Raw genomic sequence first — 54,360 nt, forward strand, 5'->3', positions numbered from 1 at the left:
ACATGTCCTGCCGGTAGTCGGTCAGCTTGTCGAGAACCTTGCGCGCGCCAGGACTGTCAAACCGCCAAGTGCGATGGGCGATCTTCCGGCCGGACCAAAACTTCTTGGGTTTTAGCGGGTCCAGAAACAAGTTCGCCACGCCGGCGTGGACATCTAGTGAGACAAGAGCCGCGCCCGGCACCGTCGTGCCGAGCGTCGCGAGCATGGGCTCGATGTCGGGAAGCCGCAGCTGCTTGGTGTGGGGAGTGTCCCTGCTCACGCCCAGCATCTGCTCGAACTGTGCCTTCAACACCCTTTCGACTTGGCGTCGCCGTTCCTCTTCGGACATGGTGTGCAAGCGAATGGTCGCACCTCGTAGCGCTTCCGTGGCCGCCAGCGCTTTCAAAGGTTCATCCCGACGCGCATACGCGGCAGCGAGCGCAGAAAAGATCGGAAGGTATTCGTGGACGCGTCCGTAGAGGTTATGTTCCTCGAGCGCACGATCTATGTCGGACTGCGCCAATGCCGCCGCAAGTTCCCATTCGCGGATCGCCTCGTCGAGCCGGCCGTGCCGCAGCAGGTAGGAGGCAAGATAGTGGTGCGGCTCGTGCTGTTGCGGCCAAATCCGACCGACCTCCGGGGTGCGTAGCATGTACTCCAGATCCTTCGCCGCCTGGTCAGACGCTGCGCCCTCCGGCCACCCTTGCTTGGCCAACGCATTGACTCGCGACACGGCGATGTTGATGCTGAGCGTTCCATTGCCGCCGGCGAACTGCAGCGCTTGTGCATAGTGGCGATTGGCTTCGTCGAAGTCGCAGAGCTTCGGGTCACCTACTGCATGGAGGTCACCCAGAAGGTGATGGGTGCGGGCCAGCTCACGGTCGCGCGTTGAAAACTCCTCCCCGGCGTACCCGGCCAGGGCACGGTGCGCCGCAGCCAGCCCAGCGGCACGCACGTCAAAACCGGCCAGTGTCTTGACCAGTTGCTCAGACTTTAGCTTGGCCAACGCGCTGTAGGCTGCCATGGCGTAGTTGTGTTCGATCGCAGCCCGCGAGAATGCATGGTCGCTCAATGCTGCCGCTTCCTCGAACCGGCTCAGGGACTTCAACGCTGCCGGCACCACGAAGGTTCTCCGGAAATAGTCACGGTAGAGGTTGCCCTCAATGTTCAGCAGGATGCAGCGCGCGGCCGGGTCTGCCGCATAGCTCACTTTGCGCAGCCTGCCGACGAACCGCAGCATCAACAGCATGGCCGTCTGAAAGTCGGGATGCGCATTTTGATGTTGCAGCTCTTCGAGCAGCCGGTTCGCATCCGCGGACACGTCGTTGCCGTACTCGTATCCGTCGAGCACGTCGAAGAAATGGGTGGGGAATGGCGGATCAATGCCTTTCTCGTCCAAGGTCGTTCGCCCCGATCGGCATTGCGGGCATGCGATCAGACCGGGGTCTGACGTCCGAACTTGCGCGACGTGGCCGTTGTCCAGGCACTTGAGGCTCACCCGTCGAGAGTGGACCACCGGTTGACAAGCTTCGGGTGCGCCGCATGCCGCGCACCGGGTAGGGGCGTCGAACTCCGGCGGACAGCGCATCTCTTCACCGCATTTGACGCAACGCGTGTAGATCTGGCCGTCGATGCTCAACAGCTTCGCACGGTCCGAGTCGATGTAACTGGGGAGATCGGCAGGAAACTCGAAGAGCATGGCCGTCCTTCTCTGCTCGGTGTGACGGCCGCTAGCGTAGCGTCGGGCTTACCTCATGCGTAACGCAGCGGGGCGCAAATCTACTTAGAAGTTATGAGAAGTCCTGTCGATCGCTGATCTGACCGCTTGCCTCATGGGACGTCTTCGCTTCTCCTTGACGCGCGGGCCTGTTCGGTCCGCCTCTACGTCCTTCGCATGCCGCGCATTGGGCGCTTGCGTCGGCGGGTGTATTCGCTTCGAGTAAAGATGCAAGTTCGAGCCGGCTGCTGTGTACCGCATTCGCCGACCCGCTGGGCCAGCGTCGAGCGGGCGATCAGGTGGCCGGCGCGGGCGAAGACCGCCCAGCAGGTGGGCCAGCAGGCCGACCGTGGGGATGCCCTTGTCGATAACGTGGGCCGGCCCCGGTGCCTGCACGATGCGCTCGCAGCACTTGCAGACCCACTTGCCACGGACATGGCGCTCGACGGTGAACACGCCCGGCTGGTAGTCGAACTTATCGGACACGTCCTCGCCGATGCGCTGTATGGCCTTGCCGCAACCGCAGGTAGTGTCGGCCGGTTCGTGAGGCACGTAGCGACGCGGCAGGTGGGGGGGGCAGTTGGGCGCGCTTGGGCACCTTCTTCTCGTCCTCGCCCCTCTTGTCGGCCTTCTTGCGATGGCGCTGCAGCTCGCCGTCGAGCTCATAGATGTCGGTGTCCAGCGTCTCTTCCAGCAGGCTGCGTTGCTCGGGCAAGAGGGTGCTGGCGCAGCGCTCGCTGGTGCGGCGAAACTTCATCCGCGCGTCGACGTTGTCCAAGTCGGCCGCTCGTTGTGCTGGTGGAGGGGAAGCACTGCATGATCGCTCGGGAAACTCCGTTTGGCCTCGACGAGCTCACTTCGTCGGCAGCACGTCCGCATAGCCCATCAACGCCACCGAGTACTGCGGGCAATCGCCCCATCGGTTCTCGACATAGTCGTTCGCCTTCTTGGTTCATCTCCACGGGCCGAACACGCCATCGGCGCGGATACTGTTCCAGCGTTCCCATATCGTGGTAGCGCCAACGCGAATCTCGAAGTCCCAGGAGGGGTAGTTGTCGGTGACGGCCACGGTGCGTGGGCGACACGACGGATAACCTTGCCGCGCGACCGACGGCGCGCCATAACTTTGCCGACGAGGGTGTCCCAAGCGATGTCGACGCAAATGCTCGGCATATATATGCGTCAGAAACCGCCTGCCGAGGACGGCCTGAACTGCATTGCCATAGTGGCGCATTTATGCGCCAGACGCGCACGCAATGTTATGGATCAATGCGCATCTGGGGCCGTTTTCATTGCAGCGGGCCGCCGCGCGCTTGACGCCACGGCCGCCAACGCTCAGACGCCGATGACGTCCTCGTGCCGCGGCACCAGCAGCTTCATCAGCACCCAGGCGGCGAGATAGGCCAGCGCGCACAGCGAGAACATGATCAGGTAGCCGGTTGCCGCCTGGCCGCGCGAGCCGTAGGCATCGAAGATCCAGCCGCCGAGCTTGGACACCGCCACACCGCCGAGCCCACCCGCCATGCCGCCGATGCCCACGACCGAGGCCACGGCCCGCTTGGGGAACATGTCCGAAACGGTGGTGAACAGGTTCGCCGACCAGGCCTGGTGCGCCGACGCCCCGACGCCCACCAGCAGCACCGGCAGCCAGTAGCTGATGCCCCCCAAGGGCTGGGCCAGCAGCACCACCAAGGGGAAGAAGGCGATCAGCAGCATGGCCCGCATGCGGCCGTCGTACGGGGCGTGACCACGGCGCAGGAACCAGGTCGGCAGCCAGCCGCCGCCGATGCTGCCCACCATCGTCATGCTGTAGAGCACGGCCAGCGGTAGCGCGATGTCAGTGGTGCTCATGCCGTACTGGCCCGAGAGGTACTTGGGCAGCCAGAACAGGTAGAACCACCAGACCCCATCGGTCATGAACTTGCCCAGCGCAAACGCCCAGGTCTGCCGATAGGCCAGCAGGCGCAACCATGGCGCGCCGCCGGCGTCAGCTGGCGCTGCCGGTGCAGTCTCGCGGTCATGCTGGATGTAGGCCAACTCCGCCGCACCGAGGCGCGTTTGCTGTTCCGGTGTGTCGTAGAAGACCATCCACGTCGCGATCCACAGAAAGCCGACCGCCCCGATGGCCACGAAGGCCATCTGCCAGCCCCAGGTCACGGCAATCCAGGGCACGGTCAGGGGCGCGAGGATGGCGCCGACATTGGCGCCCGAATTGAAGATCCCCGTGGCGAAGGCACGTTCCGACTTCGGAAAGTACTCCGCAGTCGCCTTGATGGCCGCTGGGAAGTTGCCAGCCTCACCGAGGGCCAGCACGGCACGGGCCACCATGAAGCCCAGGACCGATGCCGGCAACCCCACACCCAACGCAACGAGCACCGCACCGAGCGGCACCGCCAGCGCATGCAGCATGGCGCCGACCGACCACACCGCCACCGCGATGAAGAAGGCCCGCTTGGTGCCGATCGCGTCGATGAAGCGCCCGGCGAACAACATCGACACCGCATAGCCGAACTGGAAGACGGCCGTGATGTTGGCGTAGTCGGTGTTGGTCCAGCCGAATTCCCTGGACAGGCTCGGTGCCAGCAGGCTGAGCACCTGCCGGTCCAGGTAGTTCACGGTGGTCGCGAAGAACAGCAGCGCGCAGATGGTCCATCGGTAGCGGCCGGTGCGGGAGGCGGTCATCGTTGTCTCTCTCCATGAGGTGGCAGCCGGCGAGGCTGCCGCGCCATTGCTTGGACGGCGCTGTCCTGCCACTGTAGGGCTTCAAGGAACCTCGCCCGCTCAGGCTTCGCTTCGCATTCCGCGTAGGGGTGGCACGCCTGGCGCGGCCTCTTGTCTGACGCGGCTGACACCCAGCGACCGACATCCGCCCGATCGGCTCGTTCCTAAGCTGCCCGTCGTGGCATCCCCCTCGCCCGCCGGGCCGAGGACACCACCCCAACTGCCTAGGAGACCTCGATGAACACGACTTTTCGCCCCTCTCGCGTCCTGTGTGCCCTGCTGCTGACCGGCCTGGCCGGTGCCGCCTCGGCCACGCTCACCAAGCCCGTCTACAACACCGCCAAGGATGAAGTGAAGGCCATGTACAAGGCGGAGCGCGACAAGTGCGATTCGCTGTCCGGCAATGCCAAGGACGTCTGCGTCGAACGCGCCAAGGGCCAGGAAAAGGTCGCGCTGGCCAACCTCGAATGGCAATACACCGGCAAGGCCAAGGACCACAACGACTATCTCGAAGCCCGCTACGAGGCCCGCTACAACGTGGCCAAGGAAATGTGCGACGACAAGGCCGGCAACGCCAAGGATGTTTGCGTCGCCCAGGCCAAGGCCGAGCATGACAAGGCCAAGGCCGACCTGAAGGCCAACAAGAAGATGGTCGCCGCTGAGAACGACGCCATCGAGGCCAAGCTCAAGGCCGACTACAAGGTGGCCAGCGAGCGCTGCGATGCGCTGTCGGGCGACGCCAAGGACAGCTGCCAGGCCTCGGCGAAGGCGCGCTACTTCCAGTAAGTCATCAGCGGTGCCGCCTGCTCAGGCCGAGCGGGCGGCCACCGTGAGGCATGGCCCTCGCGGAATATCTGAAACAAGTGAAGGGCGGGTTGTCACCCGCCCTTTTGTCTTTTCAACGTCGCAGCAGCGCTACCGAACCCATCAGGAGCGCCAAGCCTGTCTCTGCGCGTGGCAGACCTGAGCCTGCCCCCTGGGCTCCGGGCTCAACGCGGCGCCGGCTCCACCACGGCCACCACCTTGCCCGGCTGCGGCAGCGCCAACCGGTTGTCGACGCCCTTCACGCCGCGGGGCGCGCTGGCGAGCACGGTGGCGCGCTCCTTGGACACCGCATCGGGGGCCGGGCCTTCCAGGCGCACGATGCCGCCGGTTGTCGTGACGTCGATGCGTGCGGCGCTCAACGCCGGGTCGGCCGCCAGCGCCGTCTTCACCTTGAGGCTGATGGCGCTGTCGTCCAGTGCGGTGCTCACGCCTTGCAGCGCATCGCGCGAGGCCTCGGTCGCCGCCGCCTGTGACTGCACGACGGTTTCCTGCACCTCGTTGCCGACGCCGCGCGCCTGGCGGATGGCGTCGTCCAGCTGCGTGCCGAGGCTGCGCGGGTCCTGCAGGTTGGCAATGGCCACAGCGGTGATCGCGGCCCCCAGGCCCAGCGCCAGCAGCCAGGTACCCAGCCGTGAACGTCGCGCAGGCGGCGCCGCGGGCACCGGCGCGGGTACGGCAGTCACATCCTCTGTGACTGGCTGGCCGTAAGGCCGGAGTTGCTGGCGCCAGTCGTCATCCGGTTGCCGATCCGTTCGTCGCACGGGGAATTTCATGGCGATCTCCTCGAAGAAGCGTCGCCATGAGTCTGGCCAGCGCGCTATGCGCCTCGCATCAGCCAGCACAGCACGCGGCTGTAGGACCTCGCGCCACGGCATGACGCCGGGCCGATGCGCTGGGGCTTGTCCGATAACTGCAGCCGGACGGCGCCGACACCGTGCGATGGCAGGGCCGGCCAACATGAATTCATCCCATCTTGAAGTCCACATCGCCATGAAGCCGCTCCAGATCTTGTCGCTTCTCGGCCTCTTCGCCGCCTGCGGCGCCAGCGCGCAAAGCCAGAGTGCATCGCCCGCGGCGCCTGCGTTGGCGGGCCAGGCGCATGCCGTGTCGGCCGCGCCCGACCCGGAGCTGAACTGGCGTGATCCGCAGTGGCTCAGCCGTCAGCGCGAACGCTCCCGCTGGCGCTATCAGCTCGGCCTGGAGCAGCAAGTGCGGTCCCCCGTGCAGCTGGGGCCTCAAGCGTCGGTGCGCGAGGCCGTGTGGGCGGGCGTGAGCTACGACATCACCCGCCGCCTGAGCGGCGGCGTGGAGACGCCGGTGTGGCAGCGCGACACCGGCTGGGCTTCGCGCATGGCGTTTCAGCGACCCAAAGATGAAGGTCTGGCGGGTCTGCGCGGTGCGTTCAGCTACAAGCTGTCAGCACAGAGCCGCCTGATGCTGCGGCCGCAGGCGCGGCGTGTACTCATCAGCTATTCGGCGACCTGGTGAACCCGGGCGCCGCAAGGTCGCTCCGTGCACAGGCCAACCTACACCGTCAAAGGCGAAGGCACCGGATGCGCTGCATCCGGTGCCTGTCACCTAACCAGGGCCATCAGGCGCGTGCCATCCAGTCCTTCAGCTCGTCGGCGTGCTCCTCTTCGTCAGCCAGGATGTCCTCGAGCAGCCGCCGCGTCGTCGAGTCCTTGTCACCGATCAAGGCAATCATCTGACGATAGGTCTCGACCGCGACGCGCTCGGCCACGAGGTTGGCACGGATCATGGCCTTGAGGTCGTCGACCTCGTCGTAGTCCGCGTGGCTGCGTTCCAGCAGGCTCGCCGGGTTGAAGTCCGGGTCGCCGCCGAGCTGCACGATGCGCTGCGCCAGCCGGTCGGCATGCGCAAGTTCTGCGTTCGCATGCACCAGGAACTCCTCGGCGATGCTCGGCGACTCCAGGCCGTCGGCCATGAAGTGGTGGCGGCGGTAGCGCAGCACACACACCAGTTCGGTCGCCAGCGCGCCATTGAGCAGCGCAACGATGTCGTCGCGCCACGGCCCGTAGGCCGGCGTCACCGCCCCATCGTCCAGATGCTTGCGGGCCGCCTCAAGGCCGGCTTCATTCAGCTGCAAGGCTGTCCGCTTGGATTCAGCCATTGCGCGCCACCACGAGTTGGTTGTCCACCGAGCGAACGCCCGTCACGGCCTGGGCTAGCGTCGTCGCGCGAGCCTGGGAGCCCGCATCCGGCGCGGTGCCGGTCAAGGTCACGCGGCCTTCCTCAGCGCGCACTTCGATCTTGGTCGCCTTGAGGCGGTCGTCGGCCAGCAGGGCGGCATTGATCTTCGTGACGATGGTCGCGTCGCTCACGGCTTCGGAGGCCGAGGCGCTCGCATCCTTCAACTTGGATTCGGCCTTGTCCATGGCCTGGCCGGCTTCGGCCTTGGCTTCGGCGCCGGCCTGCTTGGCCTCGGCGATCGCGCCGTCGAGCTTCTGGCCCGCGGTGCGCTCGTCGTCATGCTTGCTGCAGGCGGCGAGGGCAGCAGCCAGGGCGAGAACGCCGAACAGGGGGGCGCGGTAGGAGGTGGTGGATTTCATGGGTCGTCCTTTCTTCAACGCGAGAGGGTTTGTGAAAAGGCTGGCCTCGACTCTGGCGCCAGGCTGCCGGGCGCGGCATTGGCCACCACGCCGATGTCTTGTCGGACGCTGCCGACGCGCTGCCACTGGCGCAGGGACTCGCCGCGACGAACGTTCTCTTGCAGGGTGTCGACGAACGCGATCAACAAGGCCGCGGCCGCCAGCGCGGCGGCCACCAGCACGAGCCACAGCGGGGGCATGAACAGGGCAAGGCTGTCGGACAGGGCTTTCATCGTCACTCCGGGAGGCCATCTCGGCCGAATGACGACACTTTGCGAAACGCCCGGCCTGACCGCTGCCGGTCACCCGCCTGAGGCCGCGTAGGACAACCGGCAGACTGCGCGGCTTGTAGGACTGCGCTGATCGAAAGCCGGGTTTTGCGTTGCTAGGCTTTGCGCATTCCCCTCATTTGCATCGGAGTGCAACATGATTCGCATCGGCATCGTTGACGACCACGCCATCGTGCGTTCAGGCCTGCGGCAATACCTCAGCGAGAACGTCGACCTGCGGGTGACTGGCGAAGCGGCCAACGGCCGAGAAGCCCTGGACCTCGTACGCGGCGGTGAAGTGGACGTGCTGCTGATGGACATCTCCATGCCCGGGCAGAGTGGTGTGGATGCGCTGTCGGCCATCAAGTCGCGCTTCCCGGACCTGCCCGTGCTCATCCTCAGCGGCTTCCCGGAAACCCACTACGCCACCACCCTGCTGCGCCAGGGCGCGAGCGGTTACCTGAACAAGGAATGCGACCCCGAGGAGATTGCCAATGCGATCCGCACCGTGGCGCGAGGCCGGCGCTACATCAGCCCCATGGTGGCGGAACTGCTGGCCGATGGCGTCGCGGGTGGCGTGAGCGACCGGCCGCCGCATGAGAGCCTGTCGGAGCGCGAGCTGCAGGTCTTCCTGCGCCTGGCCAAGGGCGAGACGGTGGGCGACATGGCCAAGTCGATGTTTCTCAGCGTGAAGACCGTCAGCACCTATCGCACCCGCGTACTCGAAAAGATCAAGCTCGCCACCAACAGCGACCTGACCTACTACGCCTTGAAGAACGGCCTGATCCAATAAGACAGGGCCGCCGCCGGCCCCGCAAACGACAACGGCCCCTTGCGGGGCCGTTCGTCTTGTGGGGCGCCGTCCTCAGCGGCCGATGTTCAGCGGCGACATCGACATCCAGGCACGAGACTGGCTGGCGATGCGGCGCTCCAGGTCGGCGTGGTCGATGGCGTTGGACAAATATTGCTCGTCGGCGTCGACCTGGGTTTCGACGGCCAGCACGTTGCGCAGGGAATGCAGGAGGTTCTGGATCAGGCTCATGGGGTTCTCCGGGCTTGTGGCCCGTGTTCGAGTTCAGGGTAAACCCGATTATAGGGTTAACACCAATCTTTGCCAGCCTGTCGAGGAGTTCAGGCAGTCTCGAGCGTGAAGCCTGCCGCAGTCCAGCCCTCAATCCCACCCCGCAGCACCCGGGCCGGGTGGCCGTGCTGCTTCAGCCACTGGGCCGCCTTCACGGCCGAGGCGTCGTTGGGGCAGGCGCAGTAGGTGATGAACTCCTCGGCCATCGGCCAGCCGGCCAGTGCCGCGTCTCCCAGCGCCCCCAGATCAAGATGGCGAGCACCTGGCAGCCGCGGCGTTGCGGGCGCGCCAGGCGCCGTGGCCCGAACGTCGACCAACAGCACGGGCCGGCCCTGTGCCAGGAGCGCGGCGACTTCTGCCGGCGCCACTCGTTCGAAGCGGTTCAACTCGCGCTGCAGCAAGGCCCGGCGCCAGAGTCGCCACGCCAGATAGCCAAGCAACGCGGCTCCCGCCAACAACACGGCCACGCTGCCCAGCCGGCTGAGCGCGCGAAGCAGCGCGTCAATCTGCTCGTGGAACAGCCAGCCGACACCGATCGCCACGCCCGCCCACAGGGCCGAGCCGAGCAGGTTCCAGGCCAGAAAGCGCCGAGCGGGCATGCCCAGGGCGCCGGCCAGCGGCGGCGCCAGGATGGACAGGCCCGGCACGAACTTGGCGATCACCAAGGTCAGCACACCGCGGCGGGCAAAGCTGGCTTCGTTCTGCCGCACACAGCTGTCGGGCGAGATGGAGATCACACAAAGCGCCGACAGCACCCGCCGCCCCAGCCGTCGCCCGGCCCAGAACCACAGGCCGTTGGCCAGTTGCGCCGCTACCGTCGCCGTGAGAAAGGCGCGCACGCCAAAGCCTTCGCGCCCCGCCGCCTCCACGCCGGCGAGCAACAGCACGGGTGTGGAGGGCAAGGGTGCGCCCAACTGCTCCAGCAGCACGGCCAGGGCCACGGCGATCAAGCCGTGATGGGCGAAAAGGTCGGTGAGCAGATCCATGGCAAAAACTCGCCGGCAGCATAGCGGCGCACCGATACCCCCGTAGCGGAGCGGTTCACGACCGGATACGCCTCATTCGCGCGTCAAGGGCTCGCCTGCGCAAGCGCGCCTGACGAATAAGGAAATAAGAAAACTATCGTTCCCCGAATAAGGGAGTTTCGGCACTCTCGCGACTTTCGATTCCTCGACGGCCCCCGCATGCCCCACTTCCAGACCACCCGCCGCGCCCTGCTCGCCCTCGTCGCCTCGGCAGCCGCCCTGCCCGCCTTCGCGGCCGACCCGACGCTGCTGAATGTGTCGTACGACGTGGCGCGCGAGCTGTACAAGCAGTTCAATCCTGCCTTCATCGCTGCCCAAAAGGCCAAGGGCCAGGCCGTGCTGGTGAACCAGAGCCACGGCGGCTCCAGCAAGCAGATCGGTGCAGTCATCGGCGGCCTGGAGGCGGATGTGGTGACCATGAACCAGGCCACCGACGTGGACCAGCTCGCCACCAGCGGCCTGACGCCGGCCGACTGGCGCAGCCGCTTCCCCAACAACGCGGCGCCCTACTCCTCCACCATGACCTTCCTGGTGCGCAAGGGCAACCCCAAGGGCATCAAGGACTGGGCCGACCTCGCCCGCCCCGGCGTGCAGGTCATCATCCCCAACCCCAAGGTGACCGGCAACGGCCGCTACAGCTACCTGGCCCTGTGGGGCAGCGTGATCGCCAACGGCGGCAGCGACGCCCAGGCGCGCGAGCTGGTGACCAAGGTGTTGACCAACGTGCCCGTGCTGGACGGCGGCGGCCGCGGCGCCACCACCACCTTCACGCAACGAGGCATTGGCGATGTGCTGGTGACCTTCGAGGCCGAGGTGGAACTGATCGAGAACGAGTTCGGCAAGGGCCAGTTCGAACAGGTCAACCCGAGCATCTCCATCGAGACGGATGCGCCGGTCGCCATCGTCGACAAGGTCGCCGCCAAGAAGGGCACGACCGCGCTGGCCAAGGCCTACCTTGACTTCCACTGGAGCCCGGAGGGCCAGGAAATCATTGCGCGCAACAACTTCCGCCCGCGCGATCCGGCCGTGTTCAAGAAGCACGCCCAGCGCTTTGCCAACATCAAGCTGTTCAGCGTCGACCAGACCCTGGGCGGCTGGCCCAAGGTGAGCAAGACGCACTTTGCCGATGGCGGCACGTTCGACCAGATCATGGCCTCGATCAAGCGCTGAGCTCATGCCCCGCATCGCCCTTGCCCGGCTCCGGGTGATGGCGATGCCGCCGGCACGGTGCCGACATCCATCGCCACCGATTGCTGGCTCCCGTGCAGCCCGACTGCAAAACACACATCTCCCTTATGGCTGCCTTCTCACTGGGTAGACGCCGCGTACTTCCGGGCTTCGCCCCGACGCTCGGCTTCACGCTGTTCTATCTGTCGCTCATCGTGCTGGTGCCGCTGGCCGCGGTGTTCCTGAAGTCGTCCGGCCACGGCTTCGACGCCTTCTGGGCTGCGGCCACGTCGCCGCGCGTGGTCGCGTCCTACAAGCTGAGCTTCGGAGCGTCGCTGATCGCGGCCTTCATCAACCTCTTCTTCGGGCTCATCCTGGCCTGGTGCATCGTGCGCTACGAGTTCCCGGGCAAGAAGCTGGTCGATGCCCTCATCGACCTGCCCTTCGCGCTGCCCACGGCCGTTGCCGGCATTGCGCTTACGGCGCTGTACGCGCCCAACGGCTGGGTCGGTTCGCTGTTCGCCCCCGGCGGCCTGCTCGCGCCGCTGTTTGGCGAGGGCGGTGCCAAGATCGCCTTCACCCCGGTGGGCGTGCTGCTGGCCCTGATCTTCATCGGCCTGCCCTTCATCGTGCGCACGGTGCAGCCGGTGCTGGAAGACATGGAGACCGAACTGGAAGAAGCCGCCGCGTCGCTCGGCGCCCAGCGCTGGACGACTTTCCGCTACATCGTGCTGCCCACGCTGCTGCCCGCCCTGCTGACCGGCTTCGCGCTGGCGTTCGCGCGCGCGGTGGGCGAGTACGGCTCGGTCATCTTCATTGCCGGCAACATCCCGATGGTCAGCGAGATCACGCCGCTGATGATCATCGCCAAGCTGGAGCAGTACGACTACGTCGGCGCCACGGCCATCGCCACCGTGATGCTCATCGTCAGCTTCGTGCTGCTGCTCATCATCAACGGCCTGCAGGCCTGGACCCAGAAGCGAGGGAGCAAGCGATGAGCACCGCCCTCCACATCGCGCCGCCGCGCGCCCGCGCCAAGTACCAGGACAACCCGGCCACCCGCGAGGCGCCGTGGGTGCGCTTCACGCTGCTGGCCCTGGGCCTGGGCTTCTTCGCGATCTTCCTGCTGCTGCCGCTGGTGGCCGTGTTCACCGAGGCCCTGCGCAAGGGCTGGGCCATGTACTTCGCCGCGCTGGCCGACGAAGAGACGATGTCGGCCATCCGCTTGACGCTGACGGCCGCCGTCATCGCTGTGCCGCTGAACCTCGTGTTCGGCGTCACGGCCGCCTGGCTCATCGCCAAGCACGAGTTCCGCGGCAAGCAGTTCCTAATCACGCTGATCGACCTGCCCTTCTCGGTGTCGCCCGTGGTGGCGGGCTTGATGTACGTGCTGATCTTCGGCGCCCAGGGCTGGCTCGGCCCCTGGCTGCAGGAACACGACGTCAAGATCATCTTCGCCGTGCCCGGCATCGTGCTGGCCACCATCTTCGTCACCTTCCCCTTCGTGGCGCGGGAGCTGATCCCGCTGATGCAGGCCCAGGGCAAGGACGAGGAAGAAGCCGCCACCGTGCTGGGTGCCAGCGGCTGGCAGACCTTCCGCCGCGTGACGCTGCCCAACATCAAGTGGGGCCTGCTCTACGGCGTGATCCTGTGCAACGCCCGGGCCATGGGCGAGTTCGGTGCGGTGTCGGTCGTGTCGGGCCATGTGCGCGGCCTGACCAACACGCTGCCGCTGCACGTCGAGATTCTCTACAACGAGTACCAGTTCGCCGCGGCCTTCGCGGTGGCCTCGCTGCTGGCGCTGCTGGCGCTAGTAACCCTGGTGATCAAGCAAATCGTCGAATGGCGCGCCAGCCAGTCGAACAGCAAGGACGCATGATGGGCATCGAAGTCCAGAACATCCACAAGAGCTTTGGCAGTTTCACCGCCCTGGGCGATGTGTCGCTCGAGTTCCCGCGCGGCGAACTCGTCGCGCTGCTCGGCCCCTCGGGCTGCGGCAAGACGACGCTGCTGCGCATCATTGCCGGCCTGGAGCAGGCCGACCGCGGCCGCGTGCTGCTCGACGGCCAGGACGCCTCCGACACCCATGTGCGCGAGCGCCAGGTGGGCTTCGTGTTCCAGCACTACGCGCTGTTCCGTCACATGACCGTGTTCGACAACGTGGCCTTCGGGCTGCGGGTCAAACCGCGCAAGCAACGCCTGCCCGAGGCCGAGATCAAGAAGCGCGTGACCGAGCTGCTCAAGCTCGTACAGCTCGACTGGCTCGGCGACCGATTCCCACCGCAGCTCTCCGGCGGCCAGCGCCAGCGCATCGCGCTCGCACGGGCGCTCGCCGTCGAGCCGCGCGTGCTGCTGCTGGACGAGCCCTTCGGCGCGCTGGACGCCAAGGTGCGCAAGGAACTTCGCCGCTGGCTGCGTCGCCTGCACGACGAGCTGCACATCACCAGCATCTTCGTGACCCACGACCAGGACGAGGCCCTGGAAGTGGCCGACCGCATCGTGCTGATGGACCACGGCCGCGTCGAACAGGTCGGCACGCCGCAGGAGGTGTACGAGCGCCCGGCCACGCCCTTCGTCTACGGATTCCTCGGTGCGGTCAATCGCTTTGTGGGCCATGCGCGCGGTGGCGTGCTGCACATCGGCGAGCACCAGCTGCCCCACGACGGCACTCACGGCGAAGGCCAGGTGCAGGCCTACGCCCGCCCGCACGAGCTGCAGATCGTCACCGACGAATCGGCCCCCGGCCTGGCCGCTACCGTCGAGCGCGTGCTGGCCTTTGGCGCCAGTGCCCGCGTCGAGTTGATCGGCCCGGACGGCCAGCCGCTTGAAGCCGAACTGACCCGCGACCAGGCCGAGGCTCTGCAATTGCAAGGCGGGCAGCGCGTGAAGCTCAGCGCCCAGCGGCTGAGCCTGTTCGAGGCGGGCGCGGGGATCTGAGGCCAGCGCATAGCAAGCTGCGGATTGCTTCGTTCCCCGAATGACGAGGGCCTCTCACACTGAGGCCATCGTCCTTGGAGAACACCGCATGACCATCACCGCCATCAACGTCCGCAACCAGTTCCGCGGCACCATCAAGGAAATCATCGAAGGTCCGGTCGTGTCCGAAGTCGACGTCCTCACCCGAAGCGGAGACGTCGTCACCTCTGTCATCACGACCCGCTCGGTGAAGGAACTCGGCCTGGAGGTCGGCCGCGAAGTCGTGGCCCTGGTCAAGTCGACGGAAGTGTCCATCGCGACGCTCTGAGTCATGGCCTACCGCCCGCCTCGCCTCCTCATCATCCCGGGCCTGCACGACAGCGGCCCGGCTCATTGGCAGACCTGGCTGCAGGGCCAGTACCGCGATGCCGTGCGCGTCACCCAGCGCGACCCGAGCAAGGCCGAGCTCGAGCGCTGGGCCGAGCGCATCCAGCGCGCCCTCGAAGCGGCCGGCCCCGGTGAATGGCTGGCCGTGGCGCACAGCTTCGGCTGCCTCGCGCTGGCCCGGCACCTGGCCGACCATCCCGACACGCCCATCCGCGAGGCGCTGTTCGTGGCGCCTGCCGAGCCCGACAAGTTCGGCATTGCCGAAGCCCTGCCCCACCAGCGCCTGCCGAAGCGATCGCGACTGATCGCCAGCAGCACCGATCCGTGGATGAGCGCGGCCAGCGCCGCACGCTGGGCCTACCGGTGGGGCGCGAGCTTCAGCAACCTCGGACCGGTCGGTCACATCAATGCAGAAGCCGGCTTCGGACCCTTGCCGCTGGCCAAGAGCTGGATCGAAGCCGCTCGCGCCCGGGCCGCGGCCGGGCACCGCCCGCGGCACGCGGAGTTCCGCGAATGGGCCTTCGCGGTCTGAACCTCAGGCCAGCGCCGCCTTGAAGGCGGCCAGCGTGCGCTCCCAGGCCAGCTCCGCCGCAGCGGCGTCATAGCGCGGCGTGGTGTCGTTGTTGAAGCCGTGCTGGGTGCCCGGGTAGGTGTGCGCCTCGTAGCGAACACCCGCAGCCTTCAGCGCGGCCTCGTAGGCGGGCCAGGCCGCGTTGATGCGCTCGTCATTGGCAGCGTAATGAATCAGCAGCTGGGCCTTGATACGCGGCACGTCTTCCGCCGCGGGTGCCCCGCCATAGAAGGGCACGGCCACGGCCAGTTCAGGCACCTGGGTCGCGACGTGGTTGGACAGGCTGCCACCCCAGCAGAAACCCACCACGCCGAGCTTGCCGTTGGCATCGGCCAGCGTGAGCAGCCCGCGCGCGGCGGCCACGATGTCGGCACGCGCCTTGGCGGGGTCGAGCTTGGCGAACAGGGCGCGTGCGTCGTCTTCGTTGCCCGGGTAGCCGCCCAGCGGCGTCAGCGCATCGGGGGCGTAAGCGACATAGCCGGCCAGGGCCACCCGCCGGGCAATGTCCTCGATGTGCGGGTTCAGGCCGCGGTTCTCATGCACCACGAGCACGGCCGGCAGCTTGCCCATGGCCGACGCGGGCTTGGCGAGGTAGCCGTTGACCTGGCCGTTGCCCGCCGGCGACGGGAAGGCCAAGCGCCGCGTGACGAGCCGCGCGTCATCCGGCTTGACCTGCTGGGCCGCGGCGAAGTTCGGGCTCAGCGCCGCTAGCAGTGCGGCAGCACCTGCCGGGCCGCCCGCAAAGGCGGCCGCCTGCTCCAGAAACCCACGCCGGCTCAGGTCGCCATGCACATAACGATCAAACAACGGCCAAGCCTGGTCAGGGATGTCGCGCGGTGAGGTCATCGGAGCTCCTTATGCGGAAAAGGCCCGACTCTAGGAGACCTTCAATAACCGCATATCGATATCGCGAATGGTTCGACGACAGAAGCAGGCCTGATTCGCAGAATGCGGGCGCATGAACTTCCAGCAGCTCCGTTCCGTCCGCGAGGCCCAGCGCCGCGGCTTCAACCTGACCGAGGTGGCGCAAGCCCTGCACACCTCGCAGCCGGGGGTGAGCCGACAGATCCGCGAACTGGAGGAGGAGTTGGGCATCGAGCTCTTCGTGCGCGTGGGCAAACGGCTGACCGGCCTTACCGAGCCGGGCGAGCAGGTGCTGCCCGTCATCGAGCGCCTGTTGCAGGAGGCGGAAAACCTCAAGCGCGCTGCCGACGACTTCGCCCAGGCCGGCAGCGGCCGGCTGCGCATCGCCGCCACCCACAGCCAGGCCCGGTACGCGTTGCCGCCGGCGGTGCGGGACTTCCGCGCCCATCACCCCGACGTGAGCCTGCATCTGCAGCAGGGCTCGCCGCAACAGATTGCCCGCCTGCTGCTCGACGGTGAGGCCGACGTCGGCATCGCGACCGAAGCCCTCGCCCAGTACCCCGAACTGGTCGCCCTGCCCTGCTACCGCTGGACGCACTCGGTCGTGGTGCCGCCGGATCACCCGTTGCTCGACGGCCCGCTGACGCTGGCCCGCCTGGCGCAGTTCCCCATCGTGACCTATGAGCCCGGCTACACCGGCCGTTCGCACATCGACGAGGCCTTTGCCGCCGCGCAGCTCTCGCCGCACATCGTGCTCAGCGCGATGGATGCCGACGTCATCAAGACGTATGTCGAGCTCGGGCTGGGCGTGGGCATCGTTGCGGCTATCGCTTTCGACGAGGAGCGCGACCGCCACCTGCGGGCGATCGATGCACGTCATCTTTTCGCCGACAACATGACCCGTCTCGCCGTGCGCCGCAGCGCCTACCTGCGCGACTACGTGTACGAGTTCATCCAGACCTTCGCCTCGCCACTCAAGCGCGAAGTGGTGGATGCCGCACGACATGAACTGCCCGTGACCGAGCCCACGCTGGCCTGGTCCAGGGCGGCCTGAACCCGACACCCGATTTCTTCCTCCTCCAAACAAAACCCATGCGTCGCTTCCTGACCGCTCTCTCCCTCGCCTTCGCCGCCACCGGCGCCCTGGCGCAGACCTCGCTGCTGAACGTCTCCTACGACCCCACCCGCGAGCTCTACCAGGACTTCAACAAGGCCTTTGCGGCCCATTGGAAGGCCAAGACCGGCGAGACCCTGAGCATCAAGGCCTCACACGGCGGCTCGGGCAAGCAGGCCCGCTCGGTCATCGACGGGCTGGAGGCCGACGTCGTGACGCTGGCGCTGGCCTATGACATCGACGCGCTGGCCGACCGCAAGCTGCTGCCGCTGGACTGGCAGAAGAAGCTGCCCAACAACGCCAGCCCCTACACCTCGACCATCGTGTTCCTGGTGCGCAAGGGCAACCCCAAGCACATCAACAACTGGCCCGACCTCGCCCGCAGCGGCGTTGACGTCATCACGCCCAACCCCAAGACCAGCGGCGGCGCCCGCTGGAACTACCTCGCAGCCTGGGGCTTCGCCCTGGCCAACGGCGGCACGCCCGCGTCGGCCAAGGACTTCGTCAAGCGCATCTATGCCAACACCAAGGTGCTCGACTCCGGCGCCCGCGGCGCCACCACCACCTTCGTGGAGCGCGGCATCGGCGATGTGCTGATCGCCTGGGAGAACGAGGCCTACCTCGCGGTGAAGGAACTCGGCCCCGAGAAGTTCGAGATCGTCACGCCGACGCTGTCCATCCTCGCCGAACCGCCGGTGGCCATCGTCGACAAGGTGGTCGACAAGCGCGGCACCCGCAAGCAGGCCCAGGCCTACCTGGAGTACCTCTACACGCCGGAAGGCCAGGAGATCGCAGCCAAGAACTACTACCGTCCGCGGGACCCCAAGGTGGCCGCGAAGTACGCCAAGACCTTTGCCCCGGTGAAGCTCTTCACCATCGACGAGGTCTTCGGCGGCTGGCGCCAGGCGCAGAAGACCCACTTCGACGACGGCGGCGTGTTCGACCAGATCTACACGCCGGGCGCCAAGTAAGCGCCCGGTTCAGCCAGCCCTGGCGCTCAGCGCGCGCTGCGCCGCTGACGCCAGCCCACGAGGCCCAAACCAGCAGCCAGCAGCGCTGCCGACGCGGGCTCGGGCACAGCGGTCGTCAGCGTGGTGAGCGTCACGTCGTCGATGACGCTGGCCGCCGCGCTGCTGCCGTACAACGTGAACCCCACCAGCGACTTGCCCGCGGCCAGCGCACTGCTGAGGTCGTAGTAGGTCCAGCTGCTGTTGCCGAGATCGAATATCGACACGTCGGTGCCGCTGCTGCTGCCGTCGCTGTAGTTCAGCACAACGAGGCTCAACAGCCCGGCGTCGCTGCGCGCCCAGAAGCCAAAACTGGCGATCGAGGCCGCGTCGATGGCACTGCTCAGCGTCAAGCTGAGCGAAGAGCTGTCGTCAGCCAAGACTGCTGCAAGCGTGCCGCTGTGCACATCGGTCGACTCCGCGGTGACGGTGCCGGTGGTGGACCAGCCGGTGAGGCCGGACTCGAAACCCGGGTTGTCCAGTGTGGCGGCCCGGGCCAAGCCTGCGGCACTCAAGGCCAGAGCGACCAGGGTTGCAGCGCCCAGGCGCTTGTTGAATGAGACGGTCATGGAAGGCTCCTGAAGTTCAACCGATGGGGGGCGGGCCAGGCGGCGTGGGAGGGTTGCCCGGCGGCGTCGGGCCAGGATCACTCCCACCACCACCGTTGGATGCGGTCTGGTCGATGCCCAGCACGATGCCCCCCACATAGCCCGACTTCACGCTGCCCGACAGCGCCAGCATCTCGGTCGAGGTGCCGTCAGAGAAGACGTTGTCCGCGGCGAAGCTGGTCACCGAGGTGTTCTGCCCTTTGCTGTAGAGGGTGCTGCCGTACACCGTGGCCGTCGTCGCCAAGGGAAAGGCGAACTGCGTCGTGGCCATGGACGAACTGGTCGACGACAGCGTCGTGCCGGCCAGGAACACCATGCAGTGCACGTGCGTGATGCGCCCGGCATACCAGCCCGGGTAGACGGTCTTGAAGGTCACCAAACCGTTGCTGTCGCTCTGCTGGATGCCGCGCAGGTAGGTGAGGTTGGCCTGACCCGCGTTGTTGCTCGCGTCGTAGCCGGAGTACAGGCCGTCCTTGTCACAGTGCCAGATGTAGACCCAGGCGCCCGCGATGGCGGCGCAGGCGTTGTTCACGTCGACCAGCTTGATGCGAAGGGTCAGCGGGACGCCACTCTTGCCCTCGGTCAGGTCGGCCCGCACCATGGCGGTGTTGGCCAGGATGGCGCGCAGGGGGTACGGGCCTTCCGTCTCGGTCGCAGCCACGGTACAGGTGGCTGCAGCGGCCAGGATCTTGGTCAAGCCCTCTTCGGTGTCGTCATCGAGAGACAGCGTGCCGGAGGTGTCTGTCGACGACGCCGTCGCGCCACCACCGCCACAGCCGATCAAGGCCGTGGCGCCAAGGCTGCCAAGGCCCCCCAACGCGGTCAACAGCCCGCGGCGGCGGGACGGATCGGTGGGCCCGGTGGCCGCTTTCGCGGCCGGGGGTTGGGTACTCATGGATTCGCTCCTGAACAAAGGGGTCATGGGTTGCCTGCACGTCATCGCCCGCAAGCGCGTGACCGCGGCCAAGCCACTGTCCGGGGATGCGGTTTCCGTCATGTCGCGTGAATATCTCGGCGCCGACACACTCCCCCCAACTCAAAGCGCCCGCAGGTACACGGCAGCAACAAAGCGGTTGCGGGCCGACACACTAGGGGGGTGACAACACGGTAAGGTTCCAGACGTCAACCCGCAGCCACCGGGCCTCGTTGGCCCCTCACATCGACGCGAGCTCCCTGCCATGAAGGTTTTGTCCTCTCTCGCCTTGTGCAGCGCCCTCCTGCTGGCGGCCTGTGCCGCCGGGCCGACCGCCCCCCCAAGCCGCAGCCCGGGCCATGCGGCCCAGGACGCCTTGTGGCTCGACCGCCTGAGCTTCGGCGCCAGCAGTGCCGACCTTGCCCAGGTCCAGGCCCAAGGGCGTGCCGCCTGGCTCGACCGCCAGCTGCAACCCACGGCGCAGCCTGCCCTGCCCGAGGCGGCCCGGGCACAGATCCAGGCCCTGGCCGTGCAGCAGGAAGCCCTGCCCGCGCTCGTGCAGCGGCTGGAAGCCCAGCGCAAGGCCGCCGATGCGTTGACGGACGACGCCGCCAAGGCCGAGGCGCAGAAGAGCTACCAACAGGCCCTGACCAAGCTGGCGCGTGAAGCGTCGACGCGCCAGCTGCTCAACGCGCTGTACTCCCCCAACCAGCTGCAGGAGCAGATGACGTGGTTCTGGTTCAACCACTTCAACGTGCACCAGTACAAGGCCAACCTGCGCGTGATGGTGGGCGACTACGAGCAGGGCCTGCGCGAACGCTCGCTGGGGCGCTTCCGCGACCTGCTGGGCTACACCGCCCACCATCCGGCCATGCTACGCTACCTCGACAACGAGCAGAACGCGGCCAATCGCATCAACGAGAACTACGCCCGCGAGCTGCTGGAGCTGCACACCCTGGGCGTGGGCGGCGGCTACAGCCAGCGTGACGTGCAGGAGCTGGCCCGGGTGTTGACTGGCCTGGGCGTGAACCTGACCGACAACCGGCCCAAGCTCAAGCCTGCGCAGGAAGCCCAGTACCGGCGCGACGGCCTGATGGAGTTCAACCCGGCACGGCACGACTTTGGCGAGAAGCATTTGCTGGGCATCACCGTCAAGGGTGAGGGTTATGGTGAACTGGAGCAGGTGCTGGACCTGCTGGCACGCCACCCGAGCACGGCGCGCTTCGTGTCGCGCAAGCTGGCCCAGTACTTCGTGGCCGACGACCCGCCGCCGGCCCTGGTGGAGCGCATGGCCGAACGCTGGCAGCAGAGCGACGGCCGCATCGCCGAGGTGCTGCGCGCCATGGTGAACTCGCCGGAGTTCGAGGCGTCGCTCGGCCGCAAGTTCAAGGACCCGACGCAATACGTCGTCTCGGCCGTGCGGCTGGCCTATGCCGACAAGGTGGTCCTCAACACCGGCCCCATGATCGGCTGGCTCTACCGCCTCGGGCAGGCGCCCTACAACCGCCAGACGCCCGACGGCTATCCGCTGGACGAAAGCGCGTGGGCAGGCCCGGGGCAGATGACCACGCGCTTCGAGATCGCCCGCGCCATCGGCAGCGGCAGTGCAGGCCTCTTCAAGGTCGACGGTGAACCCAAGGACCGCCCGGCCTTCCCGCAGCTGGCCAACCCGCTGTACTACAACGGCATCTCGCCCCGACTGGCTGCGGCCACGCAGCAGGCCCTCGCCCAGGCCACCTCACCGCAGGAATGGAACACCTACCTGCTCGCCTCCCCGGACTTCATGCACAGGTGACACCATGCAACGACGCCAACTGCTCCAACTCGGCCTCGCCAGCCTGGGCGCGGCCGCCCTGCCCACCCAGCTCTGGGCGGCCTCGCCGGACACCCCGCGGCTGCTCGTCGTCTTCCTGCGCGGCGCCTACGATGCGGCCAACCTGCTGGTACCCACGTCGTCGAGCTTCTATTACGAGTCGCGCCCCAACATCGCGATCGCCAAGTCCGCTGCATTGCCGCTGGATGCCGACTGGGGCCTCGCGCCAGCGCTGGCCGACAGCATCCATCCGCTGTGGCTCAAGCAGCAGGCGGCCTTCGTGCCCTTCGCCGGCACCAACGACACCTCACGCAGCCATTTCGAGACCCAGGACCACATCGAGCTCGGCCAGCCGGACGACGTCTCCGCCGGCAGCCGCGATTTCCGCAGCGGCTTCATGAACCGGCTGGCCAGCGTCATCGGTGCAGGCGAGCCGGCCAGCTCGCGACTGGAGGCGATGGCCTTCACCGACCAGGTGCCCCTGATCCTGCGCGGCAAGCTGCCGGTGGCCAACCAGGCCCTGCGTGACCTGGGCAAGCCGGCCATCAACGCGGCCCAGGCCCAGGTCATTGCCGGCATGTATGCCAACACGCGATTGGCCGGCACGGTCAGTGGCGGCTTCGAGGTGCGTGACGAGGTCACCCGCGAGATGGCCGGCGAAATGGAAGCCGCCAGCCGCGGCGCGATCGCGGCCAAGGGCTTCGCGCTGGAAGCCCGCCGCGTGGCGCGGCTGATGCGAGAGCGTGTGACGCTTGGTTTCATCGACGTCGGCGGCTGGGACACCCACGTCGCCGAAGGCGGTGCCACCGGCCAACTCGCCACCAAGCTGGGCGAGCTCGGCAAGGGCCTGGCCCTGTTCGCCGACGAGATGGGCCCGCAGTGGAAGAACACCGTCGTCGTCGTGGTCAGCGAGTTCGGGCGTACCTTCCGCGAGAACGGCAACCGCGGCACCGACCACGGCCACGGCAGCGCCTACTGGGTGCTGGGCGGCGGCGTGAAGGGCGGGCGCATTGCCGGCGAACAGGTGGAGGTGAAGGCCGCCACGCTGTTCCAGAACCGCGACTACCCGGTGCTCAACGAGTACCGGGCGCTGTTCGGCGGGCTGGCCCGCCGCATGTATGGCCTGAGCGACGCGCAACTGACCACGGTTTTCCCCGGGGCCAGTGCGCGCGACATCGGGCTGGTTTAGGCCGCCTTGACCCAGCGGTCCACCACGATCTTCACGCGCGCGCCGAAGGCCTTGGCGGTGGCGATGTCGCCCGGCACCATCTCTTCGGCGGAGGCATCGCTCGGCGTCTGGGTGATCAAGCCGGCATAACCGCCGAGGTTGTTGATGTCGTCACGGGTGGCGGCCTTGTGGTTGGGCGCCTTCATGCCGGTGCCGACCCAGATCATGCTGTGCTGCTGGCTCAGGGTGTGCAGGTACTGGATGGTGCCCTGCTTGTCACCATTGAGCGTGGCCGAATTGGTGAAGCCGGCGGCGATCTTGTCCTTCCAGACCTGGGCGTACCAAGGCTTGCTGCTGGCGTCGGCAAACTTCTTGAACTGCCAGCTCGGGCCGCCCATGTAGGTGGGCGTGCCGAAGATGATGCCGTCGGCCGCGGCCAGCGTGGCCCAATCGGCCTCGCTGATGTTGCCCTCGGCGTCGATGGCGATCAGTTGCGCCTCGGCCGCGCCGGCCACCGCCTCGGCGACCTTCTTGGTGTGGCCGTAGCCGGAGTGGAAGAGAACGACGATCTTGCTCATGGAGGTTCCTTTCAGGGTCGAAGCACAAATGAAGAAACCCGGCCCCAAGGGCCGGGTCGACGGAGATCAGGCGGCGAGGTCGAAGACCAGAACTTCGGCGTTCTGACCCGCCGTCAGCGACAAGCGCGATGTTTGCTGAAGCTGCAAGGCATCACCTGCGGTCAGGTCTTGCCCGTTCACGTTCAGCGAACCGCGCACCAGATGCACATAGGCCAGCCGCCCCGGGGCCAGATCCAGCTCGGCTGCCTCTGCACCGTCAAACAGGCCGGCATACAGACGCGCATTGGCATGGATGGTCACCGCGCCCTGCGCCTGGCCATCGTTGGCCGCCACCAGGCGCAGCTGGCCCCGCTTGGAGGCGGTGTCAAAGTGCTTCTGCTCGTAGCTGGGCGCAATGCCGCGGGCATCGGGCTGGATCCAGATCTGCAGGAAGTGCGTGGTCTGGTCCTTGGCATGGTTGAACTCGCTGTGCAGCACGCCGGTGCCCGCGCTCATGCGCTGAACGTCACCCGGGCGGATCACGCCCGAGTTCGCCGCGCCCTTCTCGCCATTGCCCATGCTGTCCTTGTGCGCCAGTTCGCCCGACAACACATAGCTGATGATTTCCATGTCCCGGTGGCCGTGTGTGCCGAAGCCCGTCCCCGGGGCGATCTTGTCCTCGTTGATCACGCGCAGGGCACCGAAGCCCATGCGGGCCGGGTCGTAATAGTCGGCAAACGAAAAGCTGTGGAAGGACTTCAGCCAGCCGTGGTCGGCATAGCCGCGGTCACTGGACTTGATGAGTTGCGATTGCATGCTGGACTCCTTGCTGTGCTTGTTGCGATGGAGTCAATGTAGGTCTCGGGCCCTCGCGCATCGATCGGCCCGCGCTGAGGACATCATTCAAATAGACTGAATGCATGCCGACCGCCGCAGACAAGCGCCGCGCCCTCACCCCCGAGGCGCTGGCCATGATGGACACCATCGCCCGCACGGGCAGCTTTGCCGCCGCAGCCCGCGAGATGGGCCGGGTGCCTTCAGCCCTGACCTACTCGGTGCGCCAGCTGGAAGACGCGCTGGACGTGCTGCTGTTTGACCGCAGCTCCCGCCAGGCCGTGCTGACGAGTGCCGGGCAGGAGCTGCTGCACGAGGGCCGCCGCCTGCTGCAGGAGCTTGACGCCGTGGCCAACCGGGTGCGCCGCATCGCCACCGGCTGGGAGAGCGAACTGACGCTGGTCATGGACGACGCCATTGCCCGCCGTGCGGTGTTCGACCTGATGGAGGCCTTCTACGCCGAGCGCCTGGAAGACGGCACGCCGCCGCCGACGCGCCTGAAGCTGCAGGTGGAGGTGCTGGCCGGCACCTGGGAAGCCCTGCTGCACGGCCGGGCCGACCTGGCGCTGGGCGTGCCAGCCCAGGCCGCCAGCAGCACCATCCACTGCGAACCCGCGGGTGAATTGGAGTTCGCCTTCTGCATCGCACCGCATCACCCCCTGGCCGCGCTGCCTGAGCCGCTCACGGCGGCCCAGATTGCCGAACACCGCATCATCGCGGTGGCCGACAGTGCCCGAATGCTCGCGCCGATCACCGTGGGCCTGCTGCCGGGCCAGGACGTGCTGACCATGCCGTCCATGGCCACCAAGCTGGAGGCCATGCTGCGGGGCCTCGGATGCGGGTCGCTGCCCATCACCATGGTGCGCCGCCACCTGGACGCGGGCCGGCTGGTGCGCAAATCCACGTATGAAGGCCGCCGCGCCGGCGTCATGCACTACGCCTGGCGCGACACCGGCCAGACGCCGGGCAAGGCCCTGGCCTGGTGGCTGGACCGCCTGCGCAGCGACACCACGCGCCGCGCCCTGCTCGAGCAGCATGAGGGCCTGTTGCTCTGACCTGGCGATGCAGACACCGCTGAAGGCCTACCGTGGCCGCTTCGCCCCCTCGCCTACCGGCCCACTGCATGACGGCTCACTCGTGGCCGCCCTGGCCAGTTGGCTGGACGCCCGCGCCCACGGCGGCGCATGGCTGGTCCGCATTGAAGACGTTGATGGCCCCCGCTGCGCGCCCGGGACGGCCGAGGTCATCCTCGGCCAGCTCGCCGCCCTCGGCCTGCAGCCAGACGAGCCGCCCGTCTGGCAGTCGCGCCGGGGTGATCTCTACCAGGCGGCGCTGGACCGCCTCATCGCCTCGGGCCAGGCCTACGGTTGCGCCTGCACGCGCGCCGAGATTGCCGCCGCCTACGAACGCACCATCGGCCCGCGGCCCAAGCATGGTGAACTGGTCTACCCGGGCACCTGCCGCCAGGGCACGCAGGGGCGGTCAGCGCGCGCCTGGCGCTTGCGGGTGCAGGGCCGCATCGACTGGCAGGACCGTCGGCTCGGCGCGCAGTCGCAGGACCTGGGCGCCGAGGTGGGCGACTTCGTGCTCAAGCGCGCCGACGGCCTCTGGGCCTACCAGCTCGCCGTGGTCGTCGACGACGCCGCGCAAGGCATCACCGACATCGTCCGCGGCGAGGACCTGGCCGACAACACGCCGCGCCAGATCGCGCTGCAACGAGCGCTTGGCCTGCCCAAGCCCCGCTACCTGCACACGCCGCTGGTGCTGGCGGCCGACGGCCACAAGCTGTCCAAGCAGAACGGCGCGGCGGCACTCGACCTGAGCGACCCGGTCGCGCGGCTGCGCGAAGCGGCCCAACGCCTGGGCCTGCATCCGGAACCGCAGTCCGGCATCACCGTCGCCGACCTGCTGGCCCGCCTCGCCAGCCGCTGGGCGCACGCGGGCGGATGGCCGGCTGCTTGATGGCTGCGCGCGCAGCCGGGTCATGGATGCCCGGGCGCCTGACCGGTGTGCATGCGGGCGACAATGCCGGCTTTTCGCATCTCATAAGGATTCCCCATGAACACCACGCCCAGCGGCCTGCAGTTTGAGGACACCGTCGAAGGCGACGGCAAGCAGGCAGCAGCCGGCCATGACGTGACCGTGCACTACACCGGCTGGCTGTGGGTGGACGGCGCCAAGGCAGCCAAGTTCGACTCCAGCAAGGACCGCAACGATCCGTTCGAGTTTGAACTCGGCGCCGGCATGGTCATCCGCGGCTGGGACGAAGGCGTGCAGGGCATGAAGATCGGCGGCAAGCGCACGCTCCTCATCCCGGCCAGCCTCGGCTATGGCGCGCGCGGTGCCGGCGGCGTCATCCCGCCGAATGCGACGCTGTGCTTCGAGGTCGAGCTGCTCGGTCTGGCGGGCGGCCCGGAGCCGGTGGAGCTGAACCTGCACACCACCTCCAGCGGCCTGCAGTACGAAGACCGCGTCGTGGGCGAAGGCGCAGAAGCCGCCAAGGGCCAGCGCGTGTCGGTGCACTACACCGGCTGGCTCTACAAGGACGGGCTGCGCGGCAAGAAGTTCGACTCCAGCAAGGACCGCGGCCAGCCGTTCAAGTTCCGCCTGGGCGGCGGTGAAGTCATCCAGGGCTGGGACGAAGGCGTGCAGGGCATGAAGGTCGGCGGCACCCGCATGCTGGTGCTCCCGCCGGAGCTGGGCTATGGCGCGCATGGTGCCGGCGGCGTGATCCCGCCGAACGCGACGCTGCTGTTCGAAGTGGAGCTGCTCGCCGTCTGACGTCGCAAGTCCACGACGCGGACAGTTCGTATCACACGAACGATCCCGCGCCCGCCACGGGCCCCGGCCCCCTCAACCGGCTGAACACCGCCCCATGACCGGGCGGTGTTTTTCCTTGTGCGCACACCTGTGGAGCCACCCTCCCCACGCTGGCGCACGGCGGGCGAAACGGATCGCGAAGCCTGCATGACCCTCGGGTTGCCCCTGCCTTCAATCCGTGGACATTTTGTCTCACACTCCATCGAAACGTGGACAGTTTGCTTCACAGAGCTTCCAGGGCTGGAAGCCGCACGACCACGGCAGAGCGCTGCGGCGCGGAGGGCAAGAGATGATTGGACACACGTGGCACCGGCAGCGCCGGCATGGCCTGGCCTGGGCGGCGGCGGCTTGCTGCAGTCTCGCCCAGGCACAGGGGAGCGTGCCCGGCAGCACGGATCCGGCGGCTGACCCCGAGAAGCTCGAGCGCATCACCGTCACCGGCTCAAACATCCGTCGTGCCGACGGTGAGACTGCCCTGCCGGTGCAGGTCATCACGGCCGAAGACATCCGCCGCAGCGGCAAGGCATCCGTCACGGAGGTGCTGCAGTCGCTATCGGCCAACGGCGCCAACGGTCTGACGGACAGCGCGTCCTTCAACAGCTTCGCCTACGGTGCCTCGGGCATCTCGCTGCGCAGCCTGGGGCCGACGTCCACGCTGATCCTGGTGAACGGACGCCGGGTCGTGCCCTACAGCGTGCCGGACATCAACAACGGCCTCACCAACTTCGTGAACGTCGACGCCATCCCGAGCGCCGCCATCCAGCGCATCGAGGTGCTCAAGGACGGTGCCTCGGCGATCTACGGCTCCGACGCCATGGCCGGCGTGGTGAACATCATCCTGCGCAAGGACTTCCAGGGTGGCGAAGCCGGCGCTCAACTGCGCACCAGCATGGACGGCGGTTTCGGCACGCAGTCGGCGGCCCTGACGGTCGGCCGGGGCGACCTGGCACGCGACGGCTGGAACTGGATGGCCACGCTGGATGTCTTCCACCGCGACGAGGTGATGCTGCGCGACGTGGCCAGCCGCGTCATCGACCCGCGCCACCGCGATTCCTCCTTCTACTACACCGGCCGCGCCGGCACGAGCCGCTTCACGCCCACGCCCAACTACTACGGCGGGGTGTCCTTCGACCCGCAGTCGGGCGCGTCCTTCGTCAACACGCGCAGTGGTCGCGCCTCGGCCAACTGCCCGGCCGATCAGCGCTGGGCCTTCAACAGCACCTTCACGCCGCCGCTGAACCTGTGCGGCTACAGCTACTGGACGGACGCCGCGCAGTACGTCTCGCCGATGGAGCGCGCCTCGATCTTCAGCCACGGCGAGCTGGCCCTGGGCGGCGGGCTGTCGGTATTCGGCGAGCTGTCGCTGAACCGCCTGACCAACCACCAGCGCGACTGGCCCGTGCCCTTCGGTGCCGGCCTGGGTGCGACGCCCAACGGTCGCGACGGCGGCGTGGCCTACGTGCCGCAGTTCCTGCCAGCAGGCCACCCCAACAACCCCTTCCCCAACCAGCCGGCCGGCATCACCTACCAGTTTGCCGATGTCGGCATGCAGGGCATCGACGTGACCAACCAGGCCGGGCGGCTGCTGGTGGGCGCGCGCGGCACGACTGCGGGCTGGGACTGGGAGACGGCCCTCATGCACGCCCAGGACACCGCCGAGGTGTCCTACCTCAACCGCATCAGCCTGCCGGCGCTGCGGGATGCAGTGCTCAGCGGCAGCTACGACTTCGAGCACCCCACGCAAGGCCGCGTCACGGCGGCTCAACTGCGCATCAATCCGATCGACCACGGCCGCGCGTCGTTCACCGCCCTGGATGCCAAGGTCAGCGGCGAGATCGGCCGCCTGCCGGGCGGCCCCATCGGGATGGCCGCCGGTATCGAGGCCCGGCATGAACAGCGCAACTACCACCCGGATGAGCGCATCTACTCCGGCGGCGTCTACCTGCAGGTGGCGGGCCGCACCGAGGGCAGCCGCAACGTGGTGTCAGCCTTCAGCGAGCTGAGCCTGCCGATCACCAAGACGCTGCAGTCCCAACTCGCGCTGCGCGCCGACCGGTACTCCGACTACGGCTCCTCCGTGACGCCCAAGCTGGCGGTCGCGTGGGCGCCGCTGCGCCAGCTCAAGCTGCGCGGCAGCGTGTCGCGGGGCTTTCGGGCGCCGTCGCTCAACGAGTCCGCCAGTTCGGATACGCCCCTTTTTTCCTACGTCGACTTCGACCCCCAGCGTTGCGGCCAGTTCAATGTCGACTGCGACGGCTACAACAACAGCGGCGTGGTCAAGGCCAACAAGAACCTCAAGCCCGAGCGTTCGACGGCCTATGGTCTGGGCCTGGTCACCGAGCCGGTGCGCGACCTGCTGCTGACGCTGGACTACTGGGAGTTCCGCCGCCGCAACGAGATCACCTTCGTCGACCAGCAGCTGCTCATCAACCAGGAGGGCAGCAACGACCCGCTGTACGCCGGCCGGGTGCATCGCCTGCCGGCCGACACCGAGAGCGTGCCCGGCCAAAGCATTCCGGGCCGCATCGCCACAGTCGACCAGCTCTATCTCAACCGCGGCCGCACCGAGGTGCGTGGCGTGGACGTCACCGCCAGCACCCGGCTGGCCATGTCGGGCACCGCCCCGCTGCGGATCAACCTGGACATGACCTATGTCGACCGCTACCGCGTGCAGAGCGCCGAGGGCGAGGCCTGGCAGGTGTGGACGGGCACGCTGGGATTCCCGCGCCTGCGGGGCAGCATGAACCTCGGCTGGTCGCCCGGCCCCTGGGACCTGAACGCCACGCTCAACCACCTCTCGGGCTTCGCTGCCACGCAGGCCGGCCAGACCTGCACCGGCACGCGCTACCTGGGCGTCTGCGACATTGCCCCCTACACCACGCTGGACCTTGCCGCCGCCTACCGCGCCGGCACGGCATGGACGGTGCGCGTGAACCTGATCAACGCCACCAATGCGCGCATGCCGTTCACGCCGACGCAACCCACCGGCAACCGCTACTGGTACGCCGCCGCCGGTCGTCAACTGGGTGTTTCTGCGAGCCATCGCTTCTGATGGACGGCCCGCGGGCGGGCCAGAATGGGGCTCGACCCCGCCCGGGCGCCCGCGCCCCCTGCCCGCCCTCTGCATCCTCATGCACTTCGATTTCTCGCCCCTGCTGCGCTATCTGCTCCGTCGACTGGTGCGCATCGCCATCTCCTCCGGCATCACCTACCAGGCGTTTTGCAAGCTGTTGCGCTCGGTGTACTTCGAGGTGGCCAGCGAGTTCGAACCCGTCAAGGGCAAGCCCAACTCCGACAGCCGCGTCAGCCTGCTCACCGGCCTGCCGCGCCGCGAGGTGCGCGCGCTGCGCGAAAGCGCTGATGCGCCGCCCCAGCCCAAACCCAACATCGAGCGCCTGGTGCTGGACGCCTGGACGTCGTCCCTCGACTTCATGGACGCCCATGGCGACATGCTGCCGCTGCCCCGCACCCAGCGCCAGGGTGGTACGCGCTCGTTCGAGGCCCTGGTGGAGCGTGTCAACAAGGACATCCGCGCCCGGGCCCTGCTCGATGAATGGTTGCGCAAGGGCTTCGTGACCCTCGACGAGCAGGACCGCGTCGTGCTGGTGCAGCGTCGCTCCACCGGGCTGGTGGAAGGCGCCTCGGGCACCGGCTTGCTGCTCAGCGAAATGGTGTCAGACCTGCTCCACGGGTTTGACCAGGTCTATCTGCACGAGCAGCCGGTGCCGGGCTTCGGCTTCAACGTTGTCTACGGGCATCGCCTCACGGAGGCCTCGGCCCAGCTGATCTGTTCCACCGCGCAGCGCGAGGGCGTGCAACTGATGAAGCGCATCAACCGCCTTGTGGTGGAGCGCGAAGCCCTGGATGCGCGCAGCGAAGGGGCCACGCGCCGCGTGATGATCGGCTTCGGCACCTACCAGACGGACGGCGAGCAGGACCCGGGCCTGATGGCCGCCGGCTCCGCCGCCGACGGGCCTGCCGGTTCGCCGACGGCAGGCCACACCGCCTGAACGGCCGCGGCCCGTCAGAAGTCGGTGCCGAACATCGTCGTCGGCGGTGCCGACAGATGAGTGGAGCGCCAGGGCATGATGCGTGAATCCACCTCGTCGACCGGGCCGGTGACGGGGCGACCCGCCAGCCAGTCGCGCAGCTTGGTCAGCGGCATGGGGCGGGCGACCAGGTAACCCTGCACTTCGTCGCACTGGATGGCGCGCACCACGGCCAGTTCGCGCTCCGACTCCACCCCTTCAGCCACGGTGCGCATGCCCAGCACCCGCGCCATCTTCACGATGGTGTTGACGATGGCCCGTGCGTCGGCATGCTCGGTGAGCGAGCGCACGAACGACCGGTCGATCTTCAGCGTGTGGAAGGGGAAGGCACGCAGGTAGGCAAGCGATGAGAAGCCCGTGCCGAAATCATCCAACGCCACCTGCACGCCCAGCTCCCGAAGCGCATGCAAGCGCTTCAAGGCCGCGGGGGCGTCCTCGAGCATCAGCGATTCGGTCACTTCCAGGTGCAGCAACCGCGGTGCCACGCCGGCGCCCCGCAGAATGCGCTCGACGCTGCTCACGAACCCGGGGTCCATCAACTGCAGCGGCGACACGTTCACAGCCACGTTCAGCTCGCGCAGTTCGCGTGCTGCCTGGCAAGCCTGCTGCAGGGCCAGCACGCCGAGTTCATGGATGAGGCCGCAGCGCTCCGCCGCTGGGATGAACTCGCCGGGCGAGATCGAACCGAGCACCGGATGCTCCCAGCGCATCAACGCCTCCACACCCAGAGCCTGCAGGCTGCGGGCATCGACCTTGGGCTGGAAGTGCAACTCGAACTGCCCCTGGGCCAGCCCTTCGCGCAAGGCCTGCTCCACCGTGTGCATGCGCCGGCTGGCAGCGCCCAGCGAGCTCGCGTACACGACGCTGCGCCCCCGACCGGAGCGTTTGGCGTCGTACAACGCCAGGTCAGCGTTGACCATCAGGTCTTCGACGTTGGCAATGCTCGCGTCCAACCGAGCCAGGCCAACGCTGGCCCCCACATGCAGGCGCTTGGGCCCCAGTTCGATGGGCTCGCTGAGACGCTCGATGACCAGCGCGGCCATCACCTGCGGCGCGCGAGCCGGTGCCTGGCCCAGACGCAGCATGGCGAACTCGTCGCCCCCCAGGCGCCCCACCAGATCGCCCTCTTCTGCCAGGGCCAGCAAACGCCCTGCCACCACGCGCAGCACTTCGTCGCCAGCCGAATGGCCTGAGCTGTCATTGACCACCTTGAAGTGATCCAGGTCGATCGACAGCAGCCAGCCGGCGCGGCCGAGCGACATGGCGGCCTGCGCGGCGTTCATCAGAGCCCGCCGGTTGGCCAGGCCGGTCAGCGGGTCCTGCTCGGCCTGCAGCCGCAACTGGTTCTCAAAGCGCTGGGCATCGGTGATGTCGGCGATAACCCCGCGCCAGCCCGTGCCCCCGGCGCCCTCCACCGGTCCGATCGGCTTGGCGCTCAGTGCCCACCAGCGCGCCTGCTCGCCGCGGCCGATCTGCAGCTTGAGGTCGCGGAAAGGCTTGCCCAGTGCCCAGGCGGCGAGCAGCGGGCCCGCCTCGTGGGAGCGGCTCGCAAACCACTGCGGCAGCTTGACCTCGCCCAGCTGCTCTTGGGGCACGCCCATCAGGCCGGCCAGCCGGGGCGAACGATGCACCAGATGGCCGCCGGCATCGGTCTCCCAGAGGGCATCGCTCGCGTTTTCCTCGAAGTCCCGCAGCAGCAGCGACACCACCTGCTGCTGCCGCGCATGCAGGAAGCGCGCACGCAACAGCGCCGTCGACTGCCGCGCGAGCCCCATGGCCGCAAAGGAGACGACGGTGGCGTAACTCAGCAGCAGCACCGCCACCGCCACGAAGATCGGTTCGTTCGCACGCCACAGCGCCACGAGCGAACCGGCCACGATGAGCCATGTGTAGACGAGACTGGCCCAAGGCAACATGGCCAGGGCGAACGCGCCCGCGCCCAGCATGCCGGTGACGAGGGTGGCAATCAGCACCCGCTCCGACGCGGCCGCAGGTGCGAACCACAACGCCGCCGCCCCGCCCCAGCAGGCCCCCAGCAAAGCCGCATGCAGCGTGCCACGGCGGTAACCCTTGGGCGACACCTTGGCCGCAACCCGGCCGCGGCCTGACCACCAGCCCCACAGCCCGAACAGCGCGACCAGCACGATCGCGACCACCCACGCCACCAGCCAGGCGCCGCCCGCGGCACCCACGGCCACGCAGATCAGGCCTGCCGAGATCAGGTTGGCGGCCATCAACAACGGAGTCAGTCGCGACAACTGGGCCAGGTGCTCCGCGCGAATGCGTGCGGACTCCACGTCCGCTGCGGCATACAGCTCGAACGTGCGTCGCAATCGTTCCCCAAACCCCTCGGGCCGCGTCATCTGAGCGCCAAGTCCTTCTGCGTTCTTTGGGCGGCGATCGTATCGATCAGGAATGGCCGTCGGTGCCATGTCTGAGCGCCATCCGTGCCGGATGCCTCGCATCCGCATGACTTCACACAGCCTCCCGCAGCCCGTTCACCAAGACGGGGCACGCGGCGACGCATCGACCCGCCAACTAGTGCGCACAAACCGCCGCCGCGTCAGCGAAGCCGGCCGCTCGGGTGCGCCACCCAGCGCACACATTTGGCAAAATTGATATCCAATGAAGCAAATAAAACAAATGAAGGCAATCTCGAAGCGGACAAATGATTGAAACAACACTCCCCGACGGCTTCAACTGAGCTCGCCATGGCCAAGACCATCCTGATCGTCGATGACTCCACCTCCCTGCGCACGGTCGTGCAACTGGCGCTCAAGCGCGCCGGCTACGACGTGCTGGAGGCTGACGACGGGATCGCCGCGCTCGCGGTGCTCAGCCAGGCACCCAAGGTTCACCTGATCGTGTGCGACCTTCACATGCCCCACATGGATGGCCTCGACTTCGTCGCCCAGCTGCAGCAGCACCCGCGACACCGCTTCATCCCGGTCGTGATGCTCACCACCGGGTGTGAAGACGCGGCCCTCGCACGCATCCGCGAGGCCGGCGTCAAGGCCTGCCTCGCCAAACCCCTCAACCCACCACAGCTGCTGGACGCCGTGTCGCGGCTCGCGCTTGCCTGACGCTGGAGTTCGCATGCCACCCCTGCTCACCGCCGCCCAGCCCAGCGCCACTGGCTGCCGCCACCACACGGTCCGGACAGACGGTGCCGGTGGCACGCCCGCCCCGGGAGCTCAACCATGAATGCCCCCCTTTTCCCGCTGCGCCGGCTGACGCTGCACCCCGGTGATGTCGCCTGCGTCGACCGCGGGGAACGGCTGGACACCCTGCTCGGCAGCTGCGTCGCGATCCTGCTGACCGACCCGCAGCGCTCGGTGGGCGCGATGTGCCACGTGGTACACGCTGGCGCCCCCCAGGGACTGCCGACGCGCGACACGGCCTATGGCGACGCCGCCCTGGCCGAGATGATCCGCTTGCTGCGCCTGCGGGGCATCGACCCGCAGCAATGCCTGGCCTGGGTGTACGGCGGCGGCAATATGTTTCCGGCGCGCTTCGGCCAAACGGCGGCAGACGGCCACGTGGGCGCGGCGAACTTCGAGTGGGCACTCGGCGCGCTTCACCAGGCGGGCATCCGCGTTCTGGGTGTGGCGCTGGGGGGCCATGCCTACCGAAAGCTGCGCTGGACGGTCGGCCCCGAGGCGCCCGAAGTCGAAACCGTTTCCATGACCCGGCCGCCCGTGCCGCCGGCGCGAGAGGGCACGGCCATCGAAGCGCCGAAACCAGTTCACGCACGGGGCTGAAACCGCTACGCTCAGGCCGGTGCGGCGCGTTGCGCTTCACCACCCTGTCATGCGGGGCTGGTCTGCTCCAGCCTGTCTGCATTGCCCACGAAGCCCGTGAGGAGCGAACGCCCATGACCTCGCCCGACCAGCGCCGCTACCCCCGCGTCGAATTCTTTCTTGTGCCTGAGGCGCACGAGCAGTTGCCCGTCTGGGTTATCAAGCCGGAGAGCGCCACCGACGGCCGCGCCGGGGTGGTGGTCAACCTCAGCGAGGGTGGCTTGCAGATCGCCGTCTCCGCCGACGAGCCTCTGCAAGGGCAGCATTACGAGATGCGGCTGCTGCTCGGCGAGGACGATGGCGTGCCCTTGTTCAGCGCCGATGTGCGCCGTGTGTGGAGCCGCCCCCTGAACTGCAGCGCCCAGCTCGGCGGCTTCGAGTTCGCGAGCCACAGCTCCGAGGCGGAGCAATTCCTGGTGGCCCAGACCGCCCATGTCACGGCGCGGCGCTGGGTGCACTGCGTGCTGGTGGAGCGCATGACCGCCTTGGCCTGAGCGCCGCGCGACCCGCCGTCAGTCGATGGGCGGATAGTCGCCCAGCCCGTCCGGCCAGGGCGTCAGGATCTCGAAGCCGTCTTTCGTGACGGTCACCATGTGCTCCCATTGGGCTGACAACGAATGGTCCCGGGTGACCACCGTCCAGCCGTCGGCCAGCTCCCGCACGCCGGGGCCACCGGCATTGATCATGGGCTCGATCGTGAAGATCATGCCCTCCTGAAGGCGCAGGCCCTCGCCCGGGCGGCCGAAGTGGTTGACGTGCGGCTCGTCGTGATAGACGTCGCCGATGCCGTGGCCGCCGTACTCCCGCACCACGCTGAAGCCCGCCTCGTGCGCCACCTTCTGGATGGCAAAGCCCACGTCTCCCAGCGTCGCCCCCGGCCGCACCTGGCGGATGCCGGCACGCAGGGCCTCGTAGGTCGTCATGACCAGGCGGCGGGCCAGCACATTGGCCTCGCCCACGATGAACATGCGGCTGCTGTCGCCGAACCAGCCGTCCTTGGTCAGCGTCACGTCGATGTTGACGATGTCGCCCTTCTTGAGCTTCTTGTCCTTGCTCGGGATGCCGTGGCAGACCACATGATTGGGCGAGATGCAGGCCGTGCGCGGGTAGCCGTGGTAACCGATGTTGGACGGGATGCACTTGAGCGTGCCCACGATGTAGTCGTGGCAGAGGTCGTCCAGCTCGGCCGTGGTCACGCCGGGCACCACATGGGGCTTGAGCATGGCCAGCACTTCGGCGATGAGGTGCCCCGCTTCGCGCGCACGGGCGACCTCATCGGGTGTGCGGATCTTGATGCTGCGGCTCATGCGCGCACCTTCGCGGCCGCCTTGGTGGCCGGCTTGGCCGACACGCCGCGCCCGGTGAGCGCCGCGATGTCGAGACCGCCGTCCTGCTCCGCACGGATGAGCAACTGGCAGATCTCGCTGTGGTTCAGCTGCGGATGCAATTCAGCCAACATGCCGATGCGCATCCAGTGCTCGGCTTGTGCATTGATGGAACGCGACAAGGCCTGGCTCGCCAGGCGCAGGCTCTCGTGCATCGGATCGGAGATTTTGACGATTCCCATGCGGTGCACTATATACGATTCATATACGAACCGTATACACCAAGGTCAGGCCACCACCGCCGCCTCGTAGATGTTCAAGAACTCCGCCGGCATGCGCTTGGGCCGGCCGCTGCTGATCTCGATGCACACCAACGCCCAGCGCCCGCGCAAGAGCGTGGCACCGTCGCTCGCGCGGCGCAGTTGGAAGCGCCGCTCCATGGTCAGCTTGCCGTCGCTGGCCGTCAGCCAGGTGCCGAGCAGCAATGCCTCGCCCTCAAAGGACGGCAGCAGGTAGTCGTAGTGGCCCTCGCGGATGGCCATGGCGCGGTCCAGTCGCCGGTAGTCCGCCAGGCTCAGGCCCAGGGCCTCCGAGTGCGCCCATCCCGCCTGTTCGCACCACTGCACGTAGACGGCGTTGTTGGTGTGGCCCAGGCCGTCGATGTGCTCCGCGGCCGGCGTGAGGGCCAGCGTGAAGGGCGACGGGCGGTCCCAGTCAGTCATAGGCCGAGACTTCCGGCCGCCGCGCCAGCACCGCGATCGGCGGCGCCCAGCGTTCGCCGCGCGGCTTCTTGCTGGTGACCAGCGTGATCTCGCTCGGCTCGAAGACCTCGACGTTGTGCGTGATCGGCGTGGTGAGCAGGTACTGAGCGCGGGTGCTGCGCAGGAAGTGCCCCACCAGCTGGATGTTGCGCACGTCCAGGTGCGCGAAGGGCTCGTCGATGAAGACGAAGCCGCCCGGCGTTTCGTCGTCTTTCATCAGGCCCACCAGCAGGATCAGGCTCTTGAGCACCTGTTGGCCGCCGGAGGCCTCGCCGTCATTCAGGCCCACTTCACCCTTGCCGTCGAAGTTGAACTTCACCTGCAGGCCGGCCTGCGCGAGCACGGCGTCGTCGTTGTCCAGGTGAGGCAGGATGGCCTCGGCCGTGGTACCGGCGAGTTCACCCAGTTCGGCAACGTTCTTCTTGTAGCGGCGCACCGTCGCGCGCAGCACGTCGATGTAGCGCTCGCGGGCATTGAAGGCGGCGATGCGCGCCATCTCGTTGCTGGCGCGGCGGTCACTGAGCTGGCTGTCCTGCTCATGCACCTGCGCCGCCATGCGCGCATGGCGCTCGACGACGCTGGCGTCCACCTCCCAGTGGCCGGTCTCCAGCTCCTGGTCCACATGGTGGGCACGGATCTCGGCCTGGCGGGCGTTCTCGAACTCCTCGCGCAGTGCGGCCAGCGCGGTGGGCGTGACCCAGCCGGGCGGGAACTTTGCCTTTTGCTCGCGGCTCTCACGCGAGGCCTTGCGCAGCGCTTCGCGCTTGGCTTCATGCTCCCGCAGGCGCCCCGCGGCCGAGCCTTCCCCATCCTTGAGAGCCACCTGCGCTGCCTCGTAGGCCTGTTCGCTGCGGGTGGATTCGCGCACCATGCGCTCGTGCTCGGCATCGAGCTGGCCCATGCGCGTGGACGCTTCCGCGCGCGCCTGGCGCAGCACCGGCAGCCGCGCACGGGCTTCGGTGAATTCGTCGGCGCGCTCGGACAGCTCCTGCGCCGCCTTGTGCCCCACCGCCGCGCGCTGCACATCCTTGAACTGGCGCTCAACCTCAGCCTGGGCCTTGGCGATGCGGCTCAGCTCGCCATCCCAGCGGGCCAGCTCGGCTTCCAGCGCGGCGCGGCGGGAGTCCACCGCGGACGCGCCGAACTGGTGGTCGCGCGGCTCCACGAACACGCTGCGGCCCCCTCGGCCATCGCGGTAGTAGGCATCCGTCGTGATCCATTCGCCGCTGACCTTCGCGCCTTCCTCCGTGGACGCCACGCAGCGGATGGCGCCGAGCTGGCGCACCAGCCAGGTGGGCAGTGGCGCGCTCACGTTCAGCGCCGCCAACAGCGAGCCGGCCGGCGCCTGGCCCACAGGCGAGGTGTCGGCCACCACATAGTGGCGGTAGCGCTGCCGGGCCGCGATGTCGAAGGCCCGGCTCTCGTCGCTGCGATGCTTGAGCACCACCACCCAGCGCGACGGGCGCAGCAGGCCTTCTGCCGCTGCACGCCAGGTCTCGTCGGCGATGTCGATGCTGTCGGCCACGAGGTAGTGGGCAATACCAGCGTCGTCCAGCGCGCGCTTCATCGGCGCGACCTCGGGCGGCGGCGGCGGCAGGCGCTTGCCACTGAGCTCGCCCAGCTGCGCTTGCGCGCGCGAGGCCTTGTCGCTGGCGCGGGTGTAGTCGGCCCGCAGGCGGTCACGCTCGGTGGCAAGCTCCTGCATGCGGGCGGTCAGTGCCGCGGCATCGGCCTCGACGTCGGCGAGTGCCTTGAGCTCATCCTCGCGCTTGACCAACGCCTCGGCCGGGCGTTCGGCTTCACGGGCTGCGTCGAAGGCCGCGCGAGCCTCGCGCCGCTCGCCCTCCAAGGCCTTGAGCCGCTCTCGCGCCGTTTCCTGGGCCGTGAACAGGCTGTGCAGCGCGGCGCGCTTGTCGCTGAGCGCCTTGATGTCGCCCGAGGCGAAGAGGCGCTGGCGGTGCAGTTCACGCGCATCGCGGGCAATGCGCTCGCGGGCCTCGCTCCAGCGCAGCACCGGCAGCACCTCGGTGGCCAGGCGCTCGCGCTCCTGCACTTTCAGCTGGTACTGGCGGTGGCTGTTCACGCGGTTGGCCAGGTCGCTGAGCTGGGCCTGGGTGTGGGCCAGCTCGGCCGCAGCCTGCTCAACCTCCTTGCCCAGGTGCTGCTGGTGGCTGCGGGCCTGCTCGTAGCGGTCCAGCACCTCCTGGTCGCCGAACACCTCGAACACGAGGCGCAGCAGCTCCTTGGGGCTGAGCTCGCAGAGCCGGTCGGTCTGGCCCTGCTCCAGTGCCAGCACGCGGCCGATGGCGCGGGTCAGGCCCGCCGCCTCCAGCCGCTTCTTCCAGGCCTCGATGCCCAGCCAGTCGCGCTCACCGCGCTCGGCGAGCTGCTCGATTTCGTGCGCCCCGTCGACGATCAGGTAGCGACGCACCCAGTCGCCGCCATGCCGCTCGATGCGGCAGGCCAGCGTGACCTGATCCGCGTACAGCAGCGAGCTGGCAAAGGGCCGGCTGCTGTTCTGGCGCGAACGCGGCCGGTTGTCCACCAGCGCGCGCAGCCAGGCGGTCTCGGCGTTGGCGTGGCGCGCGTAGGTCTTGTAAGTGCGCCCCCCCGAACACTCCAGGCCAAGCAGCGTACGCATGGCGTCCAGCAGCGTGGTCTTGCCGGAGCCGTTGGGGCCAGCGATGGTGATGATGGCGCCGTCCAGCGGCAGCGTCACGCGCTGGCAGTAGTCCCAGTGCAGCAGTTCAAGCGATTGCAGGTGGAACATCAGTCGTCAATGTCTTGTTGTTCGGCTTCATCCAGGCGCGGCAGCGGATGGCCGGCGCGGGCCAGCACATCGCCCAGCGCGCCGTCGAGGATGCGCGGCGCGATGAGGTCGTAGTCGATCAGCAGGTCCAGCAGCGGACCTTCGGCGATGTCCTCGCCGCGGCGCGTGATGAAACCGTGCCGCTCCAGCAGCTTGAGGTTGGTGTCCAGGCGCAGCTTCTTGCCGAGCTGGTCACCAAAGTCCGCCAGCAGGCTGCGATAGCTCAGCAGCGGCGACACGGCCGCAGCCAGCGGCATGGGCTTGTCGGTGGCGAACATCTCACCCTGGCCGGCATGGATGGCGTCGCTGCGCGCGACCTGGCGCTGCCGCTTGGGCAGCACGATCAAGCTCCACAGCACCACCAGCAGCGCCACGCCGTCGCGCGGGATGTCGAGGTTGTTGTTGGCTGCCAGTCCGGTCTCGCCGAAGACGGCGCTTTCCGCGGGGCGCATGAGCGCGACCGCGATGTGGTCGGCATGCACGTTGTCCACCAGCTGCAACCCGACGCCGGCCAGCCGCGCGGCGAGCTGGTTCCAAAGCTCGGTGTCGATCAGCGCTCGCTTCACGAGGGGGTGGCTGCGGGGCAGCCAGCGGCGGGCCAGCAATTGGGCCGCGAGTTGCTGGGAATCGTCGAGTGGGCTCATGAGGCAGGAGATTCAGGGGTGAGGACGCCACGGCTCATCCAGCGGATGAACTCATCGTCGACTTCGCCCTGCTCAGCCGACCAGCGGACCGACCAGGGTTGGCGCGCCATGTCGCCGGTGGCGCCCTTGAGGTGGCGGGCCTGGGGGTCGCCCAGCAGCGGCAGCAACTGGGCCCGGTAGGCGGCCCGCGCATAGCTGCCCCCGAGCACGGCGGGGCGCAGGTCTTGGGGCTCCGTCGTGCCCGCTGCCGTCCAGGCATTGAGCAGTGCCTGCATCTGCCCCATCTCGGGTGGCAGTTGCAGCACGGCGAGTTCGCCCGGCGGCGCGACCTGGCCCTGGGGCAGCGCCTGCGCGTCGGCCACCACGGGACGGTCACGTTCGAACTCGGCCTCGGCGGTGTCCACCAGGTCGCGCTGCGCCACCAGCACCGGGTGCACCGGGCGCAGCATGGCGCCCTGCAGCAGGCTCGCCAGGTCGCCCTGGCTCTGCAGCCAGCGGCGGACATCGGTGGTGGTGATGCCCGTGGAGCCGAGCGTCACGCGCTGGCGATCGGCCTGCTGCAGCGCGCGGTTGAACTGGCTGGCCATGGCCAGCAGCCGGGCCTGGGCCAGGCCCAGCTCACGGGCGAGGCGCTCCAGCCGTGCCTCGCCGGCCGACTCGGCCTGCGCAATGATGGCGCCCAGCGCCTCGCCAGCGCGGTCGACCAGCGTCAGCGCCTTCTCGAAGCGGGTGCGCGCCCGGCGCAGCGCAAATTCGCTGCCGCTGGCGATGGCATCCGCGAATTCGTCGTACAGGCGTGACAGCTGGGCCAGCAGATGCTGGAGCTGCGCCGGCTGCAAGGTGCCGAGCTGGTGGGCACCCGCCACGCCGGCCAGCAGGGACGCCAGGTCGCCATCGGGCGCCTGCTCCTGCGTCAGCGGCTGCAGCAGGCCCACGACCTGCTGGGCCAGCGGCGTCACGGCATAGGTCTGGCCGGTGGCGTCCCAGGCCAGCAGCTCGGCCTCGCGCAGGCGCTTGAGCACGCTGTCCAGCACCTCGTCGCGCAGCACGTGGAAGGCCTGGTTCAGCGCCTCGCGGGTCAGGCGTGACTCGCGCAGGGCCATCAGCTCGAAGAACACCCACAGCCGCAGCCGTGTCAGCCCGGCCGGCCCCTGGAACAGCGCGCGCAAGGCCGTCTGCAAGGCATCCTGGCGCTCGAGCTGCCACCACAGCAGGGCTTCGACCGGCACTGCGCCATCGCGGAAGTAGTCTTCCACGCGATCGGGGCGCTGGCTGTCGTCGGATTCGGGAGGCAGGTTCTGCATGGGGGGCGGATTATCGCGGTGACCGTTCAGCCGCTTTGAGCGCTGGCGGCGGTGGCATTGAACCCCCAAGCCGGGACGCCGGCTTAAGCTGGGGCCACCATGCGACAGCCCACCTTCTTCCTCTCCCACGGCGGCGGCCCCTGGCCCTGGATGGATGGCGACTTCCGCCGCGGCCATGCGCAGCTCGAAGCCGCGCTGAAGGCCGTGCCCGGCACGCTGCCGGCGGCGCCGAAGGCCATCCTGATGATCTCGGCCCATTGGGAGGAAGCCGCCTTCACGGTCATGACGGCAGCGCGGCCCGGCATGCTGTACGACTACGGGGGCTTTCCGCCGCACACCTATGAGGTGGTCTACCCCGCGCCGGGCGACCCGGTGCTGGCCGAGCGCGTCGTGGCGCTGATCGAGGCCGCAGGCCTGCCGGCCGCGCGCAATGCCACGCGCGGCTTCGACCACGGCGCCTTTTGCACGCTGGCGCCGATGTACCCCGACGCGCAGATCCCCGTGGTGCAGTTGTCGCTGCGCCGCGGGCTGGACCCGGCCGAGCACCTGGCCCTGGGGCGGGCGCTGGCGCCGCTGCGTGACGACGGCGTGCTGATCCTGGGCAGCGGCTTCAGCTTCCACAACCTGCCGCTGATGTTCAGTGGCGCAGGCCGCGCGCCTTCCGTCGCGTTCGATGCGTGGCTGCAGGCCGCCCTGCCCTCACCCGTTGGGCGGGCGGAGCGGCTGCAGGCCTGGGCGCAGGCCCCCGCCGCGCGGCAGGCGCATGCCCGCGAGGAGCACCTGCTGCCGTTGATGGTGGCGGCCGGCGCGGCAGAAGCCGACGAGTCGCGCTGCACGTACCACGAGACCGAGTACATGGGCGCCATCACGGCGTCGAGCTTCCGCTTCGGCTGATCAGGTGGCGGCCGCCATCCCACCAGGTGTGCATGGCATCGGGCGGGGGTGGGGATGGCGCCCTTGGGTTGTCTTTCAGGGGGCGCGGGTTCCTGGCAGCCCTCCGACATCGAGAGGCACGCAGGCCGACACCGCCGTCTCCCCACGCTGCCAGCAGGGCGCCGGCAGCGCCGCAAGCGGATGCGGCCGTCCTGAGGCATCGATGCGCCCCACCACGACCTGCAGCCCCCTGACACCCGCGGCGTCCACCTGCAGCTGCAGCAGCCAGGCCGTGTTGTTGTCGTCGTCCTTGAAACCGTCGAACAGAAAATTGCCCAGGCTGTAGACGATGGGCCGGCCCCCGTAGACCTCCACATCCTGCGTCACATGCGGATGCCCGCCCACGACGGCCGCCGCGCCGGCATCGATCATCAGCCGCGCCAGCTGACGCTGCCGCTCGTTGGCCCGCGGCTCGTGCTCCTGCCCCCAATGCATCACCGGGATGACTACGTCCGCCAGCTGCCGGGCACGCTGAATGTCCAGCCACACCTGTTCATCCTCGCTCCACGCGATGCCGGGCCGGTCGGTGTCGGCTTCGAAATGACGCGGCATGAACTCGTTGTAGCCGAGCAGCGCGATGCGCACGCCCTGACGCTCGACGATCAGCGGTGCGTGGGCCTGGGCCAGGTTGTCGCCGCCGCCGAAGTAGCCCACGCCGGCCTGCCGCAAGCGGCCCAGCATCTCGCTGAACGCCGCCGGGCCGAAATCGCCGGAATGGTTGTTGGCCAGGCCCACCACATCCAGGTGCCGCGACAGGACCGGCAGCACGCGCGGATGCGCGCGGAAGGTGAACGGCTTGACCGGCTCGGCCTGGCCGCCCTTCGCCACGACGCACTCCAGGTTGCCCACCCGCACGTCCGCCCGCGCCAGCCAGGGCGCAAAGGGCGCGAACGGGTCGCGCCCCTGGCGGATCAGGCGCCCCGGGCCGTCATCCAGCAGCACGTCTCCCACGAACGCCAGGTTCACCATCGCATCCCCCGGCGCGCCCGGCTTCGAGGGCTCGGGGGTTTGCACCGCGCAGCGGTAGCGCAGCTCCTGGCCAAGCCCGGGCGCATAGACACGCTGCCAGCCGGAGTCCGGCCCCGGTGCGTCTGCGATGGCCCCGGCCGGGGCCGGCAACCGCACCTGCTGCAGCAGGGCGGCGCCGACATAGGTGCTGAGCGTGATGTAGGCCGGCTGCGTGCCGTCGTCCACCCACAAGGCCCGAAAGCCAAAGCGACCGAAAGGCACGCGACCCACGCCATAGGGATCCCGCACAGGACGCACGCTCAAGCGGAGCCGACTGCTGCCCTGCGTCAGCTCGCACTGCAGCGACAGCGCTGGCTGCGCCTGGGCGGGTGCGGCCGGACGCAGGAGCAACAGGGCGCCCGCAAGCGCGAACAGGAAGCGGCGAAAGCGAAGAAGCATGGGAGACCGGAGCGCGCAATGCGCAAAGACACAGGGACCTGCTCTGCCGTACGCAGCCACGGGCTTGTTCACGCCATCTCATCACCCCCTAACTTGAGGGCATCACGGCAGACCGGCCGATGGCGGGATGACGGGCGGTTCTGCGTACCTCCTCGTGAAGGCTGGGTGTCACCAGCGCGAGGTCGCGATGCTGTGGGAGAAGCTGGGAATGACGCTGGTGGGGCTGTTGCTCGTGATGGCGGCGCTGCGCCTGGGTGGGCGCCGCCTCGGCGGCCTGCTCGCCGGGCTGCCCACCATCACGGCGCCGACACTGGCCTGGACGGCCGTGGAGCACGGCACCGGCTTTGCGGTCCAGGCAGCCATCGGCAGCGTGGCCTCGTGCGCGGCCGGGGCGCTGTTTGCATGGGCCTATGTGAGCGCGTCGCGCCGACTGGCGGCGGCCGGCGCTCTGGCCTGCGGCCTCATCGCGGCCGGCGTCGCCGCGGTCCCGGCGCTGACGGCCAGCCACGACCTGCTCGCCGCCGTGGGCCTGGCGCTGCTGGTCACCGGCCTGGCCTGGCGCACGCTGCCAGCGAGTGCAGCCACCTCAGCCCCCGAGCGCCCACCTCGGGCCGGACTGCCCGCCCTGCAGATGGCCGGCATCGCCACGGTGCTGACGGTGGCCGTCTCGACCATCGGCCCCTGGTTCGGGCCCTACGCCACCGGGCTGCTGGCCTCCCTGCCCTTGATCAGCGCGCCGCTGGCGGTGGCTGAGCACGCCGGCAGCGGCCATCAGGCCTCGACGGAGTTCCTGCGAGGCTATGTGAAGGGTCTGTTCGGCAAGGCGGCCTTCGGCGTGGTGTTCGTGCTGCTGGCCCCAGCGGTCGGCGCGCTGCCCGCGCTGGCCCTGGCGGTGGCCGCAACCGGCCTGATGTCCCTTCATCCAGGGCCTCGGCGCCGCACGACCGCCGCCTAAACTCGCCGTCACCATGACGCGCCTGACACCGATCGCCGAGCAATGGACACAGGTGGAATGCCTGCTGGACGAGGCCCTGGCGCTGCCTGAGCCGGCCCGCGAGGCCTGGCTGGCCGGGTTGAGCGGCGAGGCCGCCGCCCTGCGCGAGACCCTGCGCGCCCTGCTGCGCACCCAGGCCCGCATCGAAACCGACGACTTCCTGCACACGCTGCCACGTTTTGAGCCCCCCGCCGCGCCGACGACCGAACCCCATGAGGGCGAGCACGTCGGCCCCTACCGCCTGCTGCGCGAACTCGGCCGGGGCGGCATGGGCCTGGTGTGGCTGGCCGAGCGCCACGATGGCCTGGCGGCCCGGCCCGTGGCGCTCAAACTGCCACGGCTGGCCTGGGGCCAGGCCCTGGCGGAACGGCTGGCGCGTGAGCGTGAGATCCTGGCCTCGCTGGAGCATCCGCACATCGCACGGCTGTACGACGCAGGCCTCGACGCGCTCGGCCGGCCGTTCATCGCCATGCAGTATGTCGAGGGCGAGCCGATTGATCGCTACTGCGAGCGCCTGGCACTGCCCACGGCGGCCCGCATCGAGCTGCTGCTGCAGGCCCTGTCCGCGGTGGCGCATGCGCATGCGCGGCTGGTGGTGCATCGGGACATCAAGCCGGCCAACGTGCTGGTGAACGAGTCAGGCCAGGTCACGTTGCTGGATTTCGGCGTGGCCAAGCTGCTGGACGGCGATCGCACCGCAGCCACCGCCCTGACCGAGGTGGCCGGCCGCGCGTTCACGCCGGATTACGCCAGCCCGGAGCAGATCCGCGGCGAACCGCTGGGTACCGCGAGCGACATCTACAGCCTGGGCGTGCTGGCCTTCGAGCTGCTGGCCGGCGCCCGGCCCTACCGGCTGCAGCGCGGCACGGCCGCCGAGCTGGAAGAGGCCATCATGCAGACCGATGCCCCCCGGGCCAGCGATGTCGCGGCCACGCCGGCGCTGCGAAAGGTGCTGCGCGGCGACCTCGACGCCATCCTGGGCAAGGCGCTCAAGAAGTCTCCGCAGGAACGCTACGCCAGCGTGGACGCCTTAGCGCAGGACCTGCAGCGTCACCTGCGCCGCGAGCCCGTGCTGGCCCGGCCCGACAGCGCCGGATATCGCCTCGCCCGGTTCGTCGGGCGGCATCGCCTGGCCGTGGGCATGGGCACGGCGCTTGGCCTGACCGTGCTGGCCGGCAGCAGCGCTGCGCTCTGGCAGGCCCGAGAAGCGCGCACCCATGAGCGCCGCGCCAATGCCGAGCTCCGCCGGCAGCATGCGGTGCAGGAGCTCTACATCGAGACCCTGAGCCGCCTGACCGTGCTTGGTGCCGAAGAGCCCGAGGCTCTCAGCAAGCCGGGCGGCGTGTCGGCGGTGCTGATGGAGCGACTCAAAGACTTCGAGAAGCGCAACGCCGACAACCCCGAGGCCCTCGGCGCGCAGCTCGAGTCGGTCATGATCCAGCTGAACTACGACGCCCGCTACGCCGAGTCGCTGGCTGTGGGGCAGCAATTGCTGAAGCACCAGAAGGCACACGATGCACCGGCGGACGATGTGCTCAACACCTATGCCTCGCTCGGCCGCACGCTGCAGAAGCTGGGTCGGCTCGATGAGAGCGAGGCCATGCGCCGCGAGGGCCTGCGCTGGGCGCCCACGGTGCGCGACCCCGAGAGCAACAGCATCCGCCTCACGCTGGCGGCCGATCTGGGGGACCTGCTCATCAACAAGGGCCAGCGTGCCGAAGCCCTGCAGGTGCTGACCGAAGCCGACCGCATCGCCCGCGAAACCTTTGCGGAAGACCACCTGCGCTACGACACGTTGATCAGCCTGGCGCACTTCTACCTGGGCTTCGACGACGCCAAGGGGCTGGAGCTCATGCGCCAGTCCGAGGCCGAGATCGCGCACCTGTCCAACCTGGACGCGGACTACCGCGCCAACTTCGCGTGGTGGATGAGCGACGCGCTGGCTGCCAACGGCGACCTGGCGGCGGCCGAGGTGCAGGCGACGCGCGCCGTGGAGCTCTACCGCCAGACCACCGGCCGCGACGGCCGCATGGCGCAGCGCGCGTTGAGCCGCCTGGCCAGTGTCGTCGCCCATCGGGAGCCGGCCCGCGCTGCCGCCTTGCTGGCGCAGGAGCGGCAATGGTTCGCCGCCCGCCCGGACGGCATCAAGGGCTCGACCGAGCGCCTGCTGCGCGCCCGCGAACTGGAGGCCGCCGCGCTGGCCGGCGATGTGGCCGGGATCGAATCACTCGCGCAGGTGGACACCGCACCGCTGCTCAAGACACCCATGCCGCTGGATGGCGAGGCGCTCTTGACGCAGCTCTCACGTGCCCTCGTCCTGGCAGGCCGGGGCGAGCAGGCCTTGCCGCTGGCCGAAGCGGTGTTTGCCAAGCAGGCCGGCCGAAGTGGCGGCGTGACCCTTGCCAAGGCCAGTGCAGAGCTCACCCTGGCTCATGCGCAGCTGGCTGCCGCCCGTCCCGCGGACGCCCTGAGGACCGCGCAGGCGCTGCTGCTGCACCTCGATGAAGCCCAAGGTCAATCGCACCGCAGTTACCGCGAGGCGCTGGCCCTCGGGGCGCTCGCCGCCGCACAACTGAAGGATGCGGCCACCGCAGGCATGCTGCTGCAGCGCCTGGAGCGGCAGCCCCGCCCGCCCTTCCCCTCGGCCGTCGAGCGCGCCGACTGTGATCTGCTGCAGGCCCAGGCGCTGCTGCAACTCGGCCGCCAGCCCGAGGCGGCACAGATCGCCGAGGGTGTGCAGCGGGCGCTGGCCACGTCAGGCCTCCAGCACGCCCAGAGCCCACGCCTCCTGCAGGCCCGCACGCTGGCGGGCGCCTGAGGCTTCAGCCGCGCAGCGCGTGCGCCAGCAGCAGCCGGGCCTTCTCCCAGGCACGGTGCACGCTGCGGGTGGACAGGCCCAGCGCCTCGGCAATCTCGGCGTCCTTCATGCCGACGAAATAGCGCATCTCCACCACCTGCACCAGGCGGGCATCCAGCTGACCCAACTGCTGCAGGGCGGCTTCGACGTCGAGGATGTCCTCGGCCGGTGCTGCGAGCGAATCCGCGAGCACGCTGTCCAGCGTCTGGCGTTCCAGGTCCCCGCCACGCCGCGCGGCCAGCGCCTGGCGTGCGGTGTCCACGATGATCGAGCGCATCACGGTCGCCGCGTAGGCCAGGAAATGCGCCCGGTCCTCCGGCCTCAGGCTGTCGCGCTGCACAAAGCGCAGATAGCACTCGTTGACCAGGGCCGTGGTGTCCAGCAGGCCACCGCGCTGGTGCGGGGCCAGGCGGCGGTGGGCAATCTCGCGCAGCTCCGGGTAGAGCAACGCAAAGAGGCGGTCCAGCGCCCCGCGGTCCCCCGCGCGGGCCTGCACGATCAGCTGTGTGACATCTCCCATCGGTCGGCGTCCTGGCATGGCGCCCCAGCGGCGCGACCGCATGCTAGCCGCGCAGGCATCATCGACACTGCGCGCCCCGCCCGGCAGGATTCACCATGTCCCCCACAACCGCTTCGAGCCGCATCGCCGACCTCATCCAGGCCCTCGCCGCCAGCCATCGCAGCGGCCTCCTGCTGGACGCCACCGCGTGGACGGACGCCGTACGCGACGAGGCCGACGCGTATGCCGTGCATGACGGCGTGGCCCGCGCCCTCGGGTGGCCGGCCACACGCTGGAAGTCCGGTGGCGCCGGCCCGCAGGGGCCGTTCAGTCATTCGCCGGTGTCGCCCGAGCCCGGCGCGGTGCTGCTCGGCGTGGAAGCCGAGGTCGCGTTGCGCCTGGCGCGCGACATCAGCCCCGAGGCTGCGCAGGCGCCGCTGGACGCTGGCGTCATCGACGGCATGTGCATCGCCGTCGAGTGCATCGCCTCGCGCTGGCGGCAGGCGCTCGACGCGCCCGCCCTGCTGCGCATGGCCGATTTCCAATCCAACGCCGGCCTGCTGCTCGGTCCCTGGCAGGCCTGGCAACCGCTGGACTGGGCCCGTCTGCCGTGGCGCCTGACTCTGGCCGACGAGCCCGAGCTGCAGCGCCAGGGCGGCCATTCGCTGGGCGACCCGTCGGGTGTGCTGGCAGCCTGGCTGCGTCACGCCACGCGGCATGGCGAGACGGTGCGAGCCGGCACGGTCGTCACGACCGGCGCCTGGGGTGGCGTGCACCGCTGCACCGGCCGCGCCACCGGGACACTCGCCATCGACGGCCTGGGCGCCTTCAGCTTTTCAGCAGGGGCGTGAACACCGCGACGAAAGCGCCCAGGTTCAGCACGACCGTGGTCCAGTAGACACGGCGAAAGCTCGGCTTGCTGCTCTTGTGCCGCAGCGTGTGCTGGGCCAGCAGTGCGCCGGGCCATCCCCCGGCCAGCGACAGCGCATGCAGGGTGTTCTCGGCGACCCGCCACTCGCCACGCAGGGCGGCGCGCTTGTCGAGCGCGTAGACGATGAAGGTCGCCATGCTCAGCGCGGTGTAGGCGCCCCAGAGCCAGTTGGGCAGGCCCCACAGCACATGACAGGCCAGCACGAACGCGGCAAAGGCCGGCACGAGCAGCAGCACCTGGCTGCCATCACGTGGCCGCGCCGGTGGCGGCGCAGCAGGGCGAGCCAGGCCCTGCACCGCCTGCGCCCGCCGCTTGCCTTGCGCGTCCTGCCCCTCCACATAACTGAGCCGCTCCCCGACATAAGGTCGGTGCGGCCGCATGCCAAAGGCACGGATGTGCACGAACAGTCGCGCTCCGCCGCCATCGGGCGTGATGAAGCCATAGCCCTTGGCGTCGTCCCATTGGCTCAGCGTGCCGGTGCGGCGGGTCATGGCTGCCCCTCGAAGTGCGACTTCAGCGCCGCAATCGCATGCCTGACCTTGGCGGGCTGGGCATCGCGCTGGGGTGTCATGGCCCAGACCGGCAGCTCGGGCCAGTCGATGGCCGCCTCCAGGCGCAGCAGGCGCCCGGCGGCGACCGACTCCGCCGCGTCGTCATCGCCCAGCATGGCCAGGCCCAGGCCGGCTTCGCAGAGTTGCTGCAGGCTCAGCTGGTTGTTGCTGCTGTAGCGGGGGGTGATGGTGAGCACGTCGCCCGGCAGGGTACGGGCGAGGTCGGTGCCGTCTTGCAGCATCAGCCAGTCGGCGGCCTGCAGCGCCGGCACCGAGGTGGGCACACCGTGCTGGGCCAGGTAGGCGGGCGAGGCATAAAGCCCCATGCGCAGGCGGCCGATGCGCTGGGCCACCCAGCTGCTGTCGGGCAGCCGGCCGAAGCGGATGGCGAGATCGATGCGGTGGGCCACCAGGTCTGTGAAACCGTCCTCCACTTGCAGGTGCAGCCGCAGCCCGGGATGGGACGCCAGCAAGGGCGTCAGCACCGGTCCGAGCCGGCGCGCGAAGCCCACGGTCATGGCGATGCGCAGCTCACCCTCGGGCGCATCGCGCAGCTGCAACAGCTGGGCCTGGGCCGATTCCGCCGCCGCCACCATCGCCGCACAACCGGCATGAAAGCGTTCGCCGGCCGCCGTGAGGCTGAGCTTGCGCGTGGAGCGGTGCAGCAGCGTCACCCCCATGTCGTGCTCCAGCGCACGGATCTGCTGGCTGACGGCCGAGGTGCTGGTGCGCAGTTCGCGGGCGGCGGCGGCGAAGCTGCCCTGGCGCACCACGGCGGCCAGCACACCCATGCGCTTGAGTTGGTCGAGCATGAAGTTCTTCTAAACAGTGAACGCGATTTTGACCAACTTATCAGCCCACCGTGAAGCAACAAGAATTCCGGCCATCGCAACACAGGATGGAGAAGTGCCATGAACGTCGCCCTGATCGGTGCCACCGGCTTTGTCGGCTCGGCCCTGCTGAATGAACTTCTGGACCGCGGCCACACCGTGCGCGCGCTGCAGCGCGATGCCAGCAAGCTGGCGGCCCGGCCTGGCCTGGAGGTGCGTTCGGTCGACGTGCTGACCGCGCCCGAGCTGGCCGCCGAGCTTCAAGGCGTGGACGCGGTCATCAGCGCCTTCAATGCCGGCTGGACCAACCCGCAGCTGCATGACGATTTCCTGCGCGGCAGCGAGCGCATCGCCGACGCCGCTCGTTCGGCGGGCGTGCGCCTGCTGGTGGTGGGCGGTGCCGGCAGCCTCTACATCGCGCCGGGCCAGCAGCTGGTGGATTCGCCCTCCTTCCCGGCGGAGTGGAAGCAAGGCGCCCTCGCCGCCCGTGAGGTGCTCACCCGGCTGCGCGCCGACACCACGTCGCTGGACTGGACCTTCGTGTCCCCGGCCATCTTCCTGGAGCCGGGCGAGCGCACCGGGCGCTACCGGCTGGGCACCGAATCGCCCGTCATGGACGCCGACGGCAAGAGCCGCATCAGCGCGGCCGACCTGGCTGCCGCCATCGTGGCCGAGGTGGAAACGCCGCAGTACCGCCGCGCGCGGTTCACCGCTGCCTATTGATCACTCACCATGAAGCGGGCGTCGGGCCCGAAGGTCGCCAGCTTGGCGGCCAACAGGGCCGGCAACGTCGGCGGCTCGGCAAAGCCCTGTCGCTGCCAGTAGGGCACAGAACCCTGCACGGCGACCAGGCCCAGCCGGGGCAGCGCCAAGGCCTGGGCAGACAGGCGCAGCTGCGCGAGCAAACGGCTCGCCAGCCCGAGCGACCGTGCCTCAGGAGCGACGGCCATGTCGTGCAGGTACAGCAGCGTCGGCAGCGCCGGGCGCTCGCAGTGCGGCGCATCCAGCGCCGGCAGCGTGGCCTCGCATGCCGGCAGGCTCACCGCATAGGCGACCGGTTCACCGGCGTCGCGCGCGAGCCAGCAGCAACCCAAGCCTGCGGTGACGTCGAGCTTGGCAGCGAAAGCCTCCCGGCTCTCCAAGTACGAAACGCCGTAGCAGCGCTGTTGAAGCGCTCCTACGGCGTCGAGATCAGCCGGTGTCATCGGGTGAAGACTCACCCGTGGCACCGCCTGGCGGTCAGCGACCGAAGCCACCCTTGCGCGGGCCGCCCGGGCCCCGGCGTTCGCCGCCAAAGGACGGGCGATCACCGCCGCCAAAGCTCGGCTTGCCACCGAACGAGGGCTTGCCACCCTGGAACGGACGGTCACCACGCGGCTGGAAACCACGCTCTTCACGCGGCTGGAAGCCACGGTCCTCACGCGGCGCGAACTCGCGCGGCTGGAAGCCACGGTCTTCACGCGGGGCAAAGCCGCGGTCACCGCGATCACCGCGCGGCGCAAAGCCACGGTTGTCACGCGGCTGGAAACCGCGGTCTTCGCGCGGCTGCGGGCCACGGTCGTCAGCTCGCGGCGCAAAGCCACGGTCCTCGCCGCGCGGCTGGAAACCGTCCTGGCGCGGCGCGAAGCCCCGATCGCCGAAAGGCTTGCCACCGCCATGGAAGGGGCGGCCACCGTCATCGCGACGGAAGCTCTTGTTCCCGAAGGACGGGCGGCCGCCACCGAAATGGCCGCGGTCACCACGGTCAAAGCCCTGGCCCGCCGGGCGCGGCGGGAAGATGCGCGGCTCTTGCGTCTTGGGTTCCAGGCCGGCGATCTGGCTGACCGGGATGGTTTGCGTCGTGAACTGCTGGATGCGGCGGATCATGCTCACGTCATCACGCAGGCCCAGCGTGATGGCCAGGCCCTGGCGACCGGCACGGCCGGTGCGGCCGATGCGGTGCACATAGTCCTCAGCCTTCATCGGCAGGCCGTAGTTGATGACGTGGCTGATGGTCGGCACGTCGATGCCGCGCGCGGCCACGTCGGTCGCCACCAGCACCTTCAGGTCACCACGGCGCAGGCCCATCAGCACGCGGTTGCGCTTGCCCTGGGGCATGGCACCGTGCAGCGGGGCGACGGCATGGCCGATCTCGGCCAGGCGTTCGGCCAGCCAGTCGGCATCGCGCTGCGTGCTGGTGAAGACGACCGCCTGGTCCAGCTCGGGCTGGGCCAGGATGGCCTCCAGCAGCTGGTCCTTGTGGTGGGGGTTGTCGGCCCAGTGCAGGCGCTGCTCGATGTTCTCGTGGGTGTCGGTGTGGCTGGCGACCTCGATGCGCTGCGGGTCCTTCAGCAACTGCTGCGCCAGGCGGCCGACGTGGCCGGCGAAGGTGGCGCTGAACATCACGGTCTGGCGGGTGTCCGGCGTGTGGCTGGTCACGACGTTGATGTCATCGATGAAGCCCATGTCGAGCATGCGGTCAGCTTCGTCGAGCACCAGCATCTCGACATTGCTCAGCACGCACTTGCCGCTGGCGAGGTGGTCGAGCAGGCGGCCCGGGGTGGCGATGAGGATGTCCAGCGGGCCGGTCAGCTGGCGGATCTGCAGCGGATAGGGCATGCCGCCGAGCACGGTGGCGACCTTCAGGCCCGGGATGTGGCGGCCGTAGGTCTGCGCGGCCTTGGCAACCTGCATGGCCAGTTCACGGGTGGGGGCCAGCACCAGCACGCGCGGGCCGTAGATGACGCCCTTCTCACGGCGCTTGGTGTTGTCGCCGCGGGCGGCGAGGATCTTTTCGAGGGCAGGCAGGATGAAGGCGGCCGTCTTGCCGGAGCCGGTGCGCGAGGAGACCATCAGGTCCTTGTTCGCGATGGCAGCCGGGATGGCTTGGGCTTGCACCTCGGTGGCGTTCTCGTAGCCGGCGTCCTTGACGGCTTGCAGCACGACGGGGCTCAGGCCCAGGGTATCGAAACTCATGACTTCGTTCTTTCGTTCAATCATTCACGCCGCGCGACAAAGGCGCAGCGCCGAGGTGCACGCAGGCCCTCGGGGTCATCGTCAAGTCGCTGGGAGATAGATCAGCTCGCGTCGTGCGGCTCGGGCCTGGAAGGCAGCCCGGGTGCGGCGCGGGGGAACAGTCAGTCAAAGCGACGGCTTCATCGCCGCCGACCGATCCGTGTTCGGAGTTCGATGCCCGGTGAAATCGGGGGGTCGAACGAGGTCAGAGGAGACGTGATTCGCCGGGTCACCCCGACGAAGCTCGCGACTGTAGCACGCCCTCAGGGTTTTCACCAAACCATGGCCTCGTCTGGCACACTCCGGCCCAGGGTCGGCAGACACCCAGGCCTTGCCGCACGGCGCCCGCCGTGAGCTGAACCTGCCACGCGATCGCCTTCGTCCACGTGTGAAACCCCGCGCGTGCGCCCTGGCTGCAAGCCGGCAAGCCCAGCCTATGTTCGTTGGCGCGCGCATGGAGTCTCACCGTGACCCGTGAAAGCCTTCCCCTCGTGGTGGACGACCTGTCCACCTTCGCCAAGTCGTTGCGTGCCCAGCTCGAAGCGCATGGCACCCAGCCCGGCCACCAGACGCTGCTCAACATGCTCGCCCGCGCGGCCGGCCACCGCAATCTGCAGGCCCTGCAGGCGCGCCCCCGCCTGCCGCGCGCCACGGTGGAGGCGGCGCGGCCCATGCCCGAAGTGGTCGTGCGCACGCTGAACCTGTTC

Annotated in this window: 56 protein-coding genes and 1 pseudogene (2 of these 57 running past the window's edge); 28 read left to right on the plus strand and 29 right to left on the minus strand. The window is 68.7% G+C overall.

What is annotated here, in order from left to right; genetic code table 11:
• The 5 genes from CDO81_RS10165 to CDO81_RS10175 form a co-directional block, all read right to left on the minus strand.
• Window positions 1-1,678, minus strand: partial view of a CHAT domain-containing protein gene (locus CDO81_RS10165; RefSeq protein ID WP_088483098.1) — the 5' portion only. It extends 851 nt beyond the left edge of the window; 1,678 of the gene's 2,529 nt are visible here — the first part of the coding sequence; the start codon lies at window positions 1,676-1,678; its stop codon lies off the left edge, out of view.
• Between the two features lie 84 nt (window positions 1,679-1,762).
• The gene (locus CDO81_RS10170; RefSeq protein ID WP_158218231.1) at window positions 1,763-2,248 is read right to left on the minus strand and encodes an IS66 family transposase zinc-finger binding domain-containing protein; all 486 of its coding nucleotides are present in this window, start codon (window positions 2,246-2,248) and stop codon (window positions 1,763-1,765) included.
• Window positions 2,172-2,474 (minus strand): hypothetical protein, encoded by a 303-nt coding sequence (locus tag CDO81_RS28045; RefSeq protein ID WP_158218232.1) that lies wholly within the window; start codon window positions 2,472-2,474, stop codon window positions 2,172-2,174. Before CDO81_RS28045 ends, CDO81_RS10170 begins: the two co-directional genes overlap by 77 nt.
• A gap of 174 nt (window positions 2,475-2,648) precedes the next feature.
• Window positions 2,649-2,930, minus strand: a complete 282-nt coding sequence (locus tag CDO81_RS29270; protein WP_144397207.1) for an alpha-L-rhamnosidase-related protein — start codon at window positions 2,928-2,930, stop codon at window positions 2,649-2,651.
• 101 nt (window positions 2,931-3,031) lie between these two features.
• Complete coding sequence (locus tag CDO81_RS10175; protein ID WP_088483100.1) at window positions 3,032-4,378, minus strand: MFS transporter; 1,347 nt, start codon at window positions 4,376-4,378, stop codon at window positions 3,032-3,034.
• Window positions 4,379-4,654: 276 nt separating this feature from the next.
• Between CDO81_RS10175 and CDO81_RS10180 the strand changes: the two genes are divergently transcribed.
• A complete protein-coding gene (locus tag CDO81_RS10180) occupies window positions 4,655-5,203 on the plus strand; it encodes a hypothetical protein (RefSeq protein WP_088483101.1) in 549 nt (182 codons plus the stop codon).
• Window positions 5,204-5,406: 203 nt separating this feature from the next.
• On the opposite strand, the gene CDO81_RS10185 is transcribed toward CDO81_RS10180, so the two are convergent.
• Complete coding sequence (locus CDO81_RS10185) at window positions 5,407-6,015, minus strand: BON domain-containing protein (protein WP_158218233.1); 609 nt, start codon at window positions 6,013-6,015, stop codon at window positions 5,407-5,409.
• A 217-nt stretch (window positions 6,016-6,232) separates the two neighbouring features.
• On the opposite strand from CDO81_RS10185, the gene CDO81_RS10190 reads away from it, so the two are divergent.
• Window positions 6,233-6,730, plus strand: coding sequence for a hypothetical protein (locus CDO81_RS10190; RefSeq protein WP_088483103.1), 498 nt, complete (start codon window positions 6,233-6,235; stop codon window positions 6,728-6,730).
• Between the two features lie 103 nt (window positions 6,731-6,833).
• Here CDO81_RS10190 and CDO81_RS10195 read toward each other — a convergent pair whose 3' ends face one another.
• From CDO81_RS10195 to CDO81_RS28055, 3 genes are read right to left on the minus strand one after another with little or no spacing between them, the layout of a single operon-like run.
• Window positions 6,834-7,373 carry a ferritin-like domain-containing protein gene (locus CDO81_RS10195; protein WP_088483104.1) on the minus strand — a complete coding sequence of 180 codons (540 nt, stop codon included), beginning with the start codon at window positions 7,371-7,373 and terminating at the stop codon, window positions 6,834-6,836.
• Window positions 7,366-7,812 carry a BON domain-containing protein gene (locus CDO81_RS28050; RefSeq protein WP_158218234.1) on the minus strand — a complete coding sequence of 149 codons (447 nt, stop codon included), beginning with the start codon at window positions 7,810-7,812 and terminating at the stop codon, window positions 7,366-7,368. Before CDO81_RS28050 ends, CDO81_RS10195 begins: the two co-directional genes overlap by 8 nt.
• A 14-nt stretch (window positions 7,813-7,826) precedes the next feature.
• A complete protein-coding gene (locus CDO81_RS28055; protein WP_158218235.1) occupies window positions 7,827-8,084 on the minus strand; it encodes a hypothetical protein in 258 nt (85 codons plus the stop codon).
• Window positions 8,085-8,277: 193 nt separating this feature from the next.
• Between CDO81_RS28055 and CDO81_RS10205 the strand changes: the two genes are divergently transcribed.
• Window positions 8,278-8,913: a response regulator gene (locus CDO81_RS10205; RefSeq protein ID WP_088483106.1), complete on the plus strand. Its 636-nt coding sequence runs from the start codon at window positions 8,278-8,280 to the stop codon at window positions 8,911-8,913.
• 72 nt (window positions 8,914-8,985) lie between these two features.
• Here the strand turns inward: CDO81_RS10205 and CDO81_RS28060 are convergent, their stop codons facing one another.
• Both CDO81_RS28060 and CDO81_RS10210 read right to left on the minus strand, forming a co-directional pair.
• Window positions 8,986-9,162: a hypothetical protein gene (locus tag CDO81_RS28060; RefSeq protein ID WP_158218236.1), complete on the minus strand. Its 177-nt coding sequence runs from the start codon at window positions 9,160-9,162 to the stop codon at window positions 8,986-8,988.
• An 89-nt stretch (window positions 9,163-9,251) separates the two neighbouring features.
• Window positions 9,252-10,187, minus strand: a complete 936-nt coding sequence (locus CDO81_RS10210; RefSeq protein WP_088483107.1) for a VTT domain-containing protein — start codon at window positions 10,185-10,187, stop codon at window positions 9,252-9,254.
• Between the two features lie 198 nt (window positions 10,188-10,385).
• Between CDO81_RS10210 and CDO81_RS10215 the strand changes: the two genes are divergently transcribed.
• From CDO81_RS10215 to CDO81_RS10240, 6 genes are all read left to right on the plus strand, one after another.
• Window positions 10,386-11,396: a sulfate ABC transporter substrate-binding protein gene (locus CDO81_RS10215; protein ID WP_088483108.1), complete on the plus strand. Its 1,011-nt coding sequence runs from the start codon at window positions 10,386-10,388 to the stop codon at window positions 11,394-11,396.
• A 116-nt stretch (window positions 11,397-11,512) separates the two neighbouring features.
• Window positions 11,513-12,391 carry a sulfate ABC transporter permease subunit CysT gene (gene cysT, locus CDO81_RS10220; RefSeq protein ID WP_241516960.1) on the plus strand — a complete coding sequence of 293 codons (879 nt, stop codon included), beginning with the start codon at window positions 11,513-11,515 and terminating at the stop codon, window positions 12,389-12,391.
• Window positions 12,388-13,272 (plus strand): sulfate ABC transporter permease subunit CysW, encoded by an 885-nt coding sequence (gene cysW / locus CDO81_RS10225; RefSeq protein WP_088483110.1) that lies wholly within the window; start codon window positions 12,388-12,390, stop codon window positions 13,270-13,272. The genes cysT and cysW overlap by 4 nt, the downstream gene beginning before the upstream one ends.
• Window positions 13,272-14,330 (plus strand): sulfate/molybdate ABC transporter ATP-binding protein, encoded by a 1,059-nt coding sequence (locus CDO81_RS10230; RefSeq protein ID WP_088483343.1) that lies wholly within the window; start codon window positions 13,272-13,274, stop codon window positions 14,328-14,330. Before cysW ends, CDO81_RS10230 begins: the two co-directional genes overlap by 1 nt.
• An 88-nt stretch (window positions 14,331-14,418) precedes the next feature.
• A complete protein-coding gene (locus CDO81_RS10235) occupies window positions 14,419-14,637 on the plus strand; it encodes a TOBE domain-containing protein (protein ID WP_088483111.1) in 219 nt (72 codons plus the stop codon).
• A gap of 3 nt (window positions 14,638-14,640) precedes the next feature.
• Window positions 14,641-15,228 (plus strand): RBBP9/YdeN family alpha/beta hydrolase, encoded by a 588-nt coding sequence (locus tag CDO81_RS10240; protein WP_088483112.1) that lies wholly within the window; start codon window positions 14,641-14,643, stop codon window positions 15,226-15,228.
• A 3-nt stretch (window positions 15,229-15,231) separates the two neighbouring features.
• On the opposite strand, the gene CDO81_RS10245 is transcribed toward CDO81_RS10240, so the two are convergent.
• On the minus strand, window positions 15,232-16,113 hold the full coding sequence (locus CDO81_RS10245) for a dienelactone hydrolase family protein (protein ID WP_088483113.1): 882 nt from the start codon (window positions 16,111-16,113) through the stop codon (window positions 15,232-15,234).
• A gap of 112 nt (window positions 16,114-16,225) precedes the next feature.
• Here CDO81_RS10245 and CDO81_RS10250 point away from each other — a divergent pair, with 112 nt between their 5' ends.
• Together CDO81_RS10250 and CDO81_RS10255 are read left to right on the plus strand one after the other, a co-directional pair.
• Window positions 16,226-17,185, plus strand: a complete 960-nt coding sequence (locus CDO81_RS10250; protein ID WP_088483114.1) for a CysB family HTH-type transcriptional regulator — start codon at window positions 16,226-16,228, stop codon at window positions 17,183-17,185.
• A 38-nt stretch (window positions 17,186-17,223) separates the two neighbouring features.
• Window positions 17,224-18,216, plus strand: a complete 993-nt coding sequence (locus tag CDO81_RS10255; RefSeq protein WP_088483115.1) for a sulfate ABC transporter substrate-binding protein — start codon at window positions 17,224-17,226, stop codon at window positions 18,214-18,216.
• Between the two features lie 26 nt (window positions 18,217-18,242).
• Here the strand turns inward: CDO81_RS10255 and CDO81_RS10260 are convergent, their stop codons facing one another.
• On the minus strand, window positions 18,243-18,821 hold the full coding sequence (locus tag CDO81_RS10260; protein WP_088483116.1) for a PEP-CTERM sorting domain-containing protein: 579 nt from the start codon (window positions 18,819-18,821) through the stop codon (window positions 18,243-18,245).
• 16 nt (window positions 18,822-18,837) lie between these two features.
• Window positions 18,838-19,755, minus strand: coding sequence for a dioxygenase family protein (locus CDO81_RS10265; RefSeq protein WP_088483117.1), 918 nt, complete (start codon window positions 19,753-19,755; stop codon window positions 18,838-18,840).
• 283 nt (window positions 19,756-20,038) lie between these two features.
• Here CDO81_RS10265 and CDO81_RS10270 point away from each other — a divergent pair, with 283 nt between their 5' ends.
• Window positions 20,039-21,568, plus strand: coding sequence for a DUF1800 domain-containing protein (locus tag CDO81_RS10270; RefSeq protein ID WP_088483118.1), 1,530 nt, complete (start codon window positions 20,039-20,041; stop codon window positions 21,566-21,568).
• A gap of 4 nt (window positions 21,569-21,572) precedes the next feature.
• Entirely contained in the window at window positions 21,573-22,775 is a 1,203-nt protein-coding gene (locus tag CDO81_RS10275; RefSeq protein WP_088483119.1) for a DUF1501 domain-containing protein, read from the plus strand.
• On the opposite strand, the gene CDO81_RS10280 is transcribed toward CDO81_RS10275, so the two are convergent.
• Window positions 22,772-23,332 (minus strand): flavodoxin family protein, encoded by a 561-nt coding sequence (locus CDO81_RS10280; RefSeq protein WP_088483120.1) that lies wholly within the window; start codon window positions 23,330-23,332, stop codon window positions 22,772-22,774. The two genes, CDO81_RS10275 and CDO81_RS10280, sit on opposite strands and share 4 nt — an antisense overlap.
• A gap of 66 nt (window positions 23,333-23,398) precedes the next feature.
• Complete coding sequence (locus CDO81_RS10285) at window positions 23,399-24,127, minus strand: pirin family protein (RefSeq protein WP_088483121.1); 729 nt, start codon at window positions 24,125-24,127, stop codon at window positions 23,399-23,401.
• A gap of 104 nt (window positions 24,128-24,231) precedes the next feature.
• Here CDO81_RS10285 and CDO81_RS10290 point away from each other — a divergent pair, with 104 nt between their 5' ends.
• From CDO81_RS10290 to CDO81_RS10310, 6 genes and pseudogenes are all read left to right on the plus strand, one after another.
• Window positions 24,232-25,200, plus strand: a complete 969-nt coding sequence (locus CDO81_RS10290; protein ID WP_088483122.1) for a LysR family transcriptional regulator — start codon at window positions 24,232-24,234, stop codon at window positions 25,198-25,200.
• 7 nt (window positions 25,201-25,207) lie between these two features.
• Window positions 25,208-26,107 carry a tRNA glutamyl-Q(34) synthetase GluQRS gene (gene gluQRS / locus CDO81_RS10295; RefSeq protein WP_193466494.1) on the plus strand — a complete coding sequence of 300 codons (900 nt, stop codon included), beginning with the start codon at window positions 25,208-25,210 and terminating at the stop codon, window positions 26,105-26,107.
• Window positions 26,108-26,203: 96 nt separating this feature from the next.
• Window positions 26,204-26,548, plus strand: a pseudogene (locus tag CDO81_RS28765) (FKBP-type peptidyl-prolyl cis-trans isomerase); the annotation flags it as partial.
• 30 nt (window positions 26,549-26,578) lie between these two features.
• Window positions 26,579-26,926 (plus strand): FKBP-type peptidyl-prolyl cis-trans isomerase, encoded by a 348-nt coding sequence (locus CDO81_RS28770; protein WP_420893049.1) that lies wholly within the window; start codon window positions 26,579-26,581, stop codon window positions 26,924-26,926.
• Between the two features lie 328 nt (window positions 26,927-27,254).
• Complete coding sequence (locus CDO81_RS10305) at window positions 27,255-30,017, plus strand: TonB-dependent receptor plug domain-containing protein (RefSeq protein ID WP_088483125.1); 2,763 nt, start codon at window positions 27,255-27,257, stop codon at window positions 30,015-30,017.
• 79 nt (window positions 30,018-30,096) lie between these two features.
• Window positions 30,097-30,975 carry a DUF6502 family protein gene (locus tag CDO81_RS10310; RefSeq protein WP_088483126.1) on the plus strand — a complete coding sequence of 293 codons (879 nt, stop codon included), beginning with the start codon at window positions 30,097-30,099 and terminating at the stop codon, window positions 30,973-30,975.
• Window positions 30,976-30,989: 14 nt separating this feature from the next.
• On the opposite strand, the gene CDO81_RS10315 is transcribed toward CDO81_RS10310, so the two are convergent.
• Window positions 30,990-33,347, minus strand: coding sequence for a putative bifunctional diguanylate cyclase/phosphodiesterase (locus CDO81_RS10315; protein WP_158218237.1), 2,358 nt, complete (start codon window positions 33,345-33,347; stop codon window positions 30,990-30,992).
• A 378-nt stretch (window positions 33,348-33,725) separates the two neighbouring features.
• On the opposite strand from CDO81_RS10315, the gene CDO81_RS10320 reads away from it, so the two are divergent.
• The 3 genes from CDO81_RS10320 (at window position 33,726) to CDO81_RS10330 (ending at window position 35,308) form a co-directional block, all read left to right on the plus strand.
• Window positions 33,726-34,097 carry a response regulator gene (locus tag CDO81_RS10320; protein ID WP_088483128.1) on the plus strand — a complete coding sequence of 124 codons (372 nt, stop codon included), beginning with the start codon at window positions 33,726-33,728 and terminating at the stop codon, window positions 34,095-34,097.
• A 117-nt stretch (window positions 34,098-34,214) separates the two neighbouring features.
• On the plus strand, window positions 34,215-34,775 hold the full coding sequence (locus tag CDO81_RS10325) for a chemotaxis protein CheD (protein WP_088483129.1): 561 nt from the start codon (window positions 34,215-34,217) through the stop codon (window positions 34,773-34,775).
• Window positions 34,776-34,888: 113 nt separating this feature from the next.
• Complete coding sequence (locus tag CDO81_RS10330) at window positions 34,889-35,308, plus strand: PilZ domain-containing protein (RefSeq protein WP_088483130.1); 420 nt, start codon at window positions 34,889-34,891, stop codon at window positions 35,306-35,308.
• A gap of 18 nt (window positions 35,309-35,326) precedes the next feature.
• Here CDO81_RS10330 and map read toward each other — a convergent pair whose 3' ends face one another.
• The 6 genes from map to CDO81_RS10360 are packed head-to-tail and all read right to left on the minus strand — an operon-like array spanning window position 35,327 to window position 41,657.
• A complete protein-coding gene (gene map / locus CDO81_RS10335) occupies window positions 35,327-36,121 on the minus strand; it encodes a type I methionyl aminopeptidase (RefSeq protein WP_088483131.1) in 795 nt (264 codons plus the stop codon).
• On the minus strand, window positions 36,118-36,381 hold the full coding sequence (locus CDO81_RS10340; RefSeq protein ID WP_088483132.1) for a ParD-like family protein: 264 nt from the start codon (window positions 36,379-36,381) through the stop codon (window positions 36,118-36,120). Before CDO81_RS10340 ends, map begins: the two co-directional genes overlap by 4 nt.
• 45 nt (window positions 36,382-36,426) lie before the next feature.
• Complete coding sequence (locus CDO81_RS10345; RefSeq protein ID WP_088483133.1) at window positions 36,427-36,861, minus strand: acyl-CoA thioesterase; 435 nt, start codon at window positions 36,859-36,861, stop codon at window positions 36,427-36,429.
• Window positions 36,854-39,670 (minus strand): ATP-binding protein, encoded by a 2,817-nt coding sequence (locus tag CDO81_RS10350; protein ID WP_088483134.1) that lies wholly within the window; start codon window positions 39,668-39,670, stop codon window positions 36,854-36,856. The genes CDO81_RS10345 and CDO81_RS10350 overlap by 8 nt, the downstream gene beginning before the upstream one ends.
• Window positions 39,670-40,353, minus strand: coding sequence for a hypothetical protein (locus tag CDO81_RS10355; protein WP_088483135.1), 684 nt, complete (start codon window positions 40,351-40,353; stop codon window positions 39,670-39,672). Before CDO81_RS10355 ends, CDO81_RS10350 begins: the two co-directional genes overlap by 1 nt.
• A complete protein-coding gene (locus CDO81_RS10360) occupies window positions 40,350-41,657 on the minus strand; it encodes a hypothetical protein (RefSeq protein WP_088483136.1) in 1,308 nt (435 codons plus the stop codon). The genes CDO81_RS10355 and CDO81_RS10360 overlap by 4 nt, the downstream gene beginning before the upstream one ends.
• A 99-nt stretch (window positions 41,658-41,756) precedes the next feature.
• On the opposite strand from CDO81_RS10360, the gene CDO81_RS10365 reads away from it, so the two are divergent.
• Window positions 41,757-42,551 carry a DODA-type extradiol aromatic ring-opening family dioxygenase gene (locus CDO81_RS10365; RefSeq protein ID WP_088483137.1) on the plus strand — a complete coding sequence of 265 codons (795 nt, stop codon included), beginning with the start codon at window positions 41,757-41,759 and terminating at the stop codon, window positions 42,549-42,551.
• A 75-nt stretch (window positions 42,552-42,626) separates the two neighbouring features.
• Here CDO81_RS10365 and CDO81_RS10370 read toward each other — a convergent pair whose 3' ends face one another.
• Complete coding sequence (locus CDO81_RS10370) at window positions 42,627-43,997, minus strand: CapA family protein (protein ID WP_241516947.1); 1,371 nt, start codon at window positions 43,995-43,997, stop codon at window positions 42,627-42,629.
• A 127-nt stretch (window positions 43,998-44,124) separates the two neighbouring features.
• Here CDO81_RS10370 and CDO81_RS10375 point away from each other — a divergent pair, with 127 nt between their 5' ends.
• Both CDO81_RS10375 and CDO81_RS10380 read left to right on the plus strand, forming a co-directional pair.
• The gene (locus CDO81_RS10375) at window positions 44,125-44,952 is read left to right on the plus strand and encodes a hypothetical protein (RefSeq protein ID WP_158218238.1); all 828 of its coding nucleotides are present in this window, start codon (window positions 44,125-44,127) and stop codon (window positions 44,950-44,952) included.
• Window positions 44,953-44,965: 13 nt separating this feature from the next.
• Window positions 44,966-47,809, plus strand: a complete 2,844-nt coding sequence (locus tag CDO81_RS10380) for a serine/threonine-protein kinase (protein WP_088483139.1) — start codon at window positions 44,966-44,968, stop codon at window positions 47,807-47,809.
• Between the two features lie 4 nt (window positions 47,810-47,813).
• Here CDO81_RS10380 and CDO81_RS10385 read toward each other — a convergent pair whose 3' ends face one another.
• Complete coding sequence (locus CDO81_RS10385) at window positions 47,814-48,368, minus strand: ECF-type sigma factor (protein WP_088483140.1); 555 nt, start codon at window positions 48,366-48,368, stop codon at window positions 47,814-47,816.
• 95 nt (window positions 48,369-48,463) lie between these two features.
• On the opposite strand from CDO81_RS10385, the gene CDO81_RS10390 reads away from it, so the two are divergent.
• Window positions 48,464-49,198: a fumarylacetoacetate hydrolase family protein gene (locus tag CDO81_RS10390; protein ID WP_088483141.1), complete on the plus strand. Its 735-nt coding sequence runs from the start codon at window positions 48,464-48,466 to the stop codon at window positions 49,196-49,198.
• Here the strand turns inward: CDO81_RS10390 and CDO81_RS10395 are convergent.
• Complete coding sequence (locus CDO81_RS10395) at window positions 49,176-49,769, minus strand: DUF1294 domain-containing protein (RefSeq protein WP_088483142.1); 594 nt, start codon at window positions 49,767-49,769, stop codon at window positions 49,176-49,178. The two genes, CDO81_RS10390 and CDO81_RS10395, sit on opposite strands and share 23 nt — an antisense overlap.
• Window positions 49,766-50,641 carry a LysR family transcriptional regulator gene (locus tag CDO81_RS10400; RefSeq protein WP_088483143.1) on the minus strand — a complete coding sequence of 292 codons (876 nt, stop codon included), beginning with the start codon at window positions 50,639-50,641 and terminating at the stop codon, window positions 49,766-49,768. Before CDO81_RS10400 ends, CDO81_RS10395 begins: the two co-directional genes overlap by 4 nt.
• A 99-nt stretch (window positions 50,642-50,740) precedes the next feature.
• Between CDO81_RS10400 and CDO81_RS10405 the strand changes: the two genes are divergently transcribed.
• Entirely contained in the window at window positions 50,741-51,382 is a 642-nt protein-coding gene (locus tag CDO81_RS10405; RefSeq protein WP_088483144.1) for an NAD(P)-dependent oxidoreductase, read from the plus strand.
• On the opposite strand, the gene CDO81_RS10410 is transcribed toward CDO81_RS10405, so the two are convergent.
• Window positions 51,376-51,864: a GNAT family N-acetyltransferase gene (locus tag CDO81_RS10410; protein ID WP_088483145.1), complete on the minus strand. Its 489-nt coding sequence runs from the start codon at window positions 51,862-51,864 to the stop codon at window positions 51,376-51,378. The genes CDO81_RS10405 and CDO81_RS10410 overlap by 7 nt on opposite strands.
• A 34-nt stretch (window positions 51,865-51,898) precedes the next feature.
• The gene (locus tag CDO81_RS10415; protein WP_088483146.1) at window positions 51,899-53,614 is read right to left on the minus strand and encodes a DEAD/DEAH box helicase; all 1,716 of its coding nucleotides are present in this window, start codon (window positions 53,612-53,614) and stop codon (window positions 51,899-51,901) included.
• 506 nt (window positions 53,615-54,120) lie between these two features.
• On the opposite strand from CDO81_RS10415, the gene CDO81_RS10420 reads away from it, so the two are divergent.
• Window positions 54,121-54,360 carry the 5' portion of a DUF2087 domain-containing protein gene (locus tag CDO81_RS10420; RefSeq protein WP_088483147.1) on the plus strand. The gene runs 291 nt beyond the window's last position, so only the first 240 of its 531 coding nucleotides appear in the window; its start codon is at window positions 54,121-54,123; its stop codon lies beyond the right edge, outside the window.

The sequence above is a fragment of the Roseateles puraquae genome (assembly GCF_002205845.1).
GTDB lineage: Bacteria > Pseudomonadota > Gammaproteobacteria > Burkholderiales > Burkholderiaceae_C > Pelomonas > Pelomonas puraquae.

Coding starts and splice junctions, on each gene's coding strand:
- CDO81_RS29270 (WP_144397207.1), bottom strand. CDS start 2,930: ATGCGCCACTATGGCAATGCAGTTCAGGCCGTCCTCGGCAGGCGGTTT.
- CDO81_RS10175 (WP_088483100.1), bottom strand. CDS start 4,378: ATGACCGCCTCCCGCACCGGCCGCTACCGATGGACCATCTGCGCGCTG.
- CDO81_RS10180 (WP_088483101.1), top strand. CDS start 4,655: ATGAACACGACTTTTCGCCCCTCTCGCGTCCTGTGTGCCCTGCTGCTG.
- CDO81_RS10185 (WP_158218233.1), bottom strand. CDS start 6,015: ATGAAATTCCCCGTGCGACGAACGGATCGGCAACCGGATGACGACTGG.
- CDO81_RS10190 (WP_088483103.1), top strand. CDS start 6,233: ATGAAGCCGCTCCAGATCTTGTCGCTTCTCGGCCTCTTCGCCGCCTGC.
- CDO81_RS10195 (WP_088483104.1), bottom strand. CDS start 7,373: ATGGCTGAATCCAAGCGGACAGCCTTGCAGCTGAATGAAGCCGGCCTT.
- CDO81_RS28050 (WP_158218234.1), bottom strand. CDS start 7,812: ATGAAATCCACCACCTCCTACCGCGCCCCCCTGTTCGGCGTTCTCGCC.
- CDO81_RS28055 (WP_158218235.1), bottom strand. CDS start 8,084: ATGAAAGCCCTGTCCGACAGCCTTGCCCTGTTCATGCCCCCGCTGTGG.
- CDO81_RS10205 (WP_088483106.1), top strand. CDS start 8,278: ATGATTCGCATCGGCATCGTTGACGACCACGCCATCGTGCGTTCAGGC.
- CDO81_RS28060 (WP_158218236.1), bottom strand. CDS start 9,162: ATGAGCCTGATCCAGAACCTCCTGCATTCCCTGCGCAACGTGCTGGCC.
- CDO81_RS10210 (WP_088483107.1), bottom strand. CDS start 10,187: ATGGATCTGCTCACCGACCTTTTCGCCCATCACGGCTTGATCGCCGTG.
- CDO81_RS10215 (WP_088483108.1), top strand. CDS start 10,386: ATGCCCCACTTCCAGACCACCCGCCGCGCCCTGCTCGCCCTCGTCGCC.
- cysW (WP_088483110.1), top strand. CDS start 12,388: ATGAGCACCGCCCTCCACATCGCGCCGCCGCGCGCCCGCGCCAAGTAC.
- CDO81_RS10230 (WP_088483343.1), top strand. CDS start 13,272: ATGGGCATCGAAGTCCAGAACATCCACAAGAGCTTTGGCAGTTTCACC.
- CDO81_RS10235 (WP_088483111.1), top strand. CDS start 14,419: ATGACCATCACCGCCATCAACGTCCGCAACCAGTTCCGCGGCACCATC.
- CDO81_RS10240 (WP_088483112.1), top strand. CDS start 14,641: ATGGCCTACCGCCCGCCTCGCCTCCTCATCATCCCGGGCCTGCACGAC.
- CDO81_RS10245 (WP_088483113.1), bottom strand. CDS start 16,113: ATGACCTCACCGCGCGACATCCCTGACCAGGCTTGGCCGTTGTTTGAT.
- CDO81_RS10250 (WP_088483114.1), top strand. CDS start 16,226: ATGAACTTCCAGCAGCTCCGTTCCGTCCGCGAGGCCCAGCGCCGCGGC.
- CDO81_RS10255 (WP_088483115.1), top strand. CDS start 17,224: ATGCGTCGCTTCCTGACCGCTCTCTCCCTCGCCTTCGCCGCCACCGGC.
- CDO81_RS10260 (WP_088483116.1), bottom strand. CDS start 18,821: ATGACCGTCTCATTCAACAAGCGCCTGGGCGCTGCAACCCTGGTCGCT.
- CDO81_RS10265 (WP_088483117.1), bottom strand. CDS start 19,755: ATGAGTACCCAACCCCCGGCCGCGAAAGCGGCCACCGGGCCCACCGAT.
- CDO81_RS10270 (WP_088483118.1), top strand. CDS start 20,039: ATGAAGGTTTTGTCCTCTCTCGCCTTGTGCAGCGCCCTCCTGCTGGCG.
- CDO81_RS10275 (WP_088483119.1), top strand. CDS start 21,573: ATGCAACGACGCCAACTGCTCCAACTCGGCCTCGCCAGCCTGGGCGCG.
- CDO81_RS10280 (WP_088483120.1), bottom strand. CDS start 23,332: ATGAGCAAGATCGTCGTTCTCTTCCACTCCGGCTACGGCCACACCAAG.
- CDO81_RS10285 (WP_088483121.1), bottom strand. CDS start 24,127: ATGCAATCGCAACTCATCAAGTCCAGTGACCGCGGCTATGCCGACCAC.
- CDO81_RS10290 (WP_088483122.1), top strand. CDS start 24,232: ATGCCGACCGCCGCAGACAAGCGCCGCGCCCTCACCCCCGAGGCGCTG.
- gluQRS (WP_193466494.1), top strand. CDS start 25,208: ATGCAGACACCGCTGAAGGCCTACCGTGGCCGCTTCGCCCCCTCGCCT.
- CDO81_RS10305 (WP_088483125.1), top strand. CDS start 27,255: ATGATTGGACACACGTGGCACCGGCAGCGCCGGCATGGCCTGGCCTGG.
- CDO81_RS10310 (WP_088483126.1), top strand. CDS start 30,097: ATGCACTTCGATTTCTCGCCCCTGCTGCGCTATCTGCTCCGTCGACTG.
- CDO81_RS10320 (WP_088483128.1), top strand. CDS start 33,726: ATGGCCAAGACCATCCTGATCGTCGATGACTCCACCTCCCTGCGCACG.
- CDO81_RS10325 (WP_088483129.1), top strand. CDS start 34,215: ATGAATGCCCCCCTTTTCCCGCTGCGCCGGCTGACGCTGCACCCCGGT.
- CDO81_RS10330 (WP_088483130.1), top strand. CDS start 34,889: ATGACCTCGCCCGACCAGCGCCGCTACCCCCGCGTCGAATTCTTTCTT.
- map (WP_088483131.1), bottom strand. CDS start 36,121: ATGAGCCGCAGCATCAAGATCCGCACACCCGATGAGGTCGCCCGTGCG.
- CDO81_RS10340 (WP_088483132.1), bottom strand. CDS start 36,381: ATGGGAATCGTCAAAATCTCCGATCCGATGCACGAGAGCCTGCGCCTG.
- CDO81_RS10345 (WP_088483133.1), bottom strand. CDS start 36,861: ATGACTGACTGGGACCGCCCGTCGCCCTTCACGCTGGCCCTCACGCCG.
- CDO81_RS10350 (WP_088483134.1), bottom strand. CDS start 39,670: ATGTTCCACCTGCAATCGCTTGAACTGCTGCACTGGGACTACTGCCAG.
- CDO81_RS10355 (WP_088483135.1), bottom strand. CDS start 40,353: ATGAGCCCACTCGACGATTCCCAGCAACTCGCGGCCCAATTGCTGGCC.
- CDO81_RS10360 (WP_088483136.1), bottom strand. CDS start 41,657: ATGCAGAACCTGCCTCCCGAATCCGACGACAGCCAGCGCCCCGATCGC.
- CDO81_RS10365 (WP_088483137.1), top strand. CDS start 41,757: ATGCGACAGCCCACCTTCTTCCTCTCCCACGGCGGCGGCCCCTGGCCC.
- CDO81_RS10370 (WP_241516947.1), bottom strand. CDS start 43,997: ATGCTTCTTCGCTTTCGCCGCTTCCTGTTCGCGCTTGCGGGCGCCCTG.
- CDO81_RS10375 (WP_158218238.1), top strand. CDS start 44,125: ATGACGGGCGGTTCTGCGTACCTCCTCGTGAAGGCTGGGTGTCACCAG.
- CDO81_RS10380 (WP_088483139.1), top strand. CDS start 44,966: ATGACGCGCCTGACACCGATCGCCGAGCAATGGACACAGGTGGAATGC.
- CDO81_RS10385 (WP_088483140.1), bottom strand. CDS start 48,368: ATGGGAGATGTCACACAGCTGATCGTGCAGGCCCGCGCGGGGGACCGC.
- CDO81_RS10390 (WP_088483141.1), top strand. CDS start 48,464: ATGTCCCCCACAACCGCTTCGAGCCGCATCGCCGACCTCATCCAGGCC.
- CDO81_RS10395 (WP_088483142.1), bottom strand. CDS start 49,769: ATGACCCGCCGCACCGGCACGCTGAGCCAATGGGACGACGCCAAGGGC.
- CDO81_RS10400 (WP_088483143.1), bottom strand. CDS start 50,641: ATGCTCGACCAACTCAAGCGCATGGGTGTGCTGGCCGCCGTGGTGCGC.
- CDO81_RS10405 (WP_088483144.1), top strand. CDS start 50,741: ATGAACGTCGCCCTGATCGGTGCCACCGGCTTTGTCGGCTCGGCCCTG.
- CDO81_RS10410 (WP_088483145.1), bottom strand. CDS start 51,864: ATGACACCGGCTGATCTCGACGCCGTAGGAGCGCTTCAACAGCGCTGC.
- CDO81_RS10415 (WP_088483146.1), bottom strand. CDS start 53,614: ATGAGTTTCGATACCCTGGGCCTGAGCCCCGTCGTGCTGCAAGCCGTC.